The sequence below is a fragment of the Xylella fastidiosa genome (genome assembly GCF_011801475.1).
Taxonomy (GTDB): domain Bacteria; phylum Pseudomonadota; class Gammaproteobacteria; order Xanthomonadales; family Xanthomonadaceae; genus Xylella; species Xylella fastidiosa.
Genome location: NZ_CP044352.1, coordinates 1,902,644 through 1,954,880, shown reverse-complemented (window position 1 = coordinate 1,954,880; position 52,237 = coordinate 1,902,644). Strand labels below are relative to the sequence as shown.

The window sequence follows — 52,237 nt, the reverse complement described above, 5'->3', positions numbered from 1 at the left end:
GGCCAACACACTGCCACCGCAGGACAATTCCTTCACCAGGGTAGTACATAATTCCTCCAATTGAGCTGGCTGCCAAGGTGCTTGCGGTGTTGGTGCTCCGACCAACAGCGCCACCCGCTGGCCAGGTAAGTCCCCCAGTTCCGGAAACTGAGCACGCCCCGTTGCTAACCAAACGTCGTTCACCGGGTGCAGACTGCCAAGTAGAGTGAGCACATTATGGCCACGTATATGATCGTGCTCGGGCACTACGAGCAGGTCCCAGTGACGTGTTGGTAAGCGCGGATCCAAAATTTGAACGACGCACGCCCCTTGCTTGTGCAGCAGACGTGTGGCCAATGCCGCTTGGCGTCCGCAACCAATTGCAAGAAATGGTGGGTATCTCAATGCGTGCCAAAATTTAGGCCCAAAGGCGTGCTTGGCACCGGGGAGACAATAGGGCGCCGTCCAGCGCCACGGGATACGTGGCTTGAGTACCTGTGTTGTATAAAGGCTGCCCACCAGAGTGCTAGCTAGTGCTTCTGCTTGGCGTGTATTGCCGGTGCGGCCGTCGCTGATAGCCAAGACATTCCCAGATCGTGTCACATCCGACATTGGTTTGTTAGAAAAATAGGCATGAAATATGCGTTACTTTAATACTCCACACTTTTAAAGTTCTAACTACCAATATGTGATTGTTTGCGTTACTGGTAAGCGATTACTATGTTTTGATGGGCATCGGTGATGCCGTGTTGCAGCAATAGTTGTCTACTGTGCTGATGCCAAAAGCTTGTTTGACGGGGTGCCGCACTCTACAGGTGGCTTAATCTGATGGAGCCATGAGCGTCTTGGCACTGGATGTTGCTCCGATATCAGAATTTGACCATGCCAAAGTGGATGAAAGATTCTTCGTTGAGCTGCAGCAGCGTTCAATTTTTTTGATTCATTTGGGTCCAGATGTGTGTCCCCGTACTTGCCGCGCTTGAGTTTCGAGCAAACTGTACACATCTTCTGACTGTTTTTATCTAGCTATGTCTTCAGACACTATCTCAATATATAGGGCTCTTATATTATGAACACCACTCAAAAACTGTTGTTGCTTGTTGCGTTGACGCTGTACATGACTGCTTGCTCTAACCCTGCCAAGCAGCCGGAGGTTGCCTCTACTTCGGCAGTAAGTGAAGCGACGCCTTCCCCTCCGGTGACAACGCCTCCAAGTGCAGCTGAACAGGTCAAGCCTGTTGAGGCCCATTCCGGGAGTTATACACTCGATAGTAGTCACACAGATGTGTTGCTACAGTGGAATCACTTTGGGTTCTCGAATCCAAGCGCGCACTTTGGTAATGCCGAAGGCACCGTTGTTTACGATGCTGCGGATGTGACTAAATCGACGGTGCAAGTCACCCTGCCGCTTTCCGGTCTAAACAGCTTTACCGCTAAACTGGATGAGCACTTGAAGAGTACCGATTTTTTTGATGCGGCCAAGTTCCCAAGCATCACCTTCAAGAGCACCAAGGTCGTGTCCAACGGCACCAATAAACTGGCTGTGACTGGTGACCTGACGGTGAAAGGCATAACGAAACCAGTGACTTTGGATGTCACCATCAATGGTGCTGGTGAACATCCGATGACAAAAAAGCAAGCGATCGGCTTCGATGCTAACGCCACGATCAAGCGTAGCGAATTTGGTATGAGTGCTTATGTTCCTAATGTCAGCGACGAAATCAAAGTACGTATCACCGCAGAGGCGCAACTAGAAGGCGCTGTTACTACACCCCATCAATAAAAGGCCGTATCAATAAAGAAGGTATTGCACAGAAGCGATGCTATAGACATACACAGGTCTGTAATGTGTAGGGCCTGTGTATGCTCTGAAGCTCACCTCATTGGTGTGTTCGGGTCTGAAGACACCGATCATGGCTATGAGGCTATAAGTGACAGTCCAGCATCACGTCAACCAAGTCAGTAGGACCAGACCCAATGCGATTCTGTAGTAAGCGAATGGCGCAAAAGAATGGTTCTTGATATAGCCAAGCAACCATTTCACTACAGCGAAACCAGTCAGCATCGCTGCTACAAAGGCCACGCTGACTTCTAGCCAGTTCTCGTGGAGTAGCTCGCCACGTTTGAATAATTCAAAACATGCGTAGCTGCTTGCTGAAAACATAGTTGGAATACCAACTAAAAAAGAAAACTCGGCTGCAGCTGAACGTTTGCTGAGACCGAGTAACATCGCTAGAAAAATGGTTGAGGCTGAACGAGATGTCCCAGGGAACACTCCAGCCACTACTTGCGCCAAACCAACTGCGATGGCCACGCTCCAGGTGACGTTTTCGCGTTCAGGTAAATGTTTCGCCACAGATTCAGCGATCAGAATCCATATCCCTCCAATAATCAACGCCCATGCGATAGGCTGTATCGTTTCCGGTAGCTGCCAGTTGGCCTTGCGCACTGCCAAGCCAACCACTGCAGTAATCAGGAAAGCAGTGGCAAGCTTCATCACATAATCACGGTTGCTGTACTTGTCCAGGCCGGTGGCAAGTGACCACACTTTTTTTCGGAATACGAAGGTGATAGCCAGAATAGCGCCGGCTTGAATCACGATGTTGAAGAAATCTGACCGGGAGCCGAGCCAGTGTTCGGCAATAAGAAGGTGCCCAGTGCTGGAGACGGGTAGGAATTCGGTGATGCCTTCAAGAATACCCAGCATTAGGGCAGTAAATAGTTCGAACATGGGGGGGATGGTTGAGAGCCAAAGGAGGGACAGCATAATCGATACATGAATGATCTGTATTGGTGCGATTTGGGTTGGAGATTTGCACCATATAAGTGCTTTCTGATATCGGTCATTAATGCCTACCCGAAAAAAATCAATGGATTGCAAGGTTCACAGACTTGGTATGCTAATTGCTTCAGCTGCTTCTGACTGTTACCCCAATCCTAAAAGGTTTCCTCTGATGTCGCTGGAAAATGTTGAAAAGCTTGTCAAGGATAAAAAGATCGAATTCGTCGATTTGCGCTTTGTTGATATGCGCGGCGTACAACAGCACGTCACCTTTCCGGTGAACATTCTTGAACAATCGCTGTTCAAGGATGGAAAGATGTTCGACGGTAGCTCGATTGCTGGTTGGAAGGGGATCAATGAGTCGGACATGGTACTGCTGCCTGACGCTAGCACCGCTTATCTGGATCCTTTTTACGCTGATCCAACGCTGGTCATGACATGCGACATCCTTGATCCAGCGACGATGCAGAGTTATGTGCGTGATCCCCGAGGTATCGCCAAACGTGCCGAAATCTACTTAAATTCTTTAGGTATTGCTGACCAAGCATTTTTCGGTCCGGAACCTGAATTTTTTATCTTCGATTCAGTCCGTTTTGCTAATGATATGGGTCATGCTTTTTTCCAAATTGCTTCCGAAGAGGCTGCCTGGAACACAGGCGCTGAGTTTGAGGGAGGTAACAGTGGTTACCGCCCGACGGTAAAGGGTGGATACTTCCCAGTTCCACCGACTGACTCGCTGCACGATTTGCGTGCCGAGATGGTGAAGACCCTGGAGCAGGTTGGCATTGAGACCGAGGTGCATCATCACGAAGTCGCCACTGCTGGACAATGTGAGATCGGCACTAAGTTCGACTCATTGGTCAAAAAGGCTGATCAGCTGATGACGATGAAATACATCCTTAAAAACGTTGCTTACCGCAATGGGAAGACTGTCACCTTTATGCCTAAACCGATCGTTGGTGATAACGGTTCTGGCATGCATGTACATCAGTCGCTCTCTAAAGGAGGGGTCAACTTGTTCTCCGGTGACGACCATGCTGGTTTGTCGCAGCTGGCACTGTATTACATCGGCGGTATTTTCAAGCACGCTCATGCGATCAACGCGTTTTCCAATTCGGGAACAAATAGCTATAAGCGTTTGGTTCCGGGCTTCGAAGCACCCGTAATGTTGGCTTATTCGGCACGTAACCGCTCGGCCTCGTGCCGTATTCCATGGGTTTCTAGCCCGAAGGCACGCCGCATTGAAATGCGTTTCCCCGATCCATTGCAGTCTGGTTACCTCACCTTTACTGCGCTGATGATGGCTGGACTGGATGGCATTAAAAACAAGATCCATCCAGGCCCACCCAATGACAAAGATCTGTATCACCTGCCGCCTGAAGAGGAAAAATTGATCCCGCAGGTTTGTTCAAGTTTGGATCAGGCTCTTGAAGCATTGGACAAAGACCGCGATTTCTTGAAGGCAGGCAGTGTGATGAGTGACGATTTTATTAACGGCTATATTGCGCTGAAGATGCAGGAAGTGACGCAGTTCCGCGCGGCCACACATCCGCTGGAATACCAGATGTACTACGCCAACTAAGTATGTAGTGACAGCGATGGTGGAATTTTTACCTTCCACCATCACTATTTCTTCCATTTTCTTAGGGGTAGGGGAGGATCGGGAGTCAAGCGACCTTCTGGAGCACTCTTCCTCCAGCTCTGTTCTAGAATTGAACTGAGAAAGATGCTGTAGCGTAAGTTAGAATCCGCTTTCACTTAGAGGATGCTGCTTTGGCTTCTGATTAATCCGATATTACTGTCTGCTAGATGCATTCCACGATTGGGGTATGCGAATGAAACTGATTACTGCCATCATTCGACCGTTCAAGCTTGATGAGGTGCGAGAAGCACTATCAAAAGTTGGCGTGTCAGGTATTACCGTGACTGAGGTCAAGGGCTTTGGACAGCAAAAGGGTCATACTGAATTATATCGAGGGACTGAGTACGTCATTGATTTTTTGCCGAAAATCAAGATCGAAATGGTGGTTACCGATGAGCACTTGGATGCGGTCATTGAAGTGATCCGGATCGCCGCTGTTACCGGAAAAATCGGTGACGGTAAAATTTTTGTCACTAAAATCGAACAGGTTGTAAGAATCCGTACTGGTGAGATCGACATTGATGCACTCTAACTCTTGCCATTTTAGTGATATGAAGAATGGTTTTTTCGCAATCTGTATATTTATCGCGTTGGCTTTGTTGGCAGGTGGCAATGCCATCGGTCGTGCGGAGGCTCAGGTACAAACCAATCCTTTGCCTAGCGAGCAAGTCACCACCGAATTGTTGATGTCTGAAGCAACCCCTTCCGACGCGGTTGCAATACCTAAAACGACTTCACCCCCCGTGGTAGACAAGGGGGACGTTGCTTGGATGCTCACCTCAACGCTATTAGTGCTACTGATGGTGTTACCAGGCTTGGCACTGTTTTACGGCGGCATGTTGCGTTCTAAAAACGTACTATCAATGATGGTACAAATTGGTGTGGTGTTTTCTCTGATAGCCATCTTGTGGGTGCTATACGGCTATAGCCTTGCTTTTGCTGATGGTGACATGTTTATTGGTACATTCAATAAGGCATTTCTTTATGGCGTAGACACTGCAACGTTGGTAGATACCTTCTCTAAAGGGTTCAAACTGCCCGAGTACGTGTACGTTGCTTTCCAATTGACTTTTGCAGGTATCACCGCTGCATTGATTGTCGGTGCTTTTGCAGAACGCGTGAAATTTGCTGCGGTACTGCTGTTTATTTTCATTTGGTTTTCCTTCGGCTACCTGCCACTGGCACACATGGTGTGGTCGACGCCAGGTTTTCTGTTGAGCAAGGGGGCCTTGGATTTTGCCGGTGGGACAGTTGTACATATCAATGCTGGTATTGCTGGATTGATCGGTGCTTACTTTGTTGGTAAGCGTATTGGTTTTGGCCAGGTTGCCGTCAAGCCGCATAACGTCCCCATGACTTTCACTGGTGCTGCACTGCTATGGGTCGGTTGGTTCGGCTTCAATGCTGGTTCGGCGTTAGAAGCCAATAGCATTGCTGCCTTGGCTTTCATCAACACCATGCTTGCGACTGCTGCTGCGATTCTCGTTTGGTCGTTGCTCGAAAAGATGACCAAGGGAAAATTCTCAGCTCTGGGTGTTGCTTCAGGCATGATTGCTGGTTTAGTAGGCGTCACTCCAGCGGCGGGTACGGTTGGTCCATTTGGTGCAATTGCGATTGGTGCTGTTGCCGCCGTGTGCTGTATCTGGGGCATCACTGGACTGAAAAGATTATTGAAGGTAGACGATACCTTGGACGTATTCGGCGTGCATGGCATTGGCGGCATTGTTGGTGCGATTTTGACTGGGGTTTTTACCGATAAGGCGCTAGGCGGTCAGGGATATGCTGAGGGGATGACAATGAGCAATCAAGTCATGATTCAAGCCATGAGTGTGGGGATCAGCATCGTGTGGATTGGAATCGTTTCGCTGGTAGGTTTCTTAATTGTCAAACTGCTGTTTGGTTTGCGTGTAAGCGAAGAAGCTGAACGTGAAGGATTGGACATTACATCGCACGGTGAGTCGGCGTACGAGTCCTGAGTCTTGTTCAGGTCACACTAAAATATTATTGCCGTGGTGCTATTACCGTGCCACGAAGTCCATGTGATGGTCATCCCCATAACGTTACTTATTGAATCTACCATTGCAATGGTGGCAGTGATTAGATGGTTGTGATTCCGGCAGCTACCCACAATCGGTTCTTGGGTAGCTCGTGAGTTTATGTGTCTCATAAAGCGATTGGCACACCTCAAGCACATCTGCCGCGCTATACCCGAATTTGTTAGACGCCAAGAGAGTAATCTCAGAAAGTGAATAAGCACGCGGCTGTGCCTTCTTCTTTGGCTCCTGCTTGTACTTGATGACCTTACCTATATGACCGGTGATGGATTCGACCAACGTGTTCGCGATGACCGTGTCGACCAAACGACCCTCTGGGTCTAGCCCGACTTGATCTTCTTTCGCCCGCCAAACGGCAACGAATACACCACCCTCGTGTTTAAATGCTGCACGGATCGTGTGGTAAGGAATCGATTTGAATGCCTCACTCTCACGATCACGCATGACCACCAGCGCCAGCGTTGGAGTCTGTACACGCCCTATCGTCAGCAATGCACGCGAACCCCCGCGCTGTGCGCGTAGCGTATAAGCCCTGCTGAAATTGATACCAATCAGCCAATCGGCCCGACTACGTGCCCGTGCTGCATTGGCAAAGCCTTGATACTCGGTGTTACTTCTGAGCGCAGCAAGGTCAAGTTGCACCGATACGGAATCTTGTGCCGATACCCAGAAGCGTTGCACCGACTTGTGGCAGTCGAAGTATTCCAGCACTTCATCAACGAGTAACTGCCCCTCACGGTCTGGGTCACCAGCATTGACAATTTCAGTTGCCTTTTTCAGCAGCCGCTTGATGACCTCAAGCTGCGCTTTCGCGTCTTCGCGGGGCTGCATGATCCACGTTTCAGGAATGATAGGTAGTTCTTCGACGCGCCAGATTTTCTTACCAGTTTTTGGATTCAGTGGAACGTCTTCAGAAATGTACGCATCTGGCTCAGCTTGTTCGAGCATGTGTCCGAAACACCAAGTGATCGTATCGTGACCGCATTCAATGTAACCCTCACTCTTCCCTGTCACACCCAGCTCACCGGCGATTGCTTTGGCAACAGATGGCTTCTCTGCAAGATGCCCGCCGATGCGTCGACCGGGTTTATCAAGCCGCGCTGGCCGAAGCTGGTGATAACCAACACAGGCTTTGACTGAGGTTACTCGGAGCTGTGCGCGCTGTCATAACTGAATTCGCTGCGCTGCGGCAACATCTGGGTGCAAGGCTCGCACCAATTCAATGACTTTGAGGACTACCCGGTGCCGCCCGCGACATTCACCAGCCTCAAGCAGGCCAGCGAATTGCCGCTGGCCGTGGCCACACTCCTCACTTCGCGCACCTGAAATCGGGCGACCAGGTCAAGGACAAGACCCTGCTGCTGAGCACGATCCTGGCCGATGTGATCAAGCTGGGCTAGACCAAGATGGCAGAATCCTGCCCCGACACCATCTACGCCAAACTGGCTTGGCTGCAAACTTGGCACATTTGCGACGAAACCTATGGGGCGGTGCTGGCCGATCTGGTCAACGCGTAATTCCGGCATGCATTCGCCGAACACTGGGGCGACGGCACCCCGTCATTATCGGACGGCCAGAACTTCCGCACTGGCGCAAGGGGCCGCAGCAACCTGAAATACGGCAGCAGCCCAGGGCGGATGTTCTCTATACCTACATCTCCGATACCCGCGTCAGAACGGCCTGGCCGTGGTCCTGCGTGAGCTAGGGCGCATTGAGTGCACGCTACGTGGGGCTGCGCCGGAGCACATCAATCTGACTGGTGATTACCTGTGGCGCAACAGCGCAAAGATCGGCGCTGGCAAGTTTAGACCACTACGACTATTGCAACCGGATTAGCGTGCTTTATTTTCCGTTTTCTGAAGCAACTCCATCTTGAACACAACAGCATTCTGATGGCTTACCTCCTACGACGTTGACTTGAGCCAAGCTTGCGGGTCAACGTGTTACGACCCAGACCAAGACGTGCAGCTGCTTCGGCACGACGGCCCTGCGTCAAACGCAATGCCACATCCAGTAGCGTTCGGTCCAAACATTTGCGAGCTTCGGCATGCACAGCAGTTGCGCCTGCAGCTAAGCGGTCTTCCGCCCATTTGGCTAAATGGATATCCCAATCGCTTTCAGTGTTACAACGCTTGCGCTTGCCATGTGTTAACACAGCTTCAACATCATTGGCATCAATTGTCTCAGTGTTCACCAAAGCAGCTAATCGCCAGCAAATATTTTCGAGCTCACGGACATTACCTGGCCAATCGTAGCGACGCAGTATCTCTAGCGCATCGGCAGACAAACGTTTAACTGAGATATCCAGCTTGTGCCCAGCCATTACCAAAAAATTCTCGGCCAACTGTGCCACATCATCACGCCGCTCACGTAACGATGGCAGTTGCAAGCGCACTACATCTAAACGGTGCAAGAGATCGGAACGAAAACGCCCCTGCTCGACCAACATATCAAGATCCTGATGGGTCGCAGTAATCACACGGACATTGACACGGATCAGTTCGCGGCCCCCGACCCGGAAGAATTCATTTTCAGCCAGTACACGTAACAGTCTCGTCTGCAAAGACAACGGCATATCGCCGATTTCATCCAAAAATAAAGTGCCGCCATCGGCTTGCTCAAAGCGGCCAATATGACGTTTGGTCGCTCCTGTAAACGCGCCGGCCTCGTGACCGAACAACTCGCTCTCCAAAAGCTCGGTTGGAATCGCCGCAGCATTCAGCGCAACGAACGGCGCCTGCGCACGCGGAGATTCGTTGTGTAACGCACGTGCAACGAGCTCTTTGCCAGTACCTGTTTCACCGTTAATCAGCACCGAGAGTGGTGCCTGCGCCAACCGTCCGATTGCACGGAACAAAGCACGCATCACCGGAGTGCTGCCGATCAAGACGGGATTACTGTTGGCAGCAGGCAATATGGGTGATCCCCCATGAGATCCTTGTGTATGTGGCAACACACGAGCTGCCAACGCAACCGCATCGTCTAGATCAAATGGCTTGGACAAGAATTCATGTGCACCACTGCGAAATGCACCGGCAGTGCTAGCCACATCGGTGTAGGCAGACATAACAATTACTGGAAGGTGCGGATGGCGTGCTTTGAGCTTGTCCAGCAAAATCAAACCATCATCACCAGGCATGCGTACGTCGGTGAACAATAAGTCTGGGATTGGGGAGGCTGCTAGGGCTTGCAACGCTGCGCAAGTACTCTCGAAACCTTCCACGATATAGCCTGCATCACGCAGTGCAGTAGATAACACGAAGCGTACCGAGCGATCGTCGTCAACCACCCAGATGCGTGGGGAAGTCGCATCAATCTCAACCATAGTGCAGATCCTTGTCAGACTCGATCATCATTTGAGGTAGCGACAGGATAAATATGGTCTGTCCTGGCTGTGAGCGGAAAGTCAGCATTCCATGATGCTCGTGCGCGACCTGCTGAGCCAGGGGCAAGCCAAGACCGCTCCCCTCTGCACGACTGCTGACCAATGGTAGAAATACGTGTTCGGCCAATGCTTCGGGAACACCATCGCCATCATCAATGACCTCCAAACGTAGCGATATCACGTTGATACGATCACGGATGCGCTGCCCATGATCAACGCGAGTACGCAGGATGATACGGTTGGCACCGGCTTGGATCGCATTGCGTACTAAGTTCCATACTGCCTGGGTCAACCTATCAGCATCTCCAAGGATGTTCGGAATACCGAGGTCATAGTCGCGCTGTAGGATCACTGAGCAACCGGCTTCAGTTTCAGCTAAAGGCAGGACGCGCTCAAGCACAGTATGAATATTAATCTGCGCATGCGGACGCGCCGGTGCCGAAAACAATAGGCGCTCCAACAGGGTGTTCAGCCGTTCGATCTCGGCACCAATCAGTTCAACCAAATCGCATTCCTCCTGGTCGCGGTGTTTGACACGGCGTGCTAACAGTTGTGCAGCACCTTTGAGGCCAGAGAGCGGATTGCGCAACTCATGCGCAAGCCCTTTGAACGCAGCGCTAAGCGCATTAGGTAATGCTTGAAGCGTGTCCAATGCGGAACACTCTTTGATTGGATGCGCTTCGAGTAACCAAGCGCCTGCTTCCAACCTAGTTAACCAACCCTCAGCGAAAGACGGCGTCCCACCGGGTATCCCGAGTGCAAAACGATGCAAATGCAGTACATTGTGTTCATCATTGTTCAGGAAGCTTGACAGGGCATTTCCCTGATGCTCAAGTGCTTCCAGAGTTTGCTGTTGTAGACGTTTTTCACTGACTCCAAGCCAATATGCGAAAGCTGCATTAACACCTTGGATACGTCCTTCAGCATCCCCCCATGCTACTGGGGTACATAAATTTTCTAATGATGGTGGTGGAACCGGCATCTTCATTGCACCAATGTAGTGCCCAATATGTCTGAACAGTATGCATGTTCTAGAAAAGCATCAATTTTAGTCATAAAGTAAAATAGAATCAATAACTTAATAATTTGGGCGCGCTCCGCAATATTAGCAATGCTCCGCAATTTACCGCGTCGGCGTCACCTTCGCCCCCCTGCGCTTGCGTACATAGTGCTCCGTCATCGTCACCGACGCATGCCCTAATTGTGCTTGTGCTTGGCGGATGTCCCCCGCCAAATCCGCCTTATCGGTCGCCGCTTTGGCGCGTAGATCGCGGAATTGGAATACCTCCTTGGCGACCCCTGCGGCAGCACGTGCCTTATCAAACCTGTAACGCAATCCTATACGACTTAGCTCCAAGCCTTCCGCATCCACAATCAAACGCGTGCTACGCAGCTTCATCCCCCGCTTGCGATCAAAAATACGCTTTATTAAAACTGCCAATTCGCCAGTGACCGTAATCGCCAACTTTGCGCCCGTTTTAGCTTGGCAAATCTCCAAAGCGCCATTAACAATATGGCGCTCATCCATAGACACAACATCACTCACACGCTGCCCCGTCAGATAGGCAAGGTCCATCGCATCCCTGAGCGTTTGGTCCGCTGCTTGGTACACAGAGCGGTACGTCGTATCGTCTACATATACATCGCGACCTGTCGCCTTATTACGCCGGATGCCCCCACAAGGGTTAGGAAGATCAGTAATTCCCTTACTCCGCGCCCAATTCCAAAGATGCGAAAACACGGACACCTCACGATTGGCGATCACCTTAGAGGTGCGCCAATCCAGATACTGACGGATATTCACTGGTTTAATAGCCTCAAACGGCGCGGGTGGGTCATCAAAAAACTTCAGGAGTGGAGCCAAACAACGATGCTCCACGCGCTGGGTGTTATACGCCTTTGTCGGGGTCACCTCAGCGCGGTAACGCTCGGCCACATGGCGGAACGTCACCGCAATGGCAGGAGTGATCTGCGCATGCTCCAGCTCAGCCCACCGCTTGATGGCTAACCCGTAGTCGCGTCCCAGTGGCGTCTCTTTGCGTGGCTTGCCGCCATGATCGTAGTAGTAATACACCACGCCGGACTTCTGAGGGCGCACGCGAAACCTCGGAATCGCACCTGCTTTGATTGGCTTACGTCCCATCAAGCGACCTTATTAGACTTCCAAACAGGCGCAACGATGGGAGTCGTCGGTATCTCTTCAATCGAAGCACGCAGCACGACCGGCCAGTCATACGCATCCAGATAATGCCGAATGCCGTTCTTCCTAAGAAAAGCGGCTTGGCGAGCGCGTTGCGGGGTACCGCATAACTCGGCCACCTCACTTCTGGAAAGACATAAACCAGCGGCTGGGGGCATGTCTCGTAGTTGTCTTGCTTGCACATTAACCATTGTCTGATTCCTGCTCGGCTAAAACGGGGGGGCGTCATCGTGGAAGTCGTCGCCTGCATACGCATAGGCTTTATCGTTGTTACGGACCTTTGCCGGTCGCCGCTGTGGCGTGATGCCGCTGGAGCCTTCGCCGCGACCGCCGAGCATGTGCATTTGGTCAGCAATAATCTCAGTGACATAACGGTCCTGCCCATCATTGCCGGTGAACTTGTCGTAGCGAATGGCACCCTCTATGTAGCACTGCGATCCCTTATGCAGATATTCGGCGGCAATCTCGCCCAGCTTTCCGAAAAACTTGACGCGGTGCCATTCGGTCCGCTCCTGGGTATTGCCCTCTCTGTCCTTGCGTTTGCTGCTGGTTGCTAGGCTAATGTTGGTGATCGTCATGCCGCTTTGGGTGTATTTGATATCCGGCTCGTTCCCCAGGTTGCCGACTAGGATCACCTTGTTAATTCCGCGTGCCATTGTGAGTGCTCCTAGAGGGCAATGGAGGGGGAGGGGGCAGGTAGATGCTGTTATTGCTGTTGTTGTTCATTGGATATGTCTCCTTGCATTGCCCATGACCTTTTGGGCGGCCTGTTCCATGTGTGGGCCGAGGGCTTTTTCTATTCTGAGAACACCTCCATCCATGCCATCCACTAAATGGGTGTAAAGCCTTCCGCCCATTTTCCTGGCTCCAAGACAAGACAATGCTTGCGGAATCTTGTTTTCAAAAGACATTTCGTACAGTCCTTTAAAGTGGCAGCACAGAAACCAGATGTTGTAGAGCACATCGTCATTCACGAGCGCTCCGGTAGCGGTATAGCTCCCCGTCTTGCGGATCGAGGGAAGGACTTCCAGCACATCCAGCACCCAGCGACGAAACGCGGCGGCGACTGAAGTACGGGCGAACATCGCCACCAGGTGGCAGCCACGGGGGCTGAAGATACGGATATCACGGGCCTGCTCACCCTGAGGGGTCAATTTGACCACGCAGGTCATTTGTTCGGTGAACTCATCCGTGCGACGTGCATAGATGCGCAATACGGATCGTTCATCGGCATAGCCCAAAGCACGGGCTAACTCGCGTGCACTCAAGTACGGCGTACCGTCACGATCAATAATGGAAAGGGATTTGCCGGAAAAACACACGGCAGCAGGTAACTGCGTCATAAAAACGTCTCCTATGTCATTGGAAGAACACAGGAGAGACGTTCTTACGCGCCGCACCTGTGGGTGTCGGGAGGGTAAGAAACCGGACATAGACGGCGGGCAGCTTTCCCCTTGCGGGTCTTGTATCGCTGCCGCCCTCCCGACGTAAAAACGTGCGGGCGTAAAAAAACCGCATGGTTTTCGGATGCGGGTACCGCTATGTACGGAGTTCTTACACTCCTTACCGAAGACGGTACCGCAGCGGTGAATGTGGGTCAAGCTCACGATGCCTCCTTCAGCACATGCGCGGCTTTCTCAGGAGTTAAGAAAAGTTTGTAATTGCTATGGCCAGTGCGCTTGGTGGCGGTGTCATTGATGACGTCAAGTAGATGCGCGTACAGCTTTCTGTCCATCTCCTTGCTCGCAATGACATGCGCTCTAATGCATGTCAAAGCAGCAATGGTGATCTGGTCATCAATGGTGACGGAACGCCCTATGGAGACGCTGCGCCCAATGTTGACTTCATTACCGATGATGCATCGCTTGTTAATGGTTGCATACTCGCCAATGGTGACGCGCCGACCAATGGAAACGGAGCTGCCGATGTCCGCACATTTTCTGATGATGACGAAATCAGCAACGTTTAACTCACTACCAATGTAGCAATGGCTTTCAATCTGGGAGCCTTCGCCAATATTTGCCTGGCTGAAGATGATGGTGTATTCCCCAATGATGTTCCCCTGGCGGAGAAATGATTGCGCACCAATGGATGCCTGTACGCCAATGTGGCAATCAGGGCCGATATAGGAACTTTCTTGGATGGTGGAATATCCTCCAATGGTGCTTCTTGGCCCAACGAAGACGTCTTCATGGATGACGGCATTAGGAAAGACAATGGCGCCTTTGCTGATCGTTGCAGAGGAAGCAATATTGGCCTCAGTAGAAACAATCCCGCCTTGGCTTCCATCCGGATTAATCCAGTGCCGCGCCTTTGCGATCAAGTCATCTGAGAATTTGTATTCAAACGTGTTGTTCATAGGGGGCATTGTCTTTTGATATTGATGGGGCGTTCCATCACGCGGCCTGCTTGATGGCGGTGCGGGATGAAGCGTCGGACAACACCTGTTTCAAGGCATGACAGATCACAGGAAATTCAGCAGCGGCGTACCACTTGACGTCGTATTCGGTACTGACGGGAACAAACCCCAGTGACGCTAATCCATCGGAATTGATCGCTAGCGGGGCAATCCACTCATTGATCTGGCGCAGTCTGATGAGGTCACCGCTGGATGCGGGTGCGGCAGTGGCGCTGCTGGTGGTTGAACTCAATTCCGAGGAGGGATGTGGTGATGGCGGCACGTGGACGGGCACCGCTGCTGCGGTGTTCTGGCGCTCGCGTTGGGCTTGGATGCGTGCCTGTTCCTGCTGCTGATGATCGGCAATGCGGGCAAGGATCAGATTGCGCAGGTCATCGGGTGTTTTGCTGATGCATAGACTCACCCTGTCTGGAAACAGGGAGCGGTAAGCCGCCTCACATGCTTCCATCACGGTGATATTGGCGCGCACCCGTTCCACGTGGGCAGTGATGTTGATCTTCTCGTGAGCCACGGCGGCGCTCACAGCCTCCTGCATGCTGATCATCGACTTCTTGCCTTTGATGGTGTCACCGATCTTTGCAGGCAAATCAGCCGGAATCGGTAGGGCATACTCCTCTAACCTCGCGTTGAGGCTGGCGTAGTAGTCACGCAGGGTCTTCAGGCCGGTGTGGACAATCTCAGTACGGCGGTGATCTTTCTCGGTTTTCACCAAGCGATCCAACTCAAGACGGACGCGGCGGGTTTCTTCGGCGATTTCGTCCAGGGTGCGGAAGACGGCATCGATGTCGGCGGTTTGTCCTAATACCTGTTGTTTGGTGGCGTCTAGGCGCGTCTCGACGCCTTTGCACCATTTCACGGTTTGTTCTGCGTTGGCAAAATCCTCATCGGTGCGCAGGTCACGGTTGATGTTGTGCAATACGGCTAGTGCGCAGGCTTTGAAGTGCGGCAGGTTGGAGGTGGTCACTGTTCCTGTGACTGCAATATGCAATGCCGGTAGTTGCTCTGGTGAACGCCCCAAGGCCGCAGGCGGTGGTGGTGGCTCAGGCTGGTAGGCGGCAATGTCCGCTTGCAGTTGTTGCCATCCGTTGATGATGCGGGTACGTAATTCGGGGTTGGGGGTGTACCAGCAATGACGTTCTTCTATGAGCTGTTCACCGTTCCAGGCCGAGGCCATGAACAGGACACGTTGGGCACCGGACACCATGCTCTGGTGTTCCATCTGTATTTGATAATGTAATGGCAGGTCTTGGCCGGTGCTGCCGTCTGTCATGGCGGCGCGAATCGTGTCATTGAGTTGCTTGTGTTCCCAGACGGTGTCTTCCAGCAAGGTCAAGCCGTCGAAGCTGGCCGAATACATGTCATCGACACCAACACAGGGATACAGGTCATCACCGATGATGCGTTCTGCCAAGGGGCGTGCCAGTTCTTCAACGCGATGCCCCTCAGCAAAACGTTGTAACGTGGCTTGGTCATAGTCAGGGGTGATCCCCGTGGCGCGTTCCCGTATCAGTTCGGCACGGCTTTTATAGGGGCTGCATCCCATCATGGCCGGTGCGTCGCTGGCATTGAGATACTTGGCGCGGTGGGTGTGCCATTGCGGGGTGCCTTGGGTCAGTTCAATGATGTTCATGTGTTTTCTTCCGTGTCAGTGGTGTTGCTTTCCTGTGGGGTGTTGTCTGTAGGCACAGGCTCAGCACTGGTGTCTTCTGCGCAGGCGCGAATGGCGGTGAGTTGCTCTAGGCTTAATTGGCCTTTGCCTTTGCTATGCAGCATCGTGATGATGCGATCTGCCGTGGTTTTTCCTGATTCAATCAGGTCACACCATTTTGGAAAATTCTTTTCAAATTCTTCTTGTGGGTAAGGGCCGCTGATGTCTCTGATGTCTTTGTTAACGGGGATGGGGGCAACATGGATCGTTTCGCCCTCAATCGTGTGTCGTCCGGCATCCATTTCCTCAGCCGTCGGTTGAGCGCCCACGGCTTCTGGGAATGCCTTACGTAATGCCAAGGCTTCAGCGCATTTCTCCAACTGCCCAAAGGGGCGTTTTTGCCACATGCTGTTAGGGGCGGGGCTGTCTTTTCTTGCGGTGGCATAGGCTTCCAGCCAATACACGGTTGCGGCAAACCGGACGCGTTCACCAGCAACCATGCGGTACACCGCAATGCGGCACCATGACGGATAGCGTATCTGCACGCCGCCCAGTGTTTCGCAGACGGTGTCTCCAAACACGGCTTCATCTTGTCCGGCGTATTCGCCGGTGCGGTGTGCCTTGGTTCGATACAGTTCGATCCCGGGCATGATCACATCGCGCATGCCTGCCGATGACATAACGCGCCCATCGACTTTCTTTTCTGGAATCCACATCGGCACGATGTGAACGGGTTTTGTCATCGGGTCTAAATCAGCCGCTTGGCAATAGGCCAACACCATATCGACAGAGGTATCTGAAGCCCCAGGATAAAGACTGGTTTTCAATGCGGTACGGATCGACTGCCGGTATTCGGCTGTCATAGGCATGGCATTGTTTGGTTTGATGACAGACAGGGAGTTCATGGCAGCTTCGCTCTGTTAAAGGGATGCGGAGAATGTGCCAATGGTCAGCGTGGCGTGTCCTTCAAGCGCACGAAACAACACGCTTTTAAAATCTTGGGCGATCGCTTCCTGCTGTGCTTGGCGCTGTATGAGGCGCAGTGTGATGAGTGGCTTTTCTTTTTCTTCGTCGGTAAATACGGACAGCCGTAGCAGGAATCTGCGTTCCGGTAATCCAAGATACGGCTGGGTCCTGAAGGTGAAACCAATCGGTAAGCCAATAGCTGATTTGGCTTCGATATCATCGAACTTGGAGCGTGATGTATTGAATTCGCCCTGAGTTGATTCTGACTCTGAGGTTTTCTTGATAGTTAATTTGCGAATCGCGTTAATCGCGGTCGTCAGCGGTAGTTCATCAAGGCTTTCTTGTGATGTGGCCGACAGCAGCGGTGCCCAATCTTCCAGGAAATCAATCAACTTCCGCTGATTGAGTGTTTTACCGTCAATATCCAGCAGTGCTTTGTAAGCTGCTGTGGCGTTAAGTGTGAGCGTGGCTGTCCAGTCGCCATGACCGGGTGATTCTGTTGTACCGAGATTGAAAAATATCTTGGCACTGAGATTTTCTGCATTAATAAAACCTTCGCCATTTCCTTTTGTCTTGATGTACTGCACGAAGTCGGTAATAGATTGGGTTTTCATTTCTCCACGGAAACGCGAGCGTAATGTGTAGAAAGATTCGAGATTTCTGATGTCATAGTTATCTGGAATCGCTACCGCGATATCCTGTAATGCAGGCGGTAAACGGAATTTATTAGCATCAATGGCGGTTTGTTGAATATGTTCTATGGCTGTTTTGTCCATGAATCAGCTCCTTTTTTCAGTTTATTTAATGGGTGATGACTAGTTTTTTTCAGCGAACAATTGCTGTTGTGTCTCTGGGATGAGCGTTAATTTGCCGCGTGCCCCGACATACATTGGCGTGCTGGTGGTGTCTTCCTCTATGACTTTGCCGCGTTCCTTGGGTTCAACGTATTTCAAGGTGTGATCGATCATGACTTGCGAGGATTCGCCAATGGGCTTAATTTTTAAGCTGAGCGTGACCTCACCTTGTTTGCGGGTGTAGCTGATGGCCAACGCCACATCACTCAGCGCTTTTGCAAATTTTTGGGCGAGCACTCCGCCATCTGCGACTTCAAATAGGTGTTCGAGGTCTGTTAACGATGTTCTTTCTGTAGTGATAGACATGGTGTCCTCCAGCAATGGTGTTAGTGCTTGATCAGGGTTGAAGAAAGCGTTTTAGCGGCTTCGTAGTGCGCGCGGCGAACGCGGTAATTGGCGATGCGTAGTGCATTGGGCATTGCTCGGGTATCGCGCAAAATGCAGCTGGCTAACCCAGGGTGCGCGTAGTCATTGCAACGTGCAGCGTGTTGTTCTTTCGGTGTGCGATAGCGGTTCATCGGTGGGTTTCCTGCTTGATAGTCAGGGCATCGGATCCATCGTGGGTGTTACGATTTCGACATCCTTCCCGGAGTTAATCCGCTTGAGCACCTCCGTCAGATCGCTGAGGCTTACTGGACGACTGAGCCGATATCGCAAGTCGAGATAGTCACGGAGGGGGCCGTTCACGTCGTCGGCAGACGCGAGAAATAAATGAGGCGCACACTTCCTGCAATGTACAGGGGTGCCGTAGATGTCTACCCTATTATGATGATTGCAATAACCCATACAGAAATTGCGATTGTGATCCAGGTGTGACATAGGAATTCCTTTACCGAAAAATCTCGGGGGTTTTTGTGTCAAATCACGCCGCACGTGGCGGGCTGGGATGCGTGTTGTTTCGCATTTATTTGCGGTGGATGGCTGTGACGGCAATAACGGCTGGGAACCCAAAGCGCCGGTAGGCGTCAGACTTGGCCTCAACAGTTTTCTGAAACAGGCCGGTGTAGGTGTACACACCCTGCTTGGTGCGTGCGGTGATGGTGCAAGGAATCATGCGTATTCCTCCTGCATGACATCGCCCCACATCGCGTGAAAGCATTCTGATTCGTGGCGCATTTCTTCCTTGACGTCCTGCTCAGCAAGGATGCGCAGTTGTTCCATGCGTGCGAGTCCTTGCACTTCGGCCAGTGCGTAAAGACGGGCTAATACATCGCTGTCGCTTAACTGATCCGAAGGCAGGGCATGTAAATCCGCTAAAACGATTTCCATCTCTTTGTAATGGGCCTCCGATAACGTACCGTCCACCCATTCATCGGCTTCTTCGATTTTTTCTGGGTCGCTTAAATAGTCTTGAACGCGAGCATTAACCCGTTCTGCGAAATACTCTTTAGCATCGTCTTGCGGTGGTTGTAGGCGTGGGTCGCTATAACTGCTGTAGCCAATGCCAGTCATGACTCACCTGCCTTTGGTGTAGCAGTGGCGTCAGTACGCACCGGCCCGCGCACAGCGATAACCGAAAATTTGTCATCTGTATCCTCTGTAGACAGACAACCCATTCCGCCAACCCATGCGCTCCCTATCCTTGTGTTTTCACTCGGGGTGCAGGTCCATGCCGCAATGCCTCGTGTTACGGCCAGTAGCTCTTCGTCCGTAGGACGACGCCAATCGTCGTAACCACCAATGCGTGAGTTACGACAAACCTCTTCCGCTTCGTAGTAATCAAACTCCCCAAGAGTTTCTGCCGTCCATTGCATACAGGTGCGCTCATCTTGCGTGATGATGTGCTTACCGGTTTCGTCTCTGATTTGGGTATATCTCCCCCATTCCAGGGCGAAGATTGTGTTGGGGTATATGGTGCTCATGCGGCCACCCCCATGCTTTCAGCGGCAGCTTCAGTGGCTTCGTATGCAGCAAGGTCGGCGGCATAAAAAGCATCACGAATAGCATTAATAACAATATTGGTATCACGCGCTTTTTCGTCTTTAACGGCGTAGTACGCCGCAAAGGCAGCACTGGCTTTTTCTCTAGCGGCTATGTACGCAGCATGTGATTCTGTTATAGCCGCTCCGGATTCACTACGAACCTCATCAAACGCTTCTTCTTCGGCGGCTTCGTAGGAGGCCCAAGCGGCACGCGCAACAGCCATAGCAGCACCAAACGCTTCTTGTTTTTTATCAGCGTCGTATAAAGCAAAAGCAGCATCACGCGCTCCTTCTTCAGCGGCTTCGCGTGCCTCATACGCGTCCCTAGCAGCGTCTTCGCAGTCATATAAAGCATCACGCACTTCTTTTCTAGCGGCTTCGCATACAGCCCAAGCAGCAGCAATCTCTTTTTTAGTTTCTGATACGGGTGGGCGGGCCTGGGGCTGGGCTTGCTCGCTAACGTTTAATGTCATTTCGATATCTCCTGGCCCCTGCCGCTGGTTACGGGTGTCGTGGGGCGATGGAGATAAATTACCCATGGGTATAAATAATGTCAATACCCATAGGTAAAAATATTTGCCATTCGGAAAGATTCTGTCTGATTTGGTGGCATAACGACAGGTAATGATGCTCCGTGAGTAGACTCAGCATGTAGGTGACCAGGCGGATGTAGAGATCAAGTGAAACTTGCATTGTCTTGAGATCTCCCATGATGCAAATGGCATTACTTTTGGGTAAGTTCTGCATCAAGAAAAAATAGAATTGTTTAGCTGATTGATTACCCTCAAAGGGTTGATATTTCTTGGATTTTGCGCGAATTAAAATGGCGTTCTATGATGCAGATACATTGAAGGGGTAAAAATCATGCTGACAGATCATGAGAAAGCTGAACGCCGTGCTGTGGTGCAAAGCGCACTCGCAAGCCAACGCATTGAGGGGTTAGAGCCGGATGCGCAGGCCGTGGTTGATGCTGAATGCTGGGCGCGTGGTGAAATGACTATCGCTGCCGCCGTGGACCAGTACAAAGCGCGTGTTCGGCTCCAGATTGCATGAAATACGCAGGGGATCGTGGTGATCCTTACCTGGACAGCGAAACAGGTGTTCTTCGTAATCTCCTTGGAATCAGGGATCAGGGGGGGCTCGATAAAATAGAGTCCACCCTTTCTTTTTTGCGAACCAGCGAATTGCGTGAGCGACCCGTAAAAGGCAAATTTGATCTAGCGCATTTACAGGAAATCCATAATCGTCTTTTCCAGGATGTGTACGACTGGGCGGGTCAAATCCGTCAAGTTGAAATCTCGAAAGGCAACACGATGTTTGCCCAGCAGATTGCGATTCAGAGTGCGGCGCAGCAGATCTTTGGGCAGCTTGCTAAAGAGCGATTTTTGTGTGGCCTTGATGCTGAAGAATTCAGCAAACGGGCAGGTGATTATCTTGGTGAAATTAATGTGCTTCACCCATTCCGCGAGGGAAATGGCAGGACGCAACGGGAATTCATCGCGCAATTGGCTCAGCGTGCAGGTTACCGGATCGACTGGGGCGTGGTCAGCCAGGCGGATATGATTAAAGCGTCAATCGACGCTTACAACGGGGATTCAAGTGGATTGGCTAGTATCATCCGCGAAGGAATATCTGATCAGCTTTTTAAAGATAATGAGTAATCCACGAATACTGGAAACAATTCATCTCTTTGAAGAACTGGCAAGGGACATCAAGAAACTCTTTCTAAGTGCTGAATGAGATAAACGCGCCCACCAATAATTGTATTTTCATCGGCAACGAAGTCAGGATAAAGATCTTTATCCATGCTGGTAATGTAGATGTATCCGTTTCTATCCTGTAATGCTTTTATTTGTTGTCCGTTACCTGTATTGACCAAATAAAGCCCATCCCCAACAAACGTATTGCAACCAGTATCAACGAGCACAGTTTCACCTGGGAGAATCTTTGGCGACATTGAATTACCGGTTCCGGTAATCAGCTTGAGTCGGCCTGGTGGTGGTAAGAATCCAATGAGTGAGCGGATGTAATTTGGTGGGAACTCAACAGAGTTTATAACTTCAGGTAAATCCTCATTGATACGACCTGGTCCCATATGCGCCTCTGCTTCAATATGCTGAACACGAACATAGTTAGTATCCTCCCGATTATCTAATGCCCTTGACATGGTAGCAATTTCCTTGAATGCATCTGGATACGCTCTAACCAGAAGCTCAAACATATCTTCACCGATTCGCTTGCGACCAGCTTTCTTTGGCGGATAAAGCATCCGCGACACGTAACTGGAATCTTTACCTATCTTCGCGGCAATCATCGCTTTACCGCCATAGCCAAGCTTGTCAGATAGAGCTTTAAGCGCTAATCGGCGCATTTCGTATTTATCCATGTTGCTATTCGACAATTTCGTTACCTTTAAGTAAATTGTCTATGGGTATTGAATTGGGTAATTACCCTAGGGTATATTCACGTCATGGAAACCCTGCGTACTTACCTCACAACACTCAGCCCAACCGAACAGGCGCACTACGCTCGTAAAGCGAATACCACCATTGGTTACCTGCGAAAGGCTCTCTGCAAGGGACAGCGATTTGATGGTGCACTGGCGCGACGCCTTGATGAAGCCAGTGGTGGCCGTGTTTCTCGTTACGATCTTCGCCCAGACATCTTCGGCGCTCCCCCCACAGCCCACAGGCAGGAGGTGTCCGATGCGGCGTGAGAAAGGCACTTTTTTTACTTCGCTGTGGGGTGCTTCTTTACGTACCCTTTTATCCATTTGTGGAGGACGATCATCCAAGCCCGCCTTGCCACTTTTCTGTAAACGACCGCCACGGTCACAAGTGAAAGCCCGGAAAGACTTATTGCTTGAATTAGATTTGAGTCGAGGATTCGCAGGCAAGCCGATGCGATGGATGTTGGGGAAATCTGAAAAACCCAAAGCAACGTCAACGCACACATCCACAAAGCAAGATGAAACATGACGAATATGAAGACTATCGCTAATCGCCCTAAGCGCATGGCCATGTACAAGGCCAACTTCGAGTCGTATAGCTCCTCTAATTCGCTCATGCCGATCTCCGGTAGTGATTTGGTTGCTTGGAAACACCAATTCTACTGGCAGATCGGCTCCAACCCGATTTTGATGCGCTGTATTCGATCTTTTCAATGACATTGAATAACCCTTGGTAATGAATCTATGTACGCCGATCCAACTCACATTCGTAGTCACCCGGTGAAGGTGCGTTTTAACGATGCCGAACGCGATTTGATCAATGCGTTGGCTCAGTACAACGGGATGCAACCGGCGGAGTTAGTTCGTGCACTGGCGTTATCGGTAGCAACTGCTGCGATAAAGAATGATAAGCGGCAAGCAGACGCGGCTTGAAGTGCCTAACCAGGCCCTTTGGAGGCCCTGTGAAAATTAATCTAAGCCCTGCTGATCGAAAAATGTTTGAGCAATACACAAAAATCTATGGACTGGCTTGCGTTGATGAAGCGGTAGAACACGCTGCAAAACAAGCACTAAAGGACGCTTATCTGCTACGGGCCAAGAATGGGCATTCGCCTCTTGAAGAAGGCGTGGTGATTTATTTGAAGGGACTTAAAAAGCCCTTAAGGAATCAAGAATGAAAGCAAGCGGTGACAGCGTGAGCTTGACCACTGCCCACCGCTGCGGTACCGTCGCTGGTAAGGAGCTTAAGAACTCCGAGCCTAGCGGTACCCGCATCCGAAAATCATGCGGTTTTTTTGTGCCCGCACGTTTTACGTCGGGAGGGCGGCAGCCATACAACACCCGCAAGGGGAAAGCTGCCCGCCGTCTAGGCTCGGTTCTTAACCTCCCGACACCCACAGGTGCGGCGCGTAAGAACGTCTCCCTGTGTTCTTCTCACAGCCTAGGAGACGTTCTATGACGCAGTTACCTTCTGCCGTGTGTTTTTCCGGCCAATCCCTTTCCATCATTGACCGTGACGGTACGCCGTACTTGACGGCTGCCGATCTGGCACGAGCGCTTGGTTACGCCGATGAGCGCGCGGTTTCCCGTATCTATAACCGTCATTCCGAAGAGTTCACCGTCGAGATGAGCTTGGTGGTCAATTTGACCACCAAGGGGTTCGGAAGTGGCAACTCAGAAAAACCTGTCCGTATCTTCAGCCCCCGCGGCTGCCACCTGGTGGCGATGTTCGCCCGTACTTCAGTCGCCGCCGCGTTTCGTCGCTGGGTGCTGGATGTGCTGGAAGTCCTTCCCTCGATCCGCAAGACGGGGAGCTATACCGCTACCGGAGCGCTCGTGAATGACGATGTGCTCTACAACATCTGGTTTCTGTGCTGCCACTTTAAAGGACTGTACGAAATGTCTTTTGAAAACAAGATTCCGCAAGCATTGTCTTGTCTTGGAGCCAGGAAAATGGGCGGAAGGCTTTACACCCATTTAGTGGATGGCATGGATGGAGGTGTTCTCAGAATAGAAAAAGCCCTCGGCCCACACATGGAACAGGCCGCCCAAAAGGTCATGGGCAATGCAAGGAGACATATCCAATGAACAACAACAGCAACGAACCAGGAGCTGGTATGAATGCAATGACACCTTTCCAGTTTGAATCTCATGCCGTGCGCACCGTGGTCGATGATCACGGCGAAGTGTGGTTTGTCGGCACAGACGTTGCTACGGTATTAGGCTACGCCAATCCCCATAAAGCGTTGGATGCCCACTGCAAGGGGTGTGCGAAACGCACACCCCTTCAGACACCAGGCGGGATTCAAGAAATCCGGATCATCTCCGAGCCTGACATGCTCCGCTTGATTGTGAGCAGCAAACTCCCTGCCGCAGAGCGGTTCGAGCGTTGGGTGTTTGAGGAAGTTCTGCCCACCCTGCGCAAGACAGGCACCTACTCCACACCAGGAGCACTGCCCACCTTGCCTGGGCCGACACAGGATCGCGTTGCCGCACTCCTGTTAATCGGCCAATTCGTTTCCAAAGTGACTGGCGTAAAACCAGGAATTGCTGCCGCCGCGACATTGGCCTGTATCAAAAGCAATACGAATTTAACGACCGAAGAGATACGCCGCGCATTGCCTGCGTTGCAGGAACCGCTTTGCCTGCTCAACGCCACGCAACTAGGCAAGCGGCTGCATTGCTCGGCCAAGGCGGTGAACCAATTATTAGCCTCCAGAGGCTTTCAGTTCCGTAATGAACGCGACGAATGGGAATTAACCGAAGCCGGTCGCGTGTGGTGTGAAGCCATTCCGTACTCGCGCAACGGGCACAGCAGTTATCAACTCTTGTGGAATCCAGACGTCATCGCGTGTCTGAGGGAGGCGGCATGAATTATTACGAACGCCACATTGGCGATTACGCCCGTGACACGGGGTACCTCTCGGTGCTCGAACATGGCATTTACTGCCTGCTGTTAGATCGCTACTACGCCACAGAACAACCGATTCCGGCTAACAAGGCGCACCGCATCGCGCGTGCCCATAGCAAAAAAGAGAAAAGCGCTGTTGATGTGGTGCTTGATGAATTCTTCTTATTGCAAGAGGACGGCTGGCATAACAAGCGATGTGATGAGGAAATCGCTCGCTTTCATGCAAGGGCAGCAGCACAGCAGGAGAACGGCAAAAAGGGAGGGCGGCCTAGAAATTCTGCTCATCATGATAGCCAGACACAAACCCAACAGAAACCCGCTGACTTTGATTTAGATAACCCAAATGAAACCCAATCAAAAGCCAACACAAACCCAAATGAAACCCAGATAGAACCCAATCAAAAGCCCACCAGACACCAGACTCCAGATCCCATTATCTCTTCCTCACTGTGTTCGGAAGAGAGTTTGGTATTCGCCGAGGACGGCAACGCCACCGGCAGCACGGGAAAACCCAAGCGCTCGCCTCACGGCTCACGCCTGCCCGATGACTGGGTACCCAGTGAGGTTGATGTGTTGTACGCCACCCAGCAGGGTGTGGATGGACGCTACGAAGCCGAGAAATTCCGCGATTACTGGCGCAGCGTGGCCGGAGCCAAGGGGCGTAAACAGGATTGGGAGGCCACTTGGCGTAACTGGATTCGCCGCGCTGCCGAAGACAAAACCAGCTCCATGAAGCACGGATATCAACGCCATGAATACAATTCAAGACCTATGCGACTCGGCCTTGCAGATCAAGCCCGCGCCTTCCATAGACAATTTGACCTGCGTGACGGATCGCTCCAGTAACACCGCTTCCCTTGCGCAAGCCACGGTGATCCCGTTCCCCTGGCTGCGCCGCTTATGGGAGCGGATGACTGCGTTCTATGGCCACGCCTGGGTGAATGTTCATGGTCAGTCGGCCCAAGACGAAGAAGGCGCCCTGACCGTGGCTGGTGAAACCTGGCAGAAGGCGCTGGTTGGGCTGGAGGCGTCTCAGTTTGCGGACGGGTTGGCGGCGTGCATTGCTGAAGGCGGCGAGTTTCCGCCCAGTGCGCCGCGGTTCCGTAGCATGTGTTTAGGCGTCCCATCCCTGGCGGCGGTACGGAGTCACTTCACCGCAGGCACCACGCAACGCAATACGCCGTTTGTAGCCAAATGCTGGGAGTTCATCGACTCATGGAGCTATTGCCAGTCCAGCCGTGCTGAGGCTGATCGGATGCTGCGTGAGGCCTACGAGCAAGCGCGAGACTTTGTCATGCGTGGCGGCGTCCTGCCAGAGGTGCCTGTTGCCCTGATTGAGGCGCAACAGCCCGCAGCGCCCCAACCGGCCTCCCCTGACGTGGCTCACGCAGCGCTGGAGGAAATTAGCAGCATGTTTCATCACCCTGAGCTGGCCGCCCGTGAGGAAAAGCTCATGGCCGAATTCCACATCAGCCGGAATCAGGCGCATGAGCTGATTGAATCGGGGGTGGTATGAGCAAGGCGATGCCTATGGCTGCCTGCGCCATGGCAGGAGTGAAGCAGATGCAATCTTTAACATTGCCGTGGCCCTCCAAGGACCTGTCACCGAACGCACGGGTGCATTGGACACGGCGCAGCAAAGCCGTAAAACAGGCCAGAGGCTACGCCGAGGTGATGGCACGGCGTGCCGGATGGAGTGGCCTGTCACTGCCTGTTGAGGGGCGTCTGGATTTATGGATTAGCTTCTATCCGCCCACACGCTGTCTGCCTGACGATGACAACATGCTGGCGCGGTTTAAGCCGTACCGGGATGGCATTGCCGATGCCCTGGGCATTGATGACCGGCGTTTTGTATCGCATCCGTTGATTGAGGATGAGGTACGCCACGCCGGACAGGTGGTCATCACCATCACGGGCATCACGCAGCAAGCAAGCAACGGAGGGCCACGCCTGCACGCCCATCCTGCATTCTGATCCTCCCCATCCGTGGTGATGGCCGTGTGACCAACGTTTATTCAGGTGATGCCTACCTGAGCGCTATGAAGCGCCTGGTGACTGCTTCTGGTCACCGCTTTTGACGTAAAACCCACAGGACATCCGCCATGACTGATCCGCGACGCTTACTGGCTCGTTTGAACCCGAGCACGATCCGCTACGACACGCTACCTGGTGGAGTGCCTGAGTTGACAGCGCAAGACATTGCCCATGCCCTGGGGCTGGTGCCTGCGGGGTTGGGGCGTGAGGTACTGCAAGCGTGCTGGTGGCCGGATGGCGCAGCGTTGCGCCGTAGCCCCTTGCGCGATGCGGCGGTGGCCTTGGTGGTGCCGGAGATTCGACGGCAGCAGCAGCGCTTGCTGGAAGCGCGTACCGATGTGGGCATTGTCAAAGCGTGCATGGGGTGGACCCGAGTAACGACAAGCACACAGCAGGCGGCGCTCAGGCGTGCGCAGGAGCGGCTGGACAAGCTCAAAGCCCACCTGTGGCCGCAGGCGACGTTGGAGATGTTACCGGTACTGGTTGCGGCGGTGGTGGGTGAGCTGTCCACGCCGCAGTTATGCCCCTGCTGTCATGGTCGGGGGGAACGGCGTGTAGGGGCGTTGGTGAAGGTGTGCACGGCGTGCGGGGGCAGCGGTGCGGTTCCCGCCAGTGACCGCAAGCGTGCCGCTGCCCTTGGCCGGGACGAATCCACCTACCGCACGACATGGCGCGGCCTGTATGAGTGGCTGTTGGAGCGGATGGGTGTTGCGGAACGACAGGCGGCGACGCAGTTGCAAGAGGCATTGCACAGAAATGCCGCGTGATGGCTAACGCTGTACTTACCCTCACTTTCCATCCTGGCATTTGCATGATCTTGCAAAGGCAACCATCGAACGTATGAGTCAGGCGCTTTCCCGAGATGAGTTGTTAGGTGCAGTGTTAGTTAAATTAACTTAATTGTTTATATAAAAAAGCCTGGTAACATCAATTTATTATTTATACAATAATTTAAATGAACTACGAATTCGATTCTGCTAAAAGCAAAAGCAATCTTGACAAGCATGGATTGTCGCTCGCTGATGCCGATGGTTTTGAGTGGGAAACCGCCGTGGTTCGTGAAGACACACGTAAACAGTATGCAGAACCCCGTTTTGAAGCAAAGGGGTATATCGGCAACCGTCTGCATGTGATGGTGTTTTGCCTTCGTGGTGATGCTGTACGGGTCATCAGTCTGCGTAAGGCCAACTCAAGAGAGGTGAGAAGCTATGCCGACACTTAAACAGGGGACGATGATCCCCACTCACGACGAAACAGAGGTAATTAATGCGGGCATCGCCGCTGATGTAGATGCGCGTGAACTCGATAGCCAATGGCATAAGGGGGCCAAGCTTGCCTGCGAAGCATTCTCCCCTGAGATATACACTGCTTTGGTCGCCATGAAGCGCCCCCGAGGTCGCCCGAAGGCAGACCAAACCAAGGTGTTCACTGCCATTCGCCTGGATGCTGATCTGCTGGAAGCCTTCAAGGCCACAGGCAAGGGTTGGCAAACTCGTGTGAATGCGGCCTTGCGTCAGTTCATCGCCGAGCATCCGCTCAACCGATAAGTATCTGTAGCGATGCAACTACCCTGAGTCGTCGCGTAGTGTTGCATTGATACTGCAACACTTCCCCCCCTAATCTACGCGCCTGAGTGGTGCTATGTCCTCATCGAATGATTTACTCGCGCCCTGCCCACCTCAGCAGGGCTTTTTTTTATTCAAAGCCAGCGACCGCCTTCGGGCGGTTTTTTGCGTACTGGAGTCCCCCCATGCAGACCATTGGTGAAGAAGGCATTGCACTCATCAAGTTTTTTGAGGGTTGTAAGCTGAGTCCGTACACCTGTCCTGGTGGTGTGTTGACGATTGGCTATGGTGAGACGGGCAAGCACGTCGTACCAGGGTTGCGGCTTACCAATGAGCAGGAAGCAGATGCGCGGTTACGTGCACGCTTAGCGAAAGAATTTGAGCCGGCGGTACGGCGACATGTGAAGGTGACTTTGGCGCAACATCAATTTGATGCGCTGGTGTCGCTGAGCTTCAACATTGGTGTGGGCGCGTTTCACCGCTCGACGCTGTTACGCAAGCTTAATGCCGGTGATGTGGCTGGTGCGGCGGAGCAGTTTCATGTGTGGAAATGGGCGGGCGGTCGTGTGCAGTCTGGTTTAGTTCGGCGTCGAAAAGCCGAACGTTGGCTATTTGAAGGTAAAGATTGGCAGGCCGCATTAGCAGCCGAGCATGCGGCGGTGAAGAAGGCATCACGTGATTGATATTGCGGCGCTGCCTACCTGGTGGAAGGAGGCGTTTTATGTGTGCTTGGCGATGGCCACGGGGACGCTGAGTTATTTAATGCGTGCACTGGACGCTAAGGAGAGGCTGGCGGTTTCCCGCGTGTTGATTGAGGCGGGGATTGCGGGGTTTGTTGGTTTATTTGTGATGTGTGTGTGTGAATGGTTGGAGATGAGCCAAGCGTTCACGGTGGCGGCGGTGATTGCCTCCGGTTTAATTGATACACCACAGACCTTAGAGCTGATTCAGAACGTGATTGTGCCCAAGCTCGGCACGGGGAGAAGGAACACAGATGATCGTTAATACACTGCGCCGTGTGGGGCGAGGTTTGCCCAGTGTGCGGCTGTTGGTTGAGTACATGATGATTGGTGCGTTGGTGGCGTTGGTGGCGCATGCAGTGCTGGCCTGGTCCGAGCGCAGTCAATTAGCGCAACGTGCGGCGCAGCTGGAAGGCCAGTTAGCGACGGTGGAAAGCACGTTGGATGCGCAGGTTGCGATGAATCGCGATCAAGATGCGGCGATTGCGCGGCTACGTGCGTTACGGGAGATCGACAGGCAGGCGATTGCGGGGCTGCATACGGATTTGAATCGGATCACGGTGCGCGATCGTGTGTTACGGCAGCGCATTACGCATTTGGAGCAACACAGCGATGAGGCGAAAGCTTTTTTGGATATGGATGTGCCTGACGTGCTTGGGTGCTTGCTCGACGGGGGTTCCTGTCAAGCCAGTTATCGTCACGCAGACCCGCGTTGAGGTAATCACCCCGCCGCAGGGGTTGTTGCAGCCGTGTGAGGAGCCGCCATTGCCGCGTGTAGAGACCGTCCGCGACTTACTGAGCCAGACGCTGGCATGGCGTTTGGCGTATGAGCAGTGTGCGGCGCAAGTGCGCTGTGTTGCGGCATGGGGACAGGCGGCCAGCGTCGGGCAGCTGTGGTCCGCAGATGGCTGTGGTGAAGAGGCCGAATGAGGCCAGTTTTTTTAGTTTTTTTCGTCTATTAAAAGAAGGGCGATGAAACGAAAAAAACGCGGATGTTTTATTTCTCCTAAAGAGATCGTTGATGGCAGAGACGGGAAGAAAGTCACATGTGCCAACGGATAAGAGTCGCTTGCTGGCGAAACAATTGACGTCGTTTGGCATACCGCATGCGGAGATTGCCTTGTTGATGCAAATCAGTGCGCCGACGCTGCGCAAGCACTACCGCGTGGAGTTAGATACTGGGCATATCCAAGCCAATGCAAAGGTGGCTAAAAGTTTGTTCCGGTTAGCCACGCATAGCACCAATCCGAATATTACAGCCATCATCTTTTGGCTGAGGACGCGAGCTGGCTGGAAAGACACGCAACGCGTTGAGGTGTCCGGTCGCGATGGGGAGGCGATTGAACAGAAGGTTGGATTGGCGTTAGTCGATGAAAAATAAATCGCCTCGGCCCTCAAGCGGCTTGAGGCTGAGTACTGAACAGGCCATTGATCAAGCGGTGATCAAGGCTAGGTGCGAAGCAGATCATTTATTTTTCACGCGGTATTTTTTCAAACAGCGTCAGCAACTGCGGTTTAGGGTGAATTGGCACCATCAGGTGATTGCTGGGGTGGTGGATGATGTGATTGCAGGGCGGCGCAAGGATGTGGTGATTAACGTGCCTCCTGGGTCGTCGAAAACGGAGCTTGTGGCGATTAATTTGATGGCGCGTGGGTTGGCGCTGAATCCGTATGCGCGGTTTTTGCATATTAGTTATTCGGATGATTTGGCGCTGCTGAATTCAGAGACGGCGCGGGAGATTGTGCAGTCTGATGAGTATCGTGCGTTGTGGCCGTTGGAGATTGCCGATGATGCCAAGTCCAAGAAGCGTTGGAATGTGGTGGTGGATGGCAAGAAAGCCGGTGGGGTGTATGCGGTGAGTCTGGGGGGACAGGTGACGGGGTTTCGTGCCGGACACATGGCCCCGGGATGGCAGGGGGCGATCATTATTGATGATCCGCTGAAGGTGGAAGATGCCTACAGCAAGACCGGACGCAGTAAGGCCAACCGTAAGCTGGTGTCCACGGTGAAGAGTCGTAAAGCCAGTCCGGACACACCAATTATTGTGATCATGCAACGGTTGGCGCAGGACGATCCGACGGGGTTCATCCAGTCTGGGGGATTCCCGGGGGCGTGGGAGTGTATTGAGATTCCTGCATTGATTGATGATGCCTACGTGTCCGGTTTGCCGGAGCAGGTGCAAGGGCAGGTGGTGCGTGATGTGCAGGACCAGGACGGACGCTACAGCTACTGGCCGTACAAAGAACCGTTAGCCGAGTTGCTGGCGTTGGAAGCCACGGATCGTTATGTGTTCAGTGGTCAATATCAGCAGCGGCCCAGTCCGCTGGGCGGTGGGATCATCAAAGGGGATCAATTTGGGCGCTATACGGTGCTGCCGCGCATTCTCTCGCGCACGGTGTATGGCGATACGGCGCAGAAGACGGCTGAGCGCAATGATTACAGCGTCTTCCAACTGTGGGGGTTGGGAGAGGACAAGCGTCTGTATCTGTTGGACATGATTCGCGGCAAGTGGGAAGCGCCGGAACTCAAGCGGCGGGCGATTGATTTTTGGAATGCGCATCGCGCCTACGACCATAAGGTTTCAGCGCCGATCCGTCAGATGAAGATTGAGGACAAATCTAGCGGCACGGGCTTAATTCAGGACATCGCCAGAGGTGGGGCTGGTCAGGGGCGTATTCCAGTCACGGGCATTGCACGTGTCACCGACAAGCTCACGCGGGTGATGGATGTGGTGTCCTACATCGATGCGGGATGGGTGGTGATTCCAGAGCAGGCGGGGTGGGTGAAGGATTTTGTGGCTGAGTGTGAAGCGTTCAGCGCCGATGGCACGCATGCGCACGATGATCAGATTGATCCGATGGTGGATGCGATTAATGATCTGCTGGCCAATCCGGCAAGTGATTGGAGTCGCTGGGTGTGAGTGGCCGCAATCGCAACAAGCGCGCCGCGCGGGCCAGATCCGGTGCGGCGCCTCAGCATGTCGTGGACACCTTGCAGAACCTGGTGGCCGGATTGGGCGATCAGCGCGACAAGATGAGCTATGGGCGGTACCTGCTGCCCCGGGTGATTGATCGTGTCGAACTGGAGGCGATGTACCGGACCAATTGGCTGGCGCGCAAGGTGGTGGATATTCCGGCCACCGACATGACGCGGGAATGGGTCACGTTGAATACGGCGCTGCACGCCGATGCGCTGGAGCCGATGCATCGTCTGGAACAGGTGTTGAACGTGCGCGCCAAGGTACGTGATGCGCTGGCCTGGGCCCGGTTGTACGGGGGTGCGGTGCTGTTTATCAATGTGCATGGGCAAGACCCGTGCTTGCCGTTTGATCCGGCCTCGGTCATGCCGGGGACCAGGCTATCGCTGACGGTGTTGGATCGCTGGCGGGTGGCGCTGGGCAGTGGTCAGATGGACCAGGACCCCTTGAGTGAGACCTACGGGCAACCGCGCTGTTATCAGATTGCCGGATCGGTGGAGCGGGTGGACCATTCACGGATGATTGCTTTTTCTGGGGCGGAACTGCCCTGGGAGGCATTCAGGGGGAACGGCTACTGGCATGACTCGGTATTGCAGGCCATGTATAACGCGCTCAGCCGCTATGACACCGCGACCCAGGGCACGGCGTCGATGTTTTTTGAGGCGGTGGTGGATGTATTGCGGATCTCTGGACTCAGCGACACGCTCGCCTCAGACCAAGGGACGCAAGAGGTACACAAGCGCTTTCAGTTAGCGGCCATGATGAAATCATTCAATCGGATGCTGCTGCTGGATGCTAAGGATGAATACACCCAAAAAACCAATCACTTTGCGGGTGTGAAGGATGTGATTGAGCAATTCATGATGGATATTTCAGGGGCGGCGGATATTCCGGCAACCCGGTTGTTTGGTCAGTCCCCCCAAGGCATGAACGCCACCGGTGACAGTGATATTCGCAATTATTACGACCGCATCAAGGCGCAGCAGGAGGATGAGCTGCGGCCTGTGCTGAGGGTGTTGTATGAGGTGCTGTTTCGGGCCTCTGTGGGGGAGTGTCCTCATGATCTGGAGATCCAGTTCAATTCGCTATGGCAGATGAGCCAGACAGAACAGGCAAGCATTGAGAAGCTGCGCGCCGAGCGTGATCAGATTTACCTGGCGCATGGTGTGATCGGTCCAGACGTGCCCTGTGCTGAGCTGCTGGAACAAAAAACTTATTCAAAGATCACCGAACGCGATGTGACGCTGGCGGCGGAACTGTCTCAGGCGATGGAGCCTCCAGATGTGTGGCCATTGGTGGAAACGACAGCATCGGCTTCCAATACATAGGCTGCGATTGGAATCATGCAATGGTCAGATAAAAAACCGGCGAAGCACTCACGCCGCTTTCAGTACGCGCATTTCCACATGCATCCCAGCCGCCGCAGCCATGTTGACCAGTGCATCCAAGCCGAACAGGTTGATTTTGCCGCGCATTAAATCTGACACGCGAGGCTGCGTGACACCGAACAGCGTAGCGGCTTGAGACTGACTCAGCGCAGCCGTTTCGATGTGTTGTTTCAGGGCCATCATGAGTGCGGAACGTAACTTCATGTTTTCGGCGGCTTCGGGAGTGTCCTCAATGGCATCCCACACACTTGTGAATCGCTCGTTGCTCATTGTCCTACCTCATTAAACAGATCACGGTAGCGTTTAGCCGCTACATCAAGATCGCCTTTGGTGGTTTTCTCAGTTTTCTTTTGGAAGCAATGCAACACATAGACAGCCTCGGGCAGCGTGGCGACGTAGATAACGCGGAAAGCGCCGTCTGCGTCACGGATGCGAATCTCGCGGACTCCACGCCCTACCGTAGGCATGGGCTTCCAGTCGTCAGCGTCGCGTCCGTTTTGCACTTGGTGAAGCTGGTACCCGGCCTCACGTCTTACGCTCACTGGAAAAGTGCGTAAATCGTCAAGAGCACTGCCTCTGAATTCAATCGGTTTGGCCCCTTCCATGCGCCATGATACAAAACTTTGTATGAGCGCAAGGATATCTTTGTCGGCCCACGGAATGTAGGTTCCAGATGTTGACATTACCGGAGCTACTGCGCTTGCAGGGACGCCGGGTCAAGAAGCGGCAGTTACGCCCGCCGCGACCCAGCCGCCACGCTGAGGCGATGTATAGGAACGAACTGCTGGCCTTGGTGCGGGTGCTGCACCAAGCAGTGCGGGAGGAGGTGCTGCCGGTGCTCAACGCATCGCAGCCCCACATGACACGTGATGCGCCTGACGGCAACGCCCCACAAGGCTATCTGGCCTCCCAGTTCATGCAGGCCATTGAAGCGGCCTTGCTGCGGGCGGCGTTGCGCTGTGGTGGCTTGCCTCAATGGGCCGAGCGGATGGCCGCCCAGCAGGTGCAGCGTGTGGACCGTCAGGTCGTACAGACGATTGGCAGCGCCGTGCGTACCGCCTTCGGCATCGACATCACGTCATTGATGCTGGCCCAGCAGGTGCGCACGCAGATACACGCGGCCCGTGCCGTCAATGTCCAGTTGATTACCTCCATTCAGCGACAGTATTTCGACAAGATCGGTACGGCCGTGTTGCAAGGCGTCATGCAGGGCAGACGCGCCAAAGATGTTGCCAAGGAGATTGAACAAATCACCGATGCCACGGCATCACGGGCCACATTCATTGCACGGGATCAGACATCAAAAATGAATGCCGCATTCAATGAAATCCGGCAAGTGGGGTTGGGGATTGAAAGCTACACCTGGCAGACCTCAGGAGATGAACGGGTGCGTGAGGATCATGCCGCCCATGATGGCACCGTCTTTCGATGGAGCGATCCCCCCGCGACGGGGCATCCGGGACAGGACTACAACTGCCGCTGTGTGGCGATTCCGAACGTGACGCTGGAAGGCCCTTGATGATCACCCTAGATGTCCAACTGACCCAACGTCGCAAGACGCCGGAAGGGTATCTGATCGTACCTGCCCGATTTGCGCGCACCGGCATACAGCACTATGCCGCCCACGAACTGGGGGTAAGCGATGCGGATCCCCAGCGGGTGATTCGCGTCTACCGACCGCCTGAAGAAGTGTTTGCTGCTGAGGCTATCGCCAGCTTTGATGGTCGCCCGATCACCGATGAGCATCCGGATGAGGAGGTGACCGCCGAGAACTGGCGCGCCCATGCGGTGGGCTTTGCCCGCAATCCACGGCGCGAAGGGGAGTATCTGGTGGCCGATCTCACCATTACCGATGAGGCGACCATCGAAAAGATTGAAGCTGGAAAACAAGAACTCTCCGGCGGCTACAGCGCTGAGTACGACTGGACCCCGGGCCTGACGGCTGAGGGAGAACCTTACGACGTCAAACAGATCCGGATCCGTGGCAACCACATTGCCACCGTTGCCGCGGGCCGTGCTGGACCCCAGTGCCGCGTGGCCGATCGTGACATTGCCTTACCCCCACCCTTTGGAGAACACCCCATGACCAAACGCCGCATTAGTGTTGACGGTATCAGCCTGGAGCTTGAAGAGACCGAGGCCAGCGCGGTTGAACACCTGGCGGCCAAACTCAAGACGGCCACCGAGAAAGTGGATGCCCTGGAAGAGGATCTGCACGCCGCCCAGGCCCCCATCAAACTGGACAGCGGCCAAGCGCTGACCAAGGAACAGCTGGTGGCCAACATAGCGGACCTGTCCAAGCAATTGGCGGCGCTGGAAGCGGCCCGCGCTGCGGACGAAGACCCGCAACAGCGGGATCAAGCGATTGAAGCCATGTCACGACAGATCGGCGATGCGCGGCGGCTGGTGCCGGGCCTGGTGACCGACGGCAAGCCGTGCAGCGCAATCCGCCGTGAAGTGGTCAGCCGTCTCCACCCCACGTATTCGGCCATGATTGACACCTTACTGCACGGGGTCCGTGTGGCCGATGCCGCGCAGACGGCGGTGGACCTGGCGTTTAACGTTCTGGCGTCCGCGCCGGTGACGGCTTCGGCAGGGCTGGCTGCTGAGGCGGTGAACGAGGCGTTACGGCGTCAGATCGTCAAGACATCGGATGCCGACCTGGACCCGCGAGCGGCGTATATCCAGCAGCTCACCCACGCCACCTATAGCACTTCAGCACCCTAAGGAACACGCATGTCCGGAATTGACTTATCCACCTATGGTGGGCGCTTACTTGATCTTGGCGTTGCGGGGCAAGTGATCGACTTGAACACCAGCGGCCTGTGCAACTACAAAAACGCCGGAGAAACCCCGATTGATTTTGGCTTATTTGTGGCACGCGGCCCCAAAGACGCCACCTGCAAAGCCCCCGATGGGGCAGATGCCGCCATCCTGGGGATCAGTGTCCGCCATGTCACGATGGTGGCTGATGCGGCCGGACAGGTCCGCTATGCCCCCCATGCGATGGTGCCGGTGTTGGAGATCGGTCGCATCTGGGTGATCTGCGAGGATGGCTGCCGCCCGGATGATCCGGTGTTTATCCGCATTGCGGGAACGGGGGCCTGGGGCGCGGCCCGATCTGCCGCCATCGCTTCAGACACCATTCCCTACCCCCAGGCCATCTGGGATAGCACGAGCGCCCCCGGAGCGCTGGGCGTAATCCGCATTCTTAAATAAGGGACCTGCATGAACATGATTGACATACGCCGCCGTCAGATAGCCGATGCGTTGAACCCGATGTTGCTGACCGATGCACGGTATCAGACCTGTGATGCCACCCAAGCGCTGGCGTTTTTGGTGTCGCAACTGACCCATGTTGAATCGACGATCTACGCCCGCCAGCGCCAAGGCATCCAGTACCGGGATTTGGTGCCCATCAGCACCGAAGCGTGCGAGTACGCCACCTCGGTGACCTATCAAATGTATGACTATTCCGGACGGGGCAAGCGGCATTCTGGACGGGGCGAAGATATTCCGACGGTCGATGTGGCCTACGCACAAAAGAGCGTGCCTGTCGTGTTGGGCACCATTGGCTACGATTACACCACCGAGGAACTGCGCCAATCGGCCTTTCTGCGTAAACCCCTCAACACCGCGCGGGCCGATGCGGCGATGGATGCCTATGAGCGCCATATCAACGATGTGGCGTTGTTTGGTGAGGACGAACTCACCGGCCTGTATACCCATCCTGGCGTGCCGGTCCTGTTGAACACCGCCGGACCTTGGATCGGTCAATCGCCCGCCCAGGTGCTAGCCTTGTTCAACGCCCTGATCTCCAGCGCTTGGATGAACACCCACTATGTGGAGATGATCGATACCGTTCTCTTGCCTGGTAGCGTGATGAACTATCTGGTGTCCACCCCGCGCAGTGACAACAGCGATAAAACCATTCTGCATTACGTGCTGGAAAACAACATTGCCAAAGCTGAGCGTGGCCTTGATCTGACCGTCCGCACCGGCTACGGCTTAGAGACGGCAGGGGAAGGCGGCACGACCCGCGCCATGCTGTATACGAAGAACCCCACCAAGCTGGTGCTGCATCTGCCCATGCCGATCCGGTTTTTGCCCCCGCAACCCAAGGGCCTGACGTTTGATATTCCAGGCGAATACAAATACAGCGGCGTGGAGTTCCGTTATCCCAAGTCCGCCCTGTATGCCGACGGCATTTGAGTCTGAGGCCACACACATGACACCAGCGCCCTGAGGCGCTTTTTTTTGGGAGAACGCAGCACCATGACCACGATCATGCTCAAGAACACCCGCAGCTGTGATGTCACCCTGGATGGCGTGACGATCCAGGCCGGACGCACGCAGGCCCTGGAGGCCGCACACGTGGAGCAGCTGCGGCAGCACCCTGGCATTGGCCTGTGGTTTGACAATGGCTATTTGGTGGAGCAGCAGCAGGAGCCGGTCCAGCGGGAGGAACAGCAGGAGAAGCCGCTCCAGCCGCACAGCCCCCCTGAGGGGGCGGGCCCACCCAACAGTGAAGGGCAGGTTTCTGGTGAAGGGAGCGCGGCTGTCCTTCCGGGGACCGGCAGCCATGACAGCACGCCGGTCAAATCTGGCAAACCCGGAAGGAAGGGATGATGTCCGAGTCACTGACGCTTCACACGTTCCTGGCACGCTATCCGGAGTTTGCCACCCAGCCCCCGGAACGGGTGGCTCAGGCCCTGGAGGATGCCCATCCCTGGCTGGACGCGTCCCGATGGGGAGCGGCGTATGCGCAAGGAATCGCGAGCCTGGCGGCCCATTTTGTGTGGTCCACCCCAGGGCTGGGCGACAGCGCCGCCACCACAGGCGCGGTAGTGTCCGAGCGGGCCGGTGATCTGCACATCAGCTACGCGGCGCTGCCCTCTGACAGTGCCAGTGACGCTTGGCTAGCCACCTCGGTGTATGGACAACGTTACCTGGCGCTGCGTCGGATGATCGGCCTGGGGGCCTTGGTCGCCCCATGAGTGCGGTCACGATCCTTCGGCCCGCCGATCCCCAAAAGTGGAAGGCCCTGGCGCAGCGGCTTCAGACGCTGGGGGAGCGCGCTGTGGTGGTGGGCATTCCTGCCGCGCACAACGCCCGGACGGAAGACGGGATCGGCTCGGCTGGACTGTTGGCGGTGCATGAATTGGGTGCACCAGAGCGGGGCATTCCGGAACGCTCGGTGGTGCGGCGTTCCATCAGCGAACATCAGGACAAGTATGTGGCCCTGCACAGGCAGCACCTGCGCGCAGTGCTGCGTGATGCGATGACCGTAGAAACCGCCCTGAACCTGCTAGGGACGGTGGCCGCCGGTGATGTCAAGGCGACGATTCGTCACGCGGACTTACCGCCGCTGAGGCAACAGACCATTCAGCGCAAAGGCTCCAGCGCCCCGCTGATTGACACCGGGCAGATGCTCCAGTCGATCACCTATGAGGTGCGCGATGCTGAAGATTAGCGCGCTGTTTGGCAATCCACGCTTTGCCCAGACCGTCACGGTACACCGTGACCACGGGCACTATCGCGCCGATGGCACCTGGATCCAGGCCAGCGTTGCGCACCCTGTGCGAGCGATCCTGCATCCGGTCAAACCCGATGACCTGCAATTGCTTCCAGAAGGGCAGCGCTATTTTCCCTCCAAAAAAATCATGAGCCAGCACGCGCTATGCGTCGGTGATCTGGTGCACTACCAGGACACCACCTGGCGCATCGTGCAGCTTTCTGACTGGTCCGAGTATGGCTACTACCACGGTATCGCCGTTCGACATGACGGGACTGCGCAACCTGCTGCGGATGCTTTTGGCCTTACCTGAAGGAACCGTCCGCCCTGCCGACCAAGCCGCCCCCTGTGGAGCCGCACCGTTTGTGACGGTGAAGTGCGTCAGCAGCACCCCATTGGGGGCGGCGCGTGTCGACACTGACGGAGCGCAGCAAGTGATCACCTGCACCTACCTACACCAGATCAGCGTCAATGCCTATGGCGGCGACGCCTACGCCCAACTCTTGCAGGCCCGTGCGTTCCTGTCCTGCGAAGCAGGCATGGCGGGGCTGCGGGCACTGCGGGCGGGCCTAGTATCCGTCAGCGCCCCCCAGGACCTGACCGCCATTGTGGGCGGCGGCTATGAAGCCCGCGCCCGGATCGAATTACAGATCACCCACCACCACCGTGTGGTGACCACCCTGGCGGCTGTGGACAGCGCAGACATCCATATTCACACCCGCACCGGTCACATCGCCAGCGTGACCATGACGGCACCGGAGACCCAGTAAATGGCGCTAGCGCTTTCAAACATTGTCACTGTGCAACTCAATGGACAGCCCCAGTCAGCACCCCGTCGTGACTTTGGGATGCTGGCCGTGTTCACCCCCGAAGCGGGCAGCGTGTTTGTCGATACCAAAACACGCTTCATGTATGCCAGCACGCAGCAGCAGGTGGAACACGCCTTTGGCAGCTACTCCAAAACCGCAGCCGCCACACGTCGCTTTTTTGCACAAAGCCCCCGCCCCAAACAGCTCATGGTGGCGCGCTGGAATCGATTTAAACAACACATTGCCGCCTCCCCAACGACACTCACCTCCGGGCCGATTGCTCAGGCCGATACGTGGTACAAGGGCGTGGATGACGGCTGTTTTTCCATCCGCATCTATGGTGTGGATGTCACCTTATCCAAGCTGAATTTCACCACGGCCACCTCATTCTCCCAAGTGGCGACGGTGTTGAATAAGGCACTGGATGAGTTTGGAGTGAATTGCCGATTCTTAAATGACTGCTTTGAACTCTATGCTGCCGTGGCCGGAGGAAATAACGCCATTGGCTATGCACAGCAGCGCAGTCCCTCTGGCACCTATGTCGGGCACTGGCTGAAGCTTGAAGCCGATCAGGCCCGCCTGAACATCGGTAACAACGCTGACACCATTGAGGCCGAGACATTACCGGATGCCTTTGCGGCCTTGCAGGCACTCACCACCGGCTGGTATGCCGCCGCAGTGGCCGATGAGACATTGACAGACACGCAGATCCGATCCGCCTCCACCTGGATCCAAGCGGCAGACAAAAAAATCATGGGATGGACGACCCGTGATCCGGCGCATTTGGACTTTAAAAAAACCAATGTGTTCAGACAGCTCAACGCATCAGGGTGTGATCGCACCGTGGTGCTGTACGACACCACGGACCCCTACGCGGTGATCTCGTGGTTGGCCCGTGCCTTGTCGGTGAACTTCAGTGCCAACAACGCCGCCCTGACCATGAAATTTAAGCACCTGCCCGGCGTGGCCGCAGATCAATTGACACAGACCCAGGTGGCCCAGTGCCTGCGTTTAGGCATCAACTATTACGCCTACGTTGATGATGTGGCGATGGTGGCCGAAGGCACCTGTCTTGGCGGGCGCTTCTTTGATGAAGTCCATCTGCTGGATTGGCTGGTGGATGCGGTGCAAAAGGAAGTGTTTGCCGTCCTGCATCGCAGCCCAACGAAGGTGCCGCTGACGGATGCAGGCACCCACCTGCTGATCGCGGCCTGCAAAAAAGTCTGCCAAGAAGGGGTCCGTAACGGCGCCTTTGCCCCTGGCCTCTGGAACGGGCAGGCCCTCGGTGCGCTGGCCACCGGCGATTACCTGGACGCTGGTTTTTATGTCTGGGCCGATTCAGTGGACACCTTATCGACCTCTGATCGCCAAGCACGCCGGGCACCGCCCATCCAGATCGCCGTGAAGCTGGCCGGTGCCATCCATGCGGTGGACGTCATCATCCACTTTGACCGATAAAGGAATCCCATGTCCGTCTTCGACCCCAAACAAGTGTCGGTGCTGCTCAATGGAACCCAGATCAAAGACTGGGCCGATGGCACGGACGTCATCGACGCCAAACACAATGCCGATGCCGGTGCCTACACCATCGGGGCCAGCGGCACGGGCGTGTTTGTCGCCAACGCGGATCGATCCGGCACCTTAACCTTGAAAATCAAACAGCACAGCGCCGACAACGCCTTTTTGAGCAGGCGACTGGCGCAGCAACGCGGCGCGATCCAGTCCTTCACCCCCTTCACCCTGGATATCCGTGACCTGTTGAATCAGGACGTGGTGACAGCCACCCAAGGGTATTTCACCCCCCCCCAGGATTTACCCGGGGCGCCGGACACAATCCAGAAACCTGGACACTGGTGTTTGAAGTGATGGACATCACTCTAGAAAAAGGCTTTGGCAACGCATGAACAATGAACATCGTTTTGAAATACAGGGCCTCACCTACGTCATGACCCCGGCCAATGCGATGGCGGCCTGGCAATCACTCAAACGCGCCGGGGTGCTACTGCGGGGGATGGATGCAGACGCATTGGCCAACGCCCAAGGCGCCGCCTCCGTTGCCCTGGGGACGCTGCTGAGCCATCTGGGCGACCCTGCGGTGACCGAGATAGAAGCCCTGGTGTTTGAACAGACCGCGATCAAGACCCCCGAGGGCACCACCTACCGGCTCAGCCCAGATCGGCTCAATGAGCACTTCAACACCCGCCGTACCCATCTGCTGCGCGTCTTGATGGAAGGAGTCAAGTATCAATACAGCGATTTTTTCGCTGGCGGCATGGCGGCCTTTCAGGAGCTGAATCCCATGCCAAGCGCCGAGCAACCGTAACCGACTGGTTTGTCTGGGCACCGATCATGCGCGGCTATTGCGATCTTGACCAACTGCGCACCGTGTACTGCCTCAGTGACTTATGTAGCTTCCACACCGCGATGGTGGAATGGGATGCCCTCCAGCATGACGCACTAACCCCCTGCGATGATTCTCGACGAATTCCTGATCCGCCTTGGCGCGGTCGCTGACACCTCAGGCTTCAACACCTTTAGCACCGGCCTGACCCGCGTTACGGGCCTCGTGACGGTGGCCGCCGCCGCCATGGGCGGGGCGCTGGCGGGAATGAATCGCTTTGTCGGCAGCGCCTTAAGCGAACTCAATGCCCTCAACAGTGCCAGCCAGCGCACCGGAGCCAGCCTGTCCTTGCTCCAGGAGCTGGGCTATGCGGCGCGTTTGAATGGCTCCTCTGTGGAGGCCTCGACCCGTTCTATTGAATCCTTGTCCCAAAAAATAGGCGAAGCCGCCAATGGAGTGGGGCGCGGGGCCATGCTGTTCCAAAAGCTGGGCTTGCAGGCCCGACAGGCCGATGGCTCCGTTAAATCCGTTGGCGACATGCTGGGCGATGTGCAAGAAAAAATCCGTGGCTTGTCGGCACCACAACAGCAGTCCATCCTAGCCAACCTGGGCATGGATGCCACGATGCTGCAAACCCTGCGCCTGAGTCGTGAAGAGTTAAACAGCGTCTTCCAAGAGGCACACGATCTAGGCGTCATCACCGCGGATGGTGCCGATACCGCGCTGGAGTATGGCGATGCGATGGAACGCCTGCGCGTGGTGCTGGGGGCGTTACGGACCAACATCGCCATTGGGGTGGCACCGGCCTTCACCCGGCTGATTGAGCACTCCAAACACTGGTTGATTGCCAATAAAGAGCAACTGCGTGATGGCATCGGCAAAGTCGTCAAGATCCTCATTGCAGCGGGCACCGCCGTATGGAACGTCATCCGTGCCGTGAACAGCGCGGTGAACCAAACCATTGGTTGGAAAGCGGCGCTGCTGGCCGTGGGCGCGGTGCTGGCCCGGGCCTTTGCACTGAACCCACTCACCTGGCTGATTGCGGGGATCGTGGCCCTCGTGGCCTTGGTCGATGACTTCATAACCTACCTGGACGGCGGAGAGTCCTTGCTCGGTGCCTTCTGGGGTCCACTGATTGCCTACGCCAAGCGCGCCAAGGCCGTGATTGAACACCTTACGCCCGCACTCAACGCCCTTGGCGTCCTCTTAGCGGGACTGGCCATCGGTCACGTGGTGAGTCATATTGGCCGCCTTTTGGGTGCAGGCCGCACCCTGGCGCTGTGGCTGGCGGGGCCGTTGGTGAAAGCGCTCCAGGTTGCCGCGCTGGCGTTGCGGGTCGCGTTTTTGTCCAACCCCATTGGAGTAGTGATTGCAAGCGTGGCCCTGTTGGCCTATGCGATCTATACCCACTTTGACAAGATCAAGCAGGCGGTGGGCACCGCTTGGGACTGGTGCACCCGCACCACCCATGCCGCGGTTGGGTCCATCCAACACACGCTGCAAGAGGCTGCCGCCGCCGCCAAGACCACCTGGGCCAGCGTCAAGGACGCCTGTGCGCTGGCCTTTAGCCACAGCATCGCCAGCGCCGATAGTGCCGTAAACCGCTTGCGGGCCGTGTTCAGCGCCATGGGCAGCCGTATCAGCGCCGCCCTGACCAGCGCCTTCGACACCCTCATGACGCTGTGGGACCGTACCGTCGGGCGTATCGCCCAGGGGGCCGAGCGGATCAAAGGCTTTTTCCGAGCGATTGCTCCAACACTGAAGCAGGCCGGTCGTGACACCCAAGACGTGGCACAGCGCGTCAATGCACAGGTGCAGGCCGCCCAGACGACAGCGCGTCACGCCGCTGCTCAGGCCGCCACGCCCGCCCGTTCTCAGCCCAACGTGCATTCCCAACAGGAAGTAAAGATCGATATCCACACCGCCGACCCGATCCTGGCCGGTCGCCAAGCCGCCGCCGACATCAACAGACACCACCAGATGGCGCTGCGCAATACCGGTAGTGCTGTGGCGTTTTGATCCGTCCAGCCTATCGGTAAATCTCACCCCGGTGACCAACACGCACTACAAGGACGCGCAAAACGCTATCTTGAATGGCGCAGACGACCCGGAAATCACCAACACGATAACGCCAAAAGCCGCCAAGTGGTCCGGTTAATGCTTTACCACTGCTGCGTGGGTTTTCTAGTCCGGCGATGCGCTCATCCATGAAATCGACAATGCGCCGCGCCATGTGCTTGTCGAGCTTGCGTAACTGCTGCTTGGCCGTGTCGGTGTAATCAATCGTCCAGGCCAAGCGTTTTCCTCACATCGGCAGCAGAATGCACCTGTTCTTGTCCATGACGGACACGTTCCAACACATCGGCAGCAAGGTAGTAATCCTCCATTTCCTCAATGCCATGCTCAATGATTTCACGTAGGTAGTAAGCCTTTGTGCGTCCCGTATGGGAGGCAAGAGAGTTCAGCCTTTGCTCCATTTCAGGAGAGAGGCGAATCGAAGTCGCCATGTCAAAACCCCCACTTAGATGCATGTATTCATTGTATCGCAGATGAGATCGCCCAATGGGCATCTCCAAAGCTGACTCCCTGCTTCACCGAAACAGGTTTCCACCCCCTCATGATCACCCTGACCCACCGCCACATCGGCACCATCACCCTGGATGCAGTGCTTGAAGAAACGCACCAAGCCGAGCTGCGCATCACTGAAAACCCGATAGAGTCTGGCGCGATGATTGGCGATCACGCCGTTCTGATGCCGCAGACCGTCACCATTGCTGGCATTGTGGTGGACTACCACCCCCAGCGCAGCCCAGCCCCTGCCGCAGAGGAACACAGGGCCGAGCCATTGAATTTCCTGACCGATCGCGTCCCATTCCCCACGGACCTGCTGCCCTTCACCGCTCAGGCGCTGCGTGTGGCCCAACGTGAGCTGCCCTCGGTGATCAGCCAAGCCACTGCACCCCAGAGCGACGGCCAGCACGCCGTGCGCCCTCTGGCCGATTGGCTGCCGGATTACCAGCCCATCACCCCCCGTGATGATTCTGCCACCACAGGCCGCATTGCCCAGGTGTACACCGCCCTACGGAATCTACAACGCAGCGGACAGACCCTGGAGGTACACACCGGCGTCCAGACGTATCAAGACATGTTGATTCTCTCCATTGCGTCCAGACAAACCCAGGATGGTTCGATTGAATGCGTGCTGACAGTGCGAGAACTGTTCATCGTCAAGACAACATCGATTTCTGGTGTCTCATTGCCCGCCCCCAAACGCGGCAGGAGCGCCTCCCAAGGCGCGGCGCAACGCCACAGCGGCCAGACCCACCCTAAGCCGGTGGACACCGAGAAGAACCGCTCCTTACTGCGTCAGATGTCTGGACTGTTCTGATGTGGCAGATTCCCGTGGATAGCAGCGCGTATCAGACCCAGTCGTTTCGCGTAGGTGCCGAGTCCCTACGCTTGATCCTGCGATGGAATCCGGTCCCGTGTTGCTGGTCGATGGACCTGTACACCGCGACCCTAGATCAGCCCGTGGCGCAAGGCGTCCCCCTGGTGGTGGGCGTCCCCCTGCTGTGGCGGCGTCCTGTGGATTACTTCTTTTGGCTGACAGATGAAAGCGGTTTAGAGATGGACCCGATGCGCCACGATGACCTGGGCGAACGCTGCTTGCTGTTTGTTGGATTAAAAGAGCAGGTCCGCCCATGAAACAGTTTGGCCGCCAGTATCGCCTGGAGCTGGGGTCCAGCCACGATGGGATTGCCATCGACACCCTGCGCATCGCCTTTGACATCCGTAAAACCAGCGACTCCACCCCCAACCCCGCCAAGATCACCGTCTGGAATCTCAACCGCGATCACCTGAGCTTGCTCACCAGCCGACAGTACAACAGGGTCCGGCTACTCGCCGGTTATGCCGACCTGCGCCTGTTATTTGTCGGTGACATCATCAAGCCTTCTGTGAGACGCGATGGAACCGATTACATCATTGAACTGGAATGCGGCGATGGCGATCACGACTACCGCCATGGGCATGTTTGCTTATCGTTGGCCGCAGGGGCGACCGATGCCCAGGTACTGCGGGCACTGAGTACCTCCATGCCGTCTACCCGGCTGGGACCTATCCAGATGCAGGGACAACGTGGCTTGACCCGCGGCAAAGTCCTGTCGGGCAATACCCGCGACCTGCTGGATGCAATGGCCAACAATCATGGTGCGGACTGGTCCATCCAGGATGGCGCACTGATGTTACTGCCTGCCGATACCGTCCTGGCCGGTGACGCCGTGCTGCTGTCTCAAAGCAGCGGCATGATTGGCTCCCCCGAAGTGACCGATGATGGATTAAAAATCACCACCTTGCTCAATCCGGCCTTGCGCATCGGCGGCCTGGTGCGCGTGGACTCGATCATCCCTATCTACAACGGCGACTACAAAATCACCTCACTGCAAGACATGGGCGATGTCATGGCCGAAGCCTGGTTCAGTACGGTGACCTGTGTGGGCGGTGATTTTCAGAACGTGAGGCCGTCTGTATGAGTCTGGATGACTGGAATAACGCCTCCCTCAGTGCCGTACTGCAACGCAGTACCGAAGCGCTGGCCCAGCGCCTGCGTGTGGCCTTGCCTGGGCAGATCGTCCGCTTTAACCCAGTCACCCAAACGGCGACCGTACAGCCGTTGATCCAGCAGAAGAGGAACGATGGCTCCCTTCAGCCCTTACCGGTACTCCAGGATGTGCCGGTATCCTTCCCGCGGGGCGGCGGCTTTGTGATCACCTTCCCCGTGGCTGCTGGGGATGAATGCGAACTCATCTTCCAAGATCGCTGCATGGATGCCTGGTTCCAGTCTGGCCGTGCGTCCGAGCCTGTGGACTATCGCCTGCATGACCTGTCTGATGCCGTTGCCTGCGTGGGAATTGCTTCCTTACCCAATGTCATTCCGAGGTTTGAAATGGACGGCGTGGTACTGCGCACCCTGGATGGCCGCGCCTCATTCAAACTGGATACCCAAGGCGTGATCACGCTGCGCGGCAGCAAACTGGTTCTTGATCTTCCCGTGGAATTCACCCAGGGACTGCGTGGTCATGGCGACGTCGTATCAAACCGCATCGGCCTGGAGACACACACCCACGACAACGTGGAGAACGGCCCAGGACAGACAGGCCCGGCCCAATGAGAGTGCGGCGCTTGGACAGCCAAGGGGATTGGACCTTCGGCAACGGGCGCGGCAACTATGCTGCCGCCAGCGATTGCCTGGCACAGCGCGTAAAAACACGGCTGCGCTCCTTGCGTGGCAACTGGTTCCTGGATCTGGACCACGGCCTGCCGTGGCTGGAGCTGATGGAGCGGCCTGCCGACCTGGTACACCTGGAGCAGGAGGTCAAGCGAACCATCCTCAGCACCGAAGGGGTGCGCCGCCTCACCGCCTTCTCAATGGCCTTGGAGGCTGACACCCGCACCTTAACCATCCAGGTCACCTTGCTGGATGTGGACCAGCAGGCGATGACCGTTAGCACCACGCTGTGAGGGGATGCGCTTAACTCATAGAGGAAGGTGTGAATGACATCCGTAAACCAAGCGCTTTAGCCACTTTTAAGATGGTTGAGAAGCTTGGGTTGCCGTCGTTAGAGAGTGCCTTGTCTAGTCCTTGCCTGGACATGCCAACGTCACGAGCAAGCTGACTTAAATTACGAGCACGAGCGACAGCACCAAGTGCCCGTGCAATAAAAGCAGGATTATCCCTACCACCTTCTTCCATGACGGCTTCCATATAAGCCGCAATATCTTCTTCGGTTTTGAGATAGTCAGCGGTGTCGTATCGACTAAAAGTCTCATTATTCATGCTCTAATCCTTCCACAGTGCAGCCAGTGCCTTAGCCTGCTCTATATCTCGTACTTGTGACGATTTATCGCCACCGCAAAGTAAGAGAATCAGTACTGCACCATGCTTCATAAAATAGATCCGATATCCGGGCCCATGGTCGATCCTCATTTCTGAGATGCCAGCACCCACAGGCTTCACGTCGCCGGGATTGCCAAGTGCGAGCCGATCAAGACGCGCTTGAATTCTGGCGGCTGCTTTGCGGTCACGTAAGCTGTTTATCCAAGCATCAAAAGTGCTGGTTTTGATGAGTTCGACCATGTGCAAACTATAGTTTGCATGTCGTTAAGTATCAACCACAGTTGATAATGTAAATGAAATGAACGACCACACCCGCCACCTTGGCGATTGAGTAAACCATGGGAAAAGTCACCACCAGCGGATACGAAGCCGAGCGGCTGGATACGATCATTGCCCGCTTGCAAGAAGGCTTCCGCTGGATTTACGGCAACGATATCAACGTTGATCCAGACAGCCCCGATGGCCAGTTGATTGGCCTGATTGCACAGATCAAAGCCGATCTGGAAGAACTGGGCACGGACATCCACCGGCAACTGGACCCGGATTACGCCAGTGGCGCATGGCTAGAACAACGCGTGGCCTATGCGGGCCTCACCCGCAGGCGAGCCAGCTACAGCTACTTACGCAATGTCACTTTGACCGGCACACCCGATGCCTTGATCCCGGCAGGGTATGTTGTTTCAGATCCCAATCGCTGCCGCTGGCAGCTCGTGTCACCCGTGCGCCTGGATGCCACTGGCCACGCATATGCAGACTTTCGCAGCGATACCTTAGGCCGTTTTGACGTCCCGGCACACACCGCCCTGACCATTGAAACCGTGGCCCTGGGCTGGGACTCGGCCCTCACGACCGAGGACGCCGAAGCAGGGACAGAAGAAGAGTCCGATGCGGCGCTGCGCGCCCGCTTCTTTAAAAGCCGTGCCAAGACATCCACCAACAATGCTGACAGCATCCAGGCCACGCTCTGGGGGCTGCCCGACGTGCGCCACGTCGTCTGCTTAGAAAACTTCACCGATACCGTGGATGCTGCGGGAGTCCCCGCCCACGGCATTAACGTCATTGTGGAGGGGGGCCGGGATGAGGCCATTGCTGAAGTGATCTATCACCATAAAACACTCGGGACAAACATGCGTGGTGAGGTACGGGTAGAGATTAAAAACAAACACGGCCAACCTAGAGAGATCTATTTTGACCGGTCCGTTGCGCCGCCCGCATCGAAGTAGAGCGCGATAGCAGCACGTCCGGTATTGATACCCATGCGATCAAACAGGCATTGGCCGAGCGCTCCTTTCTGATTGGCGAGCACGTCCACCGCAGCCGACTGTATACCCAAATTAATAGTGTCCCAGGCTTTTGGGTGACATCGCTGATGATCGGTCAAGCAGGCCAAGCGTTGTCTGAGCAGAATATTCCTATCGACGTGAGAAGCATGGCGCGCTTTGCAATGAATGATCTCCAGGTCATCGTGCGATGAGCTACGCGGACCTGTTGATCTGGCAGTACAAGGGCCAACCCAAGGCCACCGCCACCGCTGCATTGATCAGCGATACCTTCGGCACCACCTGGAACGGCTTAGCCGATCTGCGCCAGACATTGGATATCGAACGCGCCACCGGAACACACCTTGACCTCATCGGCCAGCATGTCGGTCAATCCCGTATTTTATCCAGTGAACGCACCCCCGTACGGCACGATCTGAGCTTGGACGATGCAGCCTACCGCTTTCTCATCAAGTGCCGCATTGCCAAAAATCACATGACCGGCACCGCGCCCAATATGGAGGAAGTCCTGGACTTCATCTTTCCCGGCAGCGCCGCAGTGCTGGACCACTACGACATGAGCTATACCGTGTTTGTCAGTACTGCAATGATTTCAGACGTCATCGGCCATGCCATCACCGTGCTGGACATTTTGCCTCGTCCAGCAGGCGTGCGGGTTCGCTACAACCTTGTGACGCATCTGCCCTTCGGATACGAGCGCAGCAACCGTAACTACACACACGGCACCTTTGGCGACCCACCCGAGCGATAACCCATGACAGAACACTACTTCCGTACCCCCTTTGCCCAGCAAGGGGACAGGATCCACGTGCCCGAAGCCAAAGACAGTCACGGCTTTGTGAGCTACACCCAAGGATGGGGGCCGGACTATCAAAAAGATTTAACCAAGGAGCCGACGGCTAAACCCGTAGAACGCACTGTCATGAATGCCGTGCTGCACGCCATCACCACGGTGCTTAAAGGCTACCAGGAATACGGCAGCCCTGAATTCATCACCGCCGAACAGAATAACGGCACGCCATTTTCATACATGCGTGGGGTGATCGTCCGATACCGCCCGGATCACGCAAGCCGTTACGGGCTGTATCTGTCCACGGCTGACAACAACACCGATACACCGCTACAGAATGAACCCAACCGCTGGACGGCACTCTCCAGGTACGAGCCTGGACAGATTGTCTACACCGCAGGCAAACGCGCCTTACCCGGCACCCTGTTGTGTGATGGCCGCGCTGTATCGCGTGCCATGTACCCACGCCTGTTTGAGGAAATCAACACCAGTTATGGTGCCGGTGATGGTGTCAGCACCTTCAACATTCCCAATTTTCTTGAAGGCACCGTCGGCGTTCACACCGCCGACCCTGCCTTGGTCGGCACCTTCACCAGCGGGCAGGTGATCTCCCATGCGCACACCGCGACGGCCGAGGAGGGCGGTAGGCATCTCCATCCTGTCACAGTCCATCCCGCAGGCCGCCATACACACCCTGCCAGCGCAGCAGCGGCGGGCAATCATCTACACCAGGCATGGAGCGACGAACAAGGATTGCACCAGCATACAGGCAGCACCTCTTGGGACGGTGACCACGCGCATATCTTGGGTTCTTTCAGAGCGATCTATGCCTCTGGAAGAGACATGGGTTTTTATGAGCAAAATCAAGGCAAAGTCACGACCAATGTCACTGGCGGGCATCTACACAGATTCACCACCGATGCAAACGGCAAGCATGCCCATAACATCAGCATGCAGGCCGCAGGGTTTCATGTGCATGACATTGCTGTAACAGCAGAGGCAGATCATGCTCACGCGGCAACAGCCGAATCGGCAGGCAGGCATGGCCACACTGTGTCCATTGATCGCTTTGGAGAACACCACAACCTGCCCGCTGGACTGCGCGTCATGGCGTGTATCGCGTATTGATCAGCGACATTGATGCATCGCATTTTTTTCGATGAGCCTTTGCTCCTCCATCACCTTTAAACGTGTTCATGCCATGCACTAGAGTTCAGTGGTAATCGACAATTGAGACAATGATGACTAGTTTTCTTGTGTCATCTTTACTTTACTTCCATGTTGCTTAATAGCCTGGATATACCACTATTACACTAAGGGTAATAGTGGGAATATTTAATTACAGATAGCACCTCTCCAGCTTCATGATGGAAAGATTGATGAGCAGAACAGGAAGCGGTGCGGTATCAGTGCCTACAAAACCCCTTACATCGCGTTGCGGTATTTTCTGATATTTCCTGCCTGTGTCAGGCAGGAATCTTAACCCTGCCGGACGCGGGGCCATTGAGGCTGCTCCACCCGCGAGGCGCTAGGGCAGTGCCTTTTCCGGCAGCTTAATTTGAAAGTGTGAGACTAATTATTAATTAATAGTCCGTTTTTGTTTAGTGAAAATTCATTTTTAATCAATAATTTAAAAATTTTATGGGCGAATTGACAGGATTAAAGGCTGATTTAGCCCAGCTTGTTCGGC

Annotated in this window: 77 protein-coding genes and 1 pseudogene (2 of these 78 cut by a window edge); 51 read left to right on the top strand and 27 right to left on the bottom strand. The window is 54.8% G+C overall.

Annotated features, from left to right (window positions below; all coding sequences use genetic code 11):
* Positions 1–591, bottom strand: the 5' portion of a protein-coding gene (locus F7G16_RS08920; RefSeq protein WP_004572824.1) for a mitochondrial fission ELM1 family protein. 369 nt of this gene lie to the left of the window's left edge; the window shows 591 of its 960 coding nt (coding positions 1–591); the start codon lies at positions 589–591; the stop codon falls past the left edge of the window.
* A gap of 457 nt (positions 592–1,048) precedes the next feature.
* Between F7G16_RS08920 and F7G16_RS08915 the strand changes: the two genes are divergently transcribed.
* Complete coding sequence (locus tag F7G16_RS08915; RefSeq protein WP_004572825.1) at positions 1,049–1,762, top strand: YceI family protein; 714 nt, start codon at positions 1,049–1,051, stop codon at positions 1,760–1,762.
* Positions 1,763–1,924: 162 nt separating this feature from the next.
* Here F7G16_RS08915 and F7G16_RS08910 read toward each other — a convergent pair whose 3' ends face one another.
* Positions 1,925–2,710, bottom strand: coding sequence for an undecaprenyl-diphosphate phosphatase (locus F7G16_RS08910; RefSeq protein WP_004572826.1), 786 nt, complete (start codon positions 2,708–2,710; stop codon positions 1,925–1,927).
* A gap of 223 nt (positions 2,711–2,933) precedes the next feature.
* On the opposite strand from F7G16_RS08910, the gene glnA reads away from it, so the two are divergent.
* From glnA to amt, 3 genes are all read left to right on the top strand, one after another.
* The gene (gene glnA / locus F7G16_RS08905) at positions 2,934–4,343 is read left to right on the top strand and encodes a type I glutamate--ammonia ligase (protein ID WP_004572827.1); all 1,410 of its coding nucleotides are present in this window, start codon (positions 2,934–2,936) and stop codon (positions 4,341–4,343) included.
* A 253-nt stretch (positions 4,344–4,596) separates the two neighbouring features.
* The gene (locus F7G16_RS08900) at positions 4,597–4,935 is read left to right on the top strand and encodes a P-II family nitrogen regulator (protein ID WP_004572828.1); all 339 of its coding nucleotides are present in this window, start codon (positions 4,597–4,599) and stop codon (positions 4,933–4,935) included.
* A complete protein-coding gene (amt, locus tag F7G16_RS08895) occupies positions 4,925–6,379 on the top strand; it encodes an ammonium transporter (protein WP_004572829.1) in 1,455 nt (484 codons plus the stop codon). The genes F7G16_RS08900 and amt overlap by 11 nt, the downstream gene beginning before the upstream one ends.
* A 144-nt stretch (positions 6,380–6,523) precedes the next feature.
* Here amt and F7G16_RS08890 read toward each other — a convergent pair whose 3' ends face one another.
* Positions 6,524–7,471, bottom strand: coding sequence for a DNA topoisomerase (locus F7G16_RS08890; protein ID WP_011097906.1), 948 nt, complete (start codon positions 7,469–7,471; stop codon positions 6,524–6,526).
* Between the two features lie 45 nt (positions 7,472–7,516).
* Between F7G16_RS08890 and F7G16_RS08885 the strand changes: the two are divergent.
* Positions 7,517–8,120: pseudogene (locus F7G16_RS08885) on the top strand (Tn3 family transposase); the annotation flags it as partial.
* 234 nt (positions 8,121–8,354) lie between these two features.
* On the opposite strand, the gene ntrC reads toward F7G16_RS08885, so the two are convergent.
* The 17 genes from ntrC to F7G16_RS08795 all read right to left on the bottom strand — a co-directional run bounded on the left by ntrC (position 8,355) and on the right by F7G16_RS08795 (position 20,324).
* Positions 8,355–9,782, bottom strand: a complete 1,428-nt coding sequence (gene ntrC / locus F7G16_RS08880; protein WP_004572832.1) for a nitrogen regulation protein NR(I) — start codon at positions 9,780–9,782, stop codon at positions 8,355–8,357.
* A complete protein-coding gene (locus F7G16_RS08875; RefSeq protein ID WP_004572833.1) occupies positions 9,775–10,830 on the bottom strand; it encodes a two-component system sensor histidine kinase NtrB in 1,056 nt (351 codons plus the stop codon). The genes ntrC and F7G16_RS08875 overlap by 8 nt, the downstream gene beginning before the upstream one ends.
* A gap of 135 nt (positions 10,831–10,965) precedes the next feature.
* Positions 10,966–11,985 (bottom strand): tyrosine-type recombinase/integrase, encoded by a 1,020-nt coding sequence (locus tag F7G16_RS08870; protein ID WP_011097905.1) that lies wholly within the window; start codon positions 11,983–11,985, stop codon positions 10,966–10,968.
* On the bottom strand, positions 11,985–12,233 hold the full coding sequence (locus tag F7G16_RS08865) for a DUF4224 domain-containing protein (RefSeq protein ID WP_011097904.1): 249 nt from the start codon (positions 12,231–12,233) through the stop codon (positions 11,985–11,987). The genes F7G16_RS08870 and F7G16_RS08865 overlap by 1 nt, the downstream gene beginning before the upstream one ends.
* An 18-nt stretch (positions 12,234–12,251) precedes the next feature.
* Positions 12,252–12,698, bottom strand: a complete 447-nt coding sequence (locus F7G16_RS08860) for a single-stranded DNA-binding protein (protein ID WP_004088340.1) — start codon at positions 12,696–12,698, stop codon at positions 12,252–12,254.
* Positions 12,699–12,764: 66 nt separating this feature from the next.
* Positions 12,765–13,385: a BRO-N domain-containing protein gene (locus F7G16_RS08855; RefSeq protein WP_004088341.1), complete on the bottom strand. Its 621-nt coding sequence runs from the start codon at positions 13,383–13,385 to the stop codon at positions 12,765–12,767.
* A gap of 260 nt (positions 13,386–13,645) precedes the next feature.
* Positions 13,646–14,401, bottom strand: a complete 756-nt coding sequence (locus F7G16_RS08845; RefSeq protein WP_004088342.1) for a UDP-3-O-(3-hydroxymyristoyl)glucosamine N-acyltransferase — start codon at positions 14,399–14,401, stop codon at positions 13,646–13,648.
* Positions 14,402–14,438: 37 nt separating this feature from the next.
* On the bottom strand, positions 14,439–16,091 hold the full coding sequence (locus F7G16_RS08840) for a lambda-exonuclease family protein (protein ID WP_004088343.1): 1,653 nt from the start codon (positions 16,089–16,091) through the stop codon (positions 14,439–14,441).
* Positions 16,088–17,014 (bottom strand): phage recombination protein Bet, encoded by a 927-nt coding sequence (gene bet, locus F7G16_RS08835; RefSeq protein ID WP_004088344.1) that lies wholly within the window; start codon positions 17,012–17,014, stop codon positions 16,088–16,090. The genes F7G16_RS08840 and bet overlap by 4 nt, the downstream gene beginning before the upstream one ends.
* Positions 17,015–17,029: 15 nt before the next feature.
* Positions 17,030–17,851 carry a YfdQ family protein gene (locus F7G16_RS08830; protein WP_004088345.1) on the bottom strand — a complete coding sequence of 274 codons (822 nt, stop codon included), beginning with the start codon at positions 17,849–17,851 and terminating at the stop codon, positions 17,030–17,032.
* Positions 17,852–17,890: 39 nt separating this feature from the next.
* Positions 17,891–18,235 carry a hypothetical protein gene (locus tag F7G16_RS08825; RefSeq protein WP_004088346.1) on the bottom strand — a complete coding sequence of 115 codons (345 nt, stop codon included), beginning with the start codon at positions 18,233–18,235 and terminating at the stop codon, positions 17,891–17,893.
* Between the two features lie 20 nt (positions 18,236–18,255).
* Entirely contained in the window at positions 18,256–18,447 is a 192-nt protein-coding gene (locus F7G16_RS08820; RefSeq protein ID WP_012382603.1) for a hypothetical protein, read from the bottom strand.
* Between the two features lie 22 nt (positions 18,448–18,469).
* Positions 18,470–18,616 (bottom strand): hypothetical protein, encoded by a 147-nt coding sequence (locus F7G16_RS12315; protein WP_225621633.1) that lies wholly within the window; start codon positions 18,614–18,616, stop codon positions 18,470–18,472.
* A 217-nt stretch (positions 18,617–18,833) separates the two neighbouring features.
* Positions 18,834–18,983, bottom strand: a complete 150-nt coding sequence (locus tag F7G16_RS08810; protein WP_012382602.1) for a hypothetical protein — start codon at positions 18,981–18,983, stop codon at positions 18,834–18,836.
* The gene (locus tag F7G16_RS08805; RefSeq protein WP_004088054.1) at positions 18,980–19,381 is read right to left on the bottom strand and encodes a hypothetical protein; all 402 of its coding nucleotides are present in this window, start codon (positions 19,379–19,381) and stop codon (positions 18,980–18,982) included. Before F7G16_RS08805 ends, F7G16_RS08810 begins: the two co-directional genes overlap by 4 nt.
* The gene (locus F7G16_RS08800) at positions 19,378–19,791 is read right to left on the bottom strand and encodes an Lcl C-terminal domain-containing protein (protein ID WP_004088056.1); all 414 of its coding nucleotides are present in this window, start codon (positions 19,789–19,791) and stop codon (positions 19,378–19,380) included. The genes F7G16_RS08805 and F7G16_RS08800 overlap by 4 nt, the downstream gene beginning before the upstream one ends.
* Positions 19,788–20,324: a hypothetical protein gene (locus tag F7G16_RS08795; RefSeq protein WP_038233020.1), complete on the bottom strand. Its 537-nt coding sequence runs from the start codon at positions 20,322–20,324 to the stop codon at positions 19,788–19,790. The genes F7G16_RS08800 and F7G16_RS08795 overlap by 4 nt, the downstream gene beginning before the upstream one ends.
* 391 nt (positions 20,325–20,715) lie before the next feature.
* On the opposite strand from F7G16_RS08795, the gene F7G16_RS08790 reads away from it, so the two are divergent.
* Together F7G16_RS08790 and F7G16_RS08785 are read left to right on the top strand one after the other, a co-directional pair.
* Entirely contained in the window at positions 20,716–20,904 is a 189-nt protein-coding gene (locus tag F7G16_RS08790; RefSeq protein WP_004088114.1) for an antitoxin VbhA family protein, read from the top strand.
* Positions 20,901–21,512, top strand: a complete 612-nt coding sequence (locus tag F7G16_RS08785; RefSeq protein ID WP_004088112.1) for a Fic/DOC family protein — start codon at positions 20,901–20,903, stop codon at positions 21,510–21,512. The genes F7G16_RS08790 and F7G16_RS08785 overlap by 4 nt, the downstream gene beginning before the upstream one ends.
* A 50-nt stretch (positions 21,513–21,562) precedes the next feature.
* Here F7G16_RS08785 and F7G16_RS08780 read toward each other — a convergent pair whose 3' ends face one another.
* Entirely contained in the window at positions 21,563–22,237 is a 675-nt protein-coding gene (locus F7G16_RS08780) for a S24 family peptidase (protein ID WP_004088110.1), read from the bottom strand.
* 84 nt (positions 22,238–22,321) lie between these two features.
* Here F7G16_RS08780 and F7G16_RS08775 point away from each other — a divergent pair, with 84 nt between their 5' ends.
* From F7G16_RS08775 to F7G16_RS08680, 20 genes are all read left to right on the top strand, one after another.
* Positions 22,322–22,567, top strand: a complete 246-nt coding sequence (locus tag F7G16_RS08775; protein ID WP_004088108.1) for a helix-turn-helix domain-containing protein — start codon at positions 22,322–22,324, stop codon at positions 22,565–22,567.
* A gap of 258 nt (positions 22,568–22,825) precedes the next feature.
* Positions 22,826–23,017 (top strand): hypothetical protein, encoded by a 192-nt coding sequence (locus F7G16_RS08770; RefSeq protein WP_004088104.1) that lies wholly within the window; start codon positions 22,826–22,828, stop codon positions 23,015–23,017.
* Between the two features lie 27 nt (positions 23,018–23,044).
* On the top strand, positions 23,045–23,233 hold the full coding sequence (locus tag F7G16_RS08765; protein ID WP_004088102.1) for a plasmid mobilization protein: 189 nt from the start codon (positions 23,045–23,047) through the stop codon (positions 23,231–23,233).
* Positions 23,230–23,478, top strand: a complete 249-nt coding sequence (locus F7G16_RS08760) for a hypothetical protein (protein WP_011097898.1) — start codon at positions 23,230–23,232, stop codon at positions 23,476–23,478. The genes F7G16_RS08765 and F7G16_RS08760 overlap by 4 nt, the downstream gene beginning before the upstream one ends.
* Positions 23,479–23,495: 17 nt before the next feature.
* Positions 23,496–23,759 carry a hypothetical protein gene (locus F7G16_RS08755; RefSeq protein WP_228446177.1) on the top strand — a complete coding sequence of 88 codons (264 nt, stop codon included), beginning with the start codon at positions 23,496–23,498 and terminating at the stop codon, positions 23,757–23,759.
* A complete protein-coding gene (locus tag F7G16_RS08750) occupies positions 23,756–24,388 on the top strand; it encodes a BRO-N domain-containing protein (RefSeq protein WP_004088094.1) in 633 nt (210 codons plus the stop codon). The genes F7G16_RS08755 and F7G16_RS08750 overlap by 4 nt, the downstream gene beginning before the upstream one ends.
* Complete coding sequence (locus F7G16_RS08745) at positions 24,385–25,173, top strand: BRO-N domain-containing protein (RefSeq protein WP_011097897.1); 789 nt, start codon at positions 24,385–24,387, stop codon at positions 25,171–25,173. Before F7G16_RS08750 ends, F7G16_RS08745 begins: the two co-directional genes overlap by 4 nt.
* The gene (locus F7G16_RS08740) at positions 25,170–26,057 is read left to right on the top strand and encodes a YdaU family protein (protein WP_012382597.1); all 888 of its coding nucleotides are present in this window, start codon (positions 25,170–25,172) and stop codon (positions 26,055–26,057) included. The genes F7G16_RS08745 and F7G16_RS08740 overlap by 4 nt, the downstream gene beginning before the upstream one ends.
* Complete coding sequence (locus F7G16_RS08735) at positions 26,038–26,727, top strand: hypothetical protein (protein ID WP_011098061.1); 690 nt, start codon at positions 26,038–26,040, stop codon at positions 26,725–26,727. Before F7G16_RS08740 ends, F7G16_RS08735 begins: the two co-directional genes overlap by 20 nt.
* Positions 26,724–27,185 (top strand): hypothetical protein, encoded by a 462-nt coding sequence (locus tag F7G16_RS08730; RefSeq protein WP_011098060.1) that lies wholly within the window; start codon positions 26,724–26,726, stop codon positions 27,183–27,185. Before F7G16_RS08735 ends, F7G16_RS08730 begins: the two co-directional genes overlap by 4 nt.
* Positions 27,186–27,313: 128 nt before the next feature.
* Positions 27,314–28,012 carry a DnaJ-like cysteine-rich domain-containing protein gene (locus F7G16_RS08725; protein ID WP_011097895.1) on the top strand — a complete coding sequence of 233 codons (699 nt, stop codon included), beginning with the start codon at positions 27,314–27,316 and terminating at the stop codon, positions 28,010–28,012.
* Between the two features lie 188 nt (positions 28,013–28,200).
* Complete coding sequence (locus F7G16_RS08720; protein WP_004089577.1) at positions 28,201–28,467, top strand: BrnT family toxin; 267 nt, start codon at positions 28,201–28,203, stop codon at positions 28,465–28,467.
* Complete coding sequence (locus F7G16_RS08715; RefSeq protein ID WP_004089578.1) at positions 28,454–28,792, top strand: BrnA antitoxin family protein; 339 nt, start codon at positions 28,454–28,456, stop codon at positions 28,790–28,792. Before F7G16_RS08720 ends, F7G16_RS08715 begins: the two co-directional genes overlap by 14 nt.
* A gap of 203 nt (positions 28,793–28,995) precedes the next feature.
* Positions 28,996–29,493 carry a lysozyme gene (locus F7G16_RS08710; protein ID WP_004089579.1) on the top strand — a complete coding sequence of 166 codons (498 nt, stop codon included), beginning with the start codon at positions 28,996–28,998 and terminating at the stop codon, positions 29,491–29,493.
* Positions 29,486–29,815, top strand: a complete 330-nt coding sequence (locus tag F7G16_RS08705; RefSeq protein WP_011097893.1) for a phage holin family protein — start codon at positions 29,486–29,488, stop codon at positions 29,813–29,815. The genes F7G16_RS08710 and F7G16_RS08705 overlap by 8 nt, the downstream gene beginning before the upstream one ends.
* Entirely contained in the window at positions 29,805–30,266 is a 462-nt protein-coding gene (locus F7G16_RS08700) for a hypothetical protein (RefSeq protein WP_011097892.1), read from the top strand. The genes F7G16_RS08705 and F7G16_RS08700 overlap by 11 nt, the downstream gene beginning before the upstream one ends.
* On the top strand, positions 30,163–30,480 hold the full coding sequence (gene lysC / locus F7G16_RS12815; RefSeq protein WP_425477036.1) for an Rz1-like lysis system protein LysC: 318 nt from the start codon (positions 30,163–30,165) through the stop codon (positions 30,478–30,480). Before F7G16_RS08700 ends, lysC begins: the two co-directional genes overlap by 104 nt.
* Before the next feature lie 91 nt (positions 30,481–30,571).
* Complete coding sequence (locus F7G16_RS08690; RefSeq protein ID WP_004090276.1) at positions 30,572–30,931, top strand: hypothetical protein; 360 nt, start codon at positions 30,572–30,574, stop codon at positions 30,929–30,931.
* A complete protein-coding gene (terL, locus tag F7G16_RS08685) occupies positions 30,921–32,471 on the top strand; it encodes a phage terminase large subunit (protein WP_004090279.1) in 1,551 nt (516 codons plus the stop codon). The genes F7G16_RS08690 and terL overlap by 11 nt, the downstream gene beginning before the upstream one ends.
* Entirely contained in the window at positions 32,468–33,856 is a 1,389-nt protein-coding gene (locus F7G16_RS08680) for a DUF1073 domain-containing protein (protein WP_178086806.1), read from the top strand. Before terL ends, F7G16_RS08680 begins: the two co-directional genes overlap by 4 nt.
* A 48-nt stretch (positions 33,857–33,904) precedes the next feature.
* Here the strand turns inward: F7G16_RS08680 and F7G16_RS08675 are convergent, their stop codons facing one another.
* Positions 33,905–34,186 (bottom strand): helix-turn-helix domain-containing protein, encoded by a 282-nt coding sequence (locus tag F7G16_RS08675; RefSeq protein ID WP_004090283.1) that lies wholly within the window; start codon positions 34,184–34,186, stop codon positions 33,905–33,907.
* A complete protein-coding gene (locus F7G16_RS08670; protein WP_011097884.1) occupies positions 34,183–34,521 on the bottom strand; it encodes a type II toxin-antitoxin system RelE/ParE family toxin in 339 nt (112 codons plus the stop codon). Before F7G16_RS08670 ends, F7G16_RS08675 begins: the two co-directional genes overlap by 4 nt.
* A 68-nt stretch (positions 34,522–34,589) precedes the next feature.
* Between F7G16_RS08670 and F7G16_RS08665 the strand changes: the two genes are divergently transcribed.
* From F7G16_RS08665 to F7G16_RS08600, 14 genes are all read left to right on the top strand, one after another.
* On the top strand, positions 34,590–35,435 hold the full coding sequence (locus F7G16_RS08665) for a phage head morphogenesis protein (RefSeq protein WP_004090288.1): 846 nt from the start codon (positions 34,590–34,592) through the stop codon (positions 35,433–35,435).
* On the top strand, positions 35,435–36,643 hold the full coding sequence (locus F7G16_RS08660) for a DUF2213 domain-containing protein (RefSeq protein ID WP_004090289.1): 1,209 nt from the start codon (positions 35,435–35,437) through the stop codon (positions 36,641–36,643). The genes F7G16_RS08665 and F7G16_RS08660 overlap by 1 nt, the downstream gene beginning before the upstream one ends.
* Positions 36,644–36,652: 9 nt before the next feature.
* Entirely contained in the window at positions 36,653–37,135 is a 483-nt protein-coding gene (locus F7G16_RS08655; RefSeq protein ID WP_004090290.1) for a structural cement protein Gp24, read from the top strand.
* A 9-nt stretch (positions 37,136–37,144) separates the two neighbouring features.
* A complete protein-coding gene (locus F7G16_RS08650; RefSeq protein ID WP_004090291.1) occupies positions 37,145–38,128 on the top strand; it encodes a DUF2184 domain-containing protein in 984 nt (327 codons plus the stop codon).
* A 63-nt stretch (positions 38,129–38,191) separates the two neighbouring features.
* Positions 38,192–38,545 carry a hypothetical protein gene (locus tag F7G16_RS08645; protein WP_011097882.1) on the top strand — a complete coding sequence of 118 codons (354 nt, stop codon included), beginning with the start codon at positions 38,192–38,194 and terminating at the stop codon, positions 38,543–38,545.
* The gene (locus F7G16_RS08640) at positions 38,545–38,913 is read left to right on the top strand and encodes a DUF4054 domain-containing protein (protein ID WP_004090294.1); all 369 of its coding nucleotides are present in this window, start codon (positions 38,545–38,547) and stop codon (positions 38,911–38,913) included. Before F7G16_RS08645 ends, F7G16_RS08640 begins: the two co-directional genes overlap by 1 nt.
* Positions 38,910–39,389, top strand: a complete 480-nt coding sequence (locus F7G16_RS08635) for a phage virion morphogenesis protein (protein WP_004090295.1) — start codon at positions 38,910–38,912, stop codon at positions 39,387–39,389. The genes F7G16_RS08640 and F7G16_RS08635 overlap by 4 nt, the downstream gene beginning before the upstream one ends.
* Positions 39,364–39,744 carry a hypothetical protein gene (locus F7G16_RS08630; protein WP_174851815.1) on the top strand — a complete coding sequence of 127 codons (381 nt, stop codon included), beginning with the start codon at positions 39,364–39,366 and terminating at the stop codon, positions 39,742–39,744. Before F7G16_RS08635 ends, F7G16_RS08630 begins: the two co-directional genes overlap by 26 nt.
* Positions 39,668–40,201 carry a phage neck terminator protein gene (locus F7G16_RS08625; RefSeq protein ID WP_004090297.1) on the top strand — a complete coding sequence of 178 codons (534 nt, stop codon included), beginning with the start codon at positions 39,668–39,670 and terminating at the stop codon, positions 40,199–40,201. Before F7G16_RS08630 ends, F7G16_RS08625 begins: the two co-directional genes overlap by 77 nt.
* The gene (locus F7G16_RS08620) at positions 40,202–41,698 is read left to right on the top strand and encodes a DUF3383 domain-containing protein (protein ID WP_038232978.1); all 1,497 of its coding nucleotides are present in this window, start codon (positions 40,202–40,204) and stop codon (positions 41,696–41,698) included.
* 9 nt (positions 41,699–41,707) lie between these two features.
* Entirely contained in the window at positions 41,708–42,106 is a 399-nt protein-coding gene (locus tag F7G16_RS08615; RefSeq protein ID WP_241558753.1) for a phage structural protein, read from the top strand.
* 34 nt (positions 42,107–42,140) lie between these two features.
* The gene (locus F7G16_RS08610; protein WP_012382587.1) at positions 42,141–42,563 is read left to right on the top strand and encodes a phage tail assembly chaperone; all 423 of its coding nucleotides are present in this window, start codon (positions 42,141–42,143) and stop codon (positions 42,561–42,563) included.
* A 26-nt stretch (positions 42,564–42,589) separates the two neighbouring features.
* A complete protein-coding gene (locus F7G16_RS08605; protein WP_162849007.1) occupies positions 42,590–42,754 on the top strand; it encodes a hypothetical protein in 165 nt (54 codons plus the stop codon).
* A complete protein-coding gene (locus F7G16_RS08600; RefSeq protein ID WP_011097989.1) occupies positions 42,711–44,600 on the top strand; it encodes a phage tail tape measure protein in 1,890 nt (629 codons plus the stop codon). Before F7G16_RS08605 ends, F7G16_RS08600 begins: the two co-directional genes overlap by 44 nt.
* Before the next feature lie 10 nt (positions 44,601–44,610).
* On the opposite strand, the gene F7G16_RS08595 is transcribed toward F7G16_RS08600, so the two are convergent.
* The gene (locus tag F7G16_RS08595; protein WP_011097988.1) at positions 44,611–44,877 is read right to left on the bottom strand and encodes a type II toxin-antitoxin system RelE family toxin; all 267 of its coding nucleotides are present in this window, start codon (positions 44,875–44,877) and stop codon (positions 44,611–44,613) included.
* On the bottom strand, positions 44,861–45,088 hold the full coding sequence (gene relB, locus F7G16_RS08590; RefSeq protein WP_004091377.1) for a type II toxin-antitoxin system RelB family antitoxin: 228 nt from the start codon (positions 45,086–45,088) through the stop codon (positions 44,861–44,863). The genes F7G16_RS08595 and relB overlap by 17 nt, the downstream gene beginning before the upstream one ends.
* A gap of 110 nt (positions 45,089–45,198) precedes the next feature.
* On the opposite strand from relB, the gene F7G16_RS08585 reads away from it, so the two are divergent.
* From F7G16_RS08585 to F7G16_RS08565, 5 genes are read left to right on the top strand one after another with little or no spacing between them, the layout of a single operon-like run.
* Positions 45,199–45,969, top strand: coding sequence for a phage baseplate protein (locus F7G16_RS08585; RefSeq protein WP_004090769.1), 771 nt, complete (start codon positions 45,199–45,201; stop codon positions 45,967–45,969).
* Entirely contained in the window at positions 45,969–46,286 is a 318-nt protein-coding gene (locus F7G16_RS08580; protein ID WP_011097873.1) for a phage baseplate plug family protein, read from the top strand. The genes F7G16_RS08585 and F7G16_RS08580 overlap by 1 nt, the downstream gene beginning before the upstream one ends.
* On the top strand, positions 46,283–47,113 hold the full coding sequence (locus tag F7G16_RS08575) for a phage protein (protein WP_004090766.1): 831 nt from the start codon (positions 46,283–46,285) through the stop codon (positions 47,111–47,113). Before F7G16_RS08580 ends, F7G16_RS08575 begins: the two co-directional genes overlap by 4 nt.
* Positions 47,110–47,751: a Gp138 family membrane-puncturing spike protein gene (locus F7G16_RS08570; protein ID WP_004090764.1), complete on the top strand. Its 642-nt coding sequence runs from the start codon at positions 47,110–47,112 to the stop codon at positions 47,749–47,751. The genes F7G16_RS08575 and F7G16_RS08570 overlap by 4 nt, the downstream gene beginning before the upstream one ends.
* On the top strand, positions 47,748–48,101 hold the full coding sequence (locus tag F7G16_RS08565) for a contractile injection system sheath initiator (RefSeq protein ID WP_011097986.1): 354 nt from the start codon (positions 47,748–47,750) through the stop codon (positions 48,099–48,101). The genes F7G16_RS08570 and F7G16_RS08565 overlap by 4 nt, the downstream gene beginning before the upstream one ends.
* 10 nt (positions 48,102–48,111) lie before the next feature.
* On the opposite strand, the gene F7G16_RS08560 is transcribed toward F7G16_RS08565, so the two are convergent.
* Positions 48,112–48,417 carry an addiction module antidote protein gene (locus F7G16_RS08560; protein ID WP_004089254.1) on the bottom strand — a complete coding sequence of 102 codons (306 nt, stop codon included), beginning with the start codon at positions 48,415–48,417 and terminating at the stop codon, positions 48,112–48,114.
* Between the two features lie 3 nt (positions 48,418–48,420).
* The gene (locus F7G16_RS08555; protein ID WP_004089252.1) at positions 48,421–48,717 is read right to left on the bottom strand and encodes a type II toxin-antitoxin system RelE/ParE family toxin; all 297 of its coding nucleotides are present in this window, start codon (positions 48,715–48,717) and stop codon (positions 48,421–48,423) included.
* Between the two features lie 98 nt (positions 48,718–48,815).
* Here F7G16_RS08555 and F7G16_RS08550 point away from each other — a divergent pair, with 98 nt between their 5' ends.
* From F7G16_RS08550 to F7G16_RS08535, 5 genes are all read left to right on the top strand, one after another.
* The gene (locus tag F7G16_RS08550) at positions 48,816–49,700 is read left to right on the top strand and encodes a baseplate J/gp47 family protein (RefSeq protein WP_236641892.1); all 885 of its coding nucleotides are present in this window, start codon (positions 48,816–48,818) and stop codon (positions 49,698–49,700) included.
* 50 nt (positions 49,701–49,750) lie between these two features.
* Positions 49,751–49,951, top strand: a complete 201-nt coding sequence (locus tag F7G16_RS12310) for a hypothetical protein (RefSeq protein ID WP_236641891.1) — start codon at positions 49,751–49,753, stop codon at positions 49,949–49,951.
* Positions 49,948–50,508, top strand: coding sequence for a baseplate wedge 1 family protein (locus F7G16_RS08545; RefSeq protein WP_014607744.1), 561 nt, complete (start codon positions 49,948–49,950; stop codon positions 50,506–50,508). The genes F7G16_RS12310 and F7G16_RS08545 overlap by 4 nt, the downstream gene beginning before the upstream one ends.
* Positions 50,509–50,511: 3 nt before the next feature.
* Positions 50,512–51,675 (top strand): phage tail protein, encoded by a 1,164-nt coding sequence (locus F7G16_RS08540; RefSeq protein ID WP_038232954.1) that lies wholly within the window; start codon positions 50,512–50,514, stop codon positions 51,673–51,675.
* 513 nt (positions 51,676–52,188) lie between these two features.
* On the top strand, positions 52,189–52,237 hold the 5' portion of the coding sequence (locus F7G16_RS08535; protein ID WP_012382581.1) for a hypothetical protein. It continues 149 nt past the right edge of the window; the window shows 49 of its 198 coding nt (coding positions 1–49); the start codon lies at positions 52,189–52,191; the stop codon falls past the right edge of the window.

Bases quoted from the DNA above. Each gene is read 5' to 3' on its own strand.
- F7G16_RS08855 (WP_004088341.1), bottom strand. From the start codon at position 13,385: ATGACGCAGTTACCTGCTGCCGTGTGTTTTTCCGGCAAATCCCTTTCC.
- F7G16_RS08565 (WP_011097986.1), top strand. From the start codon at position 47,748: ATGAGAGTGCGGCGCTTGGACAGCCAAGGGGATTGGACCTTCGGCAAC.
- F7G16_RS08655 (WP_004090290.1), top strand. From the start codon at position 36,653: ATGTCCGGAATTGACTTATCCACCTATGGTGGGCGCTTACTTGATCTT.
- F7G16_RS08860 (WP_004088340.1), bottom strand. From the start codon at position 12,698: ATGGCACGCGGAATTAACAAGGTGATCCTAGTCGGCAACCTGGGGAAC.
- F7G16_RS08605 (WP_162849007.1), top strand. From the start codon at position 42,590: ATGCGCGGCTATTGCGATCTTGACCAACTGCGCACCGTGTACTGCCTC.
- F7G16_RS08770 (WP_004088104.1), top strand. From the start codon at position 22,826: ATGACGAATATGAAGACTATCGCTAATCGCCCTAAGCGCATGGCCATG.
- F7G16_RS08910 (WP_004572826.1), bottom strand. From the start codon at position 2,710: ATGTTCGAACTATTTACTGCCCTAATGCTGGGTATTCTTGAAGGCATC.
- ntrC (WP_004572832.1), bottom strand. From the start codon at position 9,782: ATGGTTGAGATTGATGCGACTTCCCCACGCATCTGGGTGGTTGACGAC.
- F7G16_RS08570 (WP_004090764.1), top strand. From the start codon at position 47,110: ATGAGTCTGGATGACTGGAATAACGCCTCCCTCAGTGCCGTACTGCAA.
- F7G16_RS08665 (WP_004090288.1), top strand. From the start codon at position 34,590: ATGTTGACATTACCGGAGCTACTGCGCTTGCAGGGACGCCGGGTCAAG.
- F7G16_RS08730 (WP_011098060.1), top strand. From the start codon at position 26,724: ATGAGCAAGGCGATGCCTATGGCTGCCTGCGCCATGGCAGGAGTGAAG.
- F7G16_RS08875 (WP_004572833.1), bottom strand. From the start codon at position 10,830: ATGAAGATGCCGGTTCCACCACCATCATTAGAAAATTTATGTACCCCA.
- F7G16_RS08630 (WP_174851815.1), top strand. From the start codon at position 39,364: ATGAGGTGCGCGATGCTGAAGATTAGCGCGCTGTTTGGCAATCCACGC.
- F7G16_RS08575 (WP_004090766.1), top strand. From the start codon at position 46,283: ATGAAACAGTTTGGCCGCCAGTATCGCCTGGAGCTGGGGTCCAGCCAC.
- F7G16_RS08750 (WP_004088094.1), top strand. From the start codon at position 23,756: ATGACGCAGTTACCTTCTGCCGTGTGTTTTTCCGGCCAATCCCTTTCC.
- F7G16_RS08625 (WP_004090297.1), top strand. From the start codon at position 39,668: ATGGCTACTACCACGGTATCGCCGTTCGACATGACGGGACTGCGCAAC.
- F7G16_RS08560 (WP_004089254.1), bottom strand. From the start codon at position 48,417: ATGAATAATGAGACTTTTAGTCGATACGACACCGCTGACTATCTCAAA.
- F7G16_RS08720 (WP_004089577.1), top strand. From the start codon at position 28,201: ATGAACTACGAATTCGATTCTGCTAAAAGCAAAAGCAATCTTGACAAG.
- F7G16_RS08825 (WP_004088346.1), bottom strand. From the start codon at position 18,235: ATGTCTATCACTACAGAAAGAACATCGTTAACAGACCTCGAACACCTA.
- F7G16_RS08635 (WP_004090295.1), top strand. From the start codon at position 38,910: ATGAGTGCGGTCACGATCCTTCGGCCCGCCGATCCCCAAAAGTGGAAG.
- F7G16_RS08550 (WP_236641892.1), top strand. From the start codon at position 48,816: ATGGGAAAAGTCACCACCAGCGGATACGAAGCCGAGCGGCTGGATACG.
- F7G16_RS08830 (WP_004088345.1), bottom strand. From the start codon at position 17,851: ATGGACAAAACAGCCATAGAACATATTCAACAAACCGCCATTGATGCT.
- F7G16_RS08870 (WP_011097905.1), bottom strand. From the start codon at position 11,985: ATGGGACGTAAGCCAATCAAAGCAGGTGCGATTCCGAGGTTTCGCGTG.
- F7G16_RS08840 (WP_004088343.1), bottom strand. From the start codon at position 16,091: ATGAACATCATTGAACTGACCCAAGGCACCCCGCAATGGCACACCCAC.
- F7G16_RS08715 (WP_004089578.1), top strand. From the start codon at position 28,454: ATGCCGACACTTAAACAGGGGACGATGATCCCCACTCACGACGAAACA.
- F7G16_RS08640 (WP_004090294.1), top strand. From the start codon at position 38,545: ATGTCCGAGTCACTGACGCTTCACACGTTCCTGGCACGCTATCCGGAG.
- F7G16_RS08610 (WP_012382587.1), top strand. From the start codon at position 42,141: ATGAACAATGAACATCGTTTTGAAATACAGGGCCTCACCTACGTCATG.
- F7G16_RS08780 (WP_004088110.1), bottom strand. From the start codon at position 22,237: ATGGATAAATACGAAATGCGCCGATTAGCGCTTAAAGCTCTATCTGAC.
- F7G16_RS08725 (WP_011097895.1), top strand. From the start codon at position 27,314: ATGACTGATCCGCGACGCTTACTGGCTCGTTTGAACCCGAGCACGATC.
- F7G16_RS08785 (WP_004088112.1), top strand. From the start codon at position 20,901: ATGAAATACGCAGGGGATCGTGGTGATCCTTACCTGGACAGCGAAACA.
- F7G16_RS08865 (WP_011097904.1), bottom strand. From the start codon at position 12,233: ATGGTTAATGTGCAAGCAAGACAACTACGAGACATGCCCCCAGCCGCT.
- F7G16_RS08700 (WP_011097892.1), top strand. From the start codon at position 29,805: ATGATCGTTAATACACTGCGCCGTGTGGGGCGAGGTTTGCCCAGTGTG.
- F7G16_RS08775 (WP_004088108.1), top strand. From the start codon at position 22,322: ATGGAAACCCTGCGTACTTACCTCACAACACTCAGCCCAACCGAACAG.
- F7G16_RS08580 (WP_011097873.1), top strand. From the start codon at position 45,969: ATGTGGCAGATTCCCGTGGATAGCAGCGCGTATCAGACCCAGTCGTTT.
- F7G16_RS08585 (WP_004090769.1), top strand. From the start codon at position 45,199: ATGATCACCCTGACCCACCGCCACATCGGCACCATCACCCTGGATGCA.
- bet (WP_004088344.1), bottom strand. From the start codon at position 17,014: ATGAACTCCCTGTCTGTCATCAAACCAAACAATGCCATGCCTATGACA.
- F7G16_RS08555 (WP_004089252.1), bottom strand. From the start codon at position 48,717: ATGGTCGAACTCATCAAAACCAGCACTTTTGATGCTTGGATAAACAGC.
- F7G16_RS08820 (WP_012382603.1), bottom strand. From the start codon at position 18,447: ATGAACCGCTATCGCACACCGAAAGAACAACACGCTGCACGTTGCAAT.
- F7G16_RS08620 (WP_038232978.1), top strand. From the start codon at position 40,202: ATGGCGCTAGCGCTTTCAAACATTGTCACTGTGCAACTCAATGGACAG.
- F7G16_RS08645 (WP_011097882.1), top strand. From the start codon at position 38,192: ATGACCACGATCATGCTCAAGAACACCCGCAGCTGTGATGTCACCCTG.
- relB (WP_004091377.1), bottom strand. From the start codon at position 45,088: ATGGCGACTTCGATTCGCCTCTCTCCTGAAATGGAGCAAAGGCTGAAC.
- terL (WP_004090279.1), top strand. From the start codon at position 30,921: ATGAAAAATAAATCGCCTCGGCCCTCAAGCGGCTTGAGGCTGAGTACT.
- F7G16_RS08790 (WP_004088114.1), top strand. From the start codon at position 20,716: ATGCTGACAGATCATGAGAAAGCTGAACGCCGTGCTGTGGTGCAAAGC.
- F7G16_RS08845 (WP_004088342.1), bottom strand. From the start codon at position 14,401: ATGAACAACACGTTTGAATACAAATTCTCAGATGACTTGATCGCAAAG.
- F7G16_RS08710 (WP_004089579.1), top strand. From the start codon at position 28,996: ATGCAGACCATTGGTGAAGAAGGCATTGCACTCATCAAGTTTTTTGAG.
- amt (WP_004572829.1), top strand. From the start codon at position 4,925: ATGCACTCTAACTCTTGCCATTTTAGTGATATGAAGAATGGTTTTTTC.
- F7G16_RS08545 (WP_014607744.1), top strand. From the start codon at position 49,948: ATGAGCTACGCGGACCTGTTGATCTGGCAGTACAAGGGCCAACCCAAG.
- F7G16_RS08740 (WP_012382597.1), top strand. From the start codon at position 25,170: ATGAATTATTACGAACGCCACATTGGCGATTACGCCCGTGACACGGGG.
- F7G16_RS08615 (WP_241558753.1), top strand. From the start codon at position 41,708: ATGTCCGTCTTCGACCCCAAACAAGTGTCGGTGCTGCTCAATGGAACC.
- F7G16_RS08810 (WP_012382602.1), bottom strand. From the start codon at position 18,983: ATGATTCCTTGCACCATCACCGCACGCACCAAGCAGGGTGTGTACACC.
- F7G16_RS08660 (WP_004090289.1), top strand. From the start codon at position 35,435: ATGATCACCCTAGATGTCCAACTGACCCAACGTCGCAAGACGCCGGAA.
- F7G16_RS08915 (WP_004572825.1), top strand. From the start codon at position 1,049: ATGAACACCACTCAAAAACTGTTGTTGCTTGTTGCGTTGACGCTGTAC.
- F7G16_RS08670 (WP_011097884.1), bottom strand. From the start codon at position 34,521: ATGGAAGGGGCCAAACCGATTGAATTCAGAGGCAGTGCTCTTGACGAT.
- F7G16_RS08600 (WP_011097989.1), top strand. From the start codon at position 42,711: ATGATTCTCGACGAATTCCTGATCCGCCTTGGCGCGGTCGCTGACACC.
- F7G16_RS08540 (WP_038232954.1), top strand. From the start codon at position 50,512: ATGACAGAACACTACTTCCGTACCCCCTTTGCCCAGCAAGGGGACAGG.
- F7G16_RS08795 (WP_038233020.1), bottom strand. From the start codon at position 20,324: ATGACATTAAACGTTAGCGAGCAAGCCCAGCCCCAGGCCCGCCCACCC.
- F7G16_RS08745 (WP_011097897.1), top strand. From the start codon at position 24,385: ATGAACAACAACAGCAACGAACCAGGAGCTGGTATGAATGCAATGACA.
- F7G16_RS08900 (WP_004572828.1), top strand. From the start codon at position 4,597: ATGAAACTGATTACTGCCATCATTCGACCGTTCAAGCTTGATGAGGTG.
- F7G16_RS08675 (WP_004090283.1), bottom strand. From the start codon at position 34,186: ATGAGCAACGAGCGATTCACAAGTGTGTGGGATGCCATTGAGGACACT.
- lysC (WP_425477036.1), top strand. From the start codon at position 30,163: ATGAGGCGAAAGCTTTTTTGGATATGGATGTGCCTGACGTGCTTGGGT.
- glnA (WP_004572827.1), top strand. From the start codon at position 2,934: ATGTCGCTGGAAAATGTTGAAAAGCTTGTCAAGGATAAAAAGATCGAA.
- F7G16_RS08690 (WP_004090276.1), top strand. From the start codon at position 30,572: ATGGCAGAGACGGGAAGAAAGTCACATGTGCCAACGGATAAGAGTCGC.
- F7G16_RS08805 (WP_004088054.1), bottom strand. From the start codon at position 19,381: ATGACTGGCATTGGCTACAGCAGTTATAGCGACCCACGCCTACAACCA.
- F7G16_RS08800 (WP_004088056.1), bottom strand. From the start codon at position 19,791: ATGAGCACCATATACCCCAACACAATCTTCGCCCTGGAATGGGGGAGA.
- F7G16_RS08765 (WP_004088102.1), top strand. From the start codon at position 23,045: ATGTACGCCGATCCAACTCACATTCGTAGTCACCCGGTGAAGGTGCGT.
- F7G16_RS08650 (WP_004090291.1), top strand. From the start codon at position 37,145: ATGAACATGATTGACATACGCCGCCGTCAGATAGCCGATGCGTTGAAC.